This is a genomic window from Streptomyces sp. NPDC005791, assembly GCF_042871485.1.
GTDB lineage: Bacteria > Actinomycetota > Actinomycetes > Streptomycetales > Streptomycetaceae > Streptomyces.
This window is the reverse complement of sequence record NZ_JBIAIP010000003.1, coordinates 133721-178507: the sequence shown is the minus strand read 5'-3', so window position 1 is coordinate 178507 and position 44787 is coordinate 133721. Positions and strand designations below refer to the sequence as shown.

The 44787-nt window shown below is 70.1% G+C and carries 41 protein-coding genes, 1 tRNA gene and 2 pseudogenes; 23 read left to right on the top strand and 21 right to left on the bottom strand.

The annotated features are described in order from the left end of the window. The 4 genes from ACFYSH_RS07990 to ACFYSH_RS07975 form a co-directional block, all read right to left on the bottom strand. Positions 1-1683: type I polyketide synthase (locus tag ACFYSH_RS07990; RefSeq protein ID WP_388751402.1), on the bottom strand; the 1683-nt coding region annotated here is incomplete at its 3' end. A 91-nt stretch (positions 1684-1774) separates the two neighbouring features. Next, positions 1775-3328 (bottom strand): long-chain fatty acid--CoA ligase, encoded by a 1554-nt coding sequence (locus ACFYSH_RS07985; RefSeq protein ID WP_359465093.1) that lies wholly within the window; start codon positions 3326-3328, stop codon positions 1775-1777. Then, positions 3325-4593, bottom strand: coding sequence for a 5-aminolevulinate synthase (gene hemA, locus ACFYSH_RS07980; protein WP_359465091.1), 1269 nt, complete (start codon positions 4591-4593; stop codon positions 3325-3327). The genes ACFYSH_RS07985 and hemA overlap by 4 nt, the downstream gene beginning before the upstream one ends. A 57-nt stretch (positions 4594-4650) precedes the next feature. Beyond that, positions 4651-6234, bottom strand: a complete 1584-nt coding sequence (locus ACFYSH_RS07975; protein ID WP_359465089.1) for a long-chain fatty acid--CoA ligase — start codon at positions 6232-6234, stop codon at positions 4651-4653. A 298-nt stretch (positions 6235-6532) separates the two neighbouring features. Between ACFYSH_RS07975 and ACFYSH_RS07970 the strand changes: the two are divergent. After that, positions 6533-6661 (top strand): annotated as a pseudogene (locus ACFYSH_RS07970) (NAD(P)-dependent oxidoreductase); the annotation flags it as partial. A gap of 188 nt (positions 6662-6849) precedes the next feature. Here the strand turns inward: ACFYSH_RS07970 and ACFYSH_RS07965 are convergent. Then, the gene (locus ACFYSH_RS07965; RefSeq protein ID WP_359465087.1) at positions 6850-6993 is read right to left on the bottom strand and encodes a hypothetical protein; all 144 of its coding nucleotides are present in this window, start codon (positions 6991-6993) and stop codon (positions 6850-6852) included. 892 nt (positions 6994-7885) lie between these two features. Here ACFYSH_RS07965 and ACFYSH_RS07960 point away from each other — a divergent pair. From ACFYSH_RS07960 to ACFYSH_RS07950, 3 genes are all read left to right on the top strand, one after another. Beyond that, entirely contained in the window at positions 7886-8053 is a 168-nt protein-coding gene (locus ACFYSH_RS07960; RefSeq protein ID WP_388751399.1) for a hypothetical protein, read from the top strand. A gap of 86 nt (positions 8054-8139) precedes the next feature. Next, on the top strand, positions 8140-8295 hold the full coding sequence (locus tag ACFYSH_RS07955; RefSeq protein ID WP_388751397.1) for a hypothetical protein: 156 nt from the start codon (positions 8140-8142) through the stop codon (positions 8293-8295). Further along, a complete protein-coding gene (locus tag ACFYSH_RS07950; protein ID WP_388751656.1) occupies positions 8295-9521 on the top strand; it encodes a tyrosine-type recombinase/integrase in 1227 nt (408 codons plus the stop codon). The genes ACFYSH_RS07955 and ACFYSH_RS07950 overlap by 1 nt, the downstream gene beginning before the upstream one ends. Before the next feature lie 111 nt (positions 9522-9632). On the opposite strand, the gene ACFYSH_RS07945 is transcribed toward ACFYSH_RS07950, so the two are convergent. Beyond that, positions 9633-9706: transfer RNA gene (locus ACFYSH_RS07945), tRNA-Pro, on the bottom strand. A gap of 127 nt (positions 9707-9833) precedes the next feature. Between ACFYSH_RS07945 and ACFYSH_RS07940 the strand changes: the two genes are divergently transcribed. Together ACFYSH_RS07940 and ACFYSH_RS07935 are read left to right on the top strand one after the other, a co-directional pair. After that, positions 9834-10547 (top strand): transketolase, encoded by a 714-nt coding sequence (locus ACFYSH_RS07940; RefSeq protein ID WP_359465082.1) that lies wholly within the window; start codon positions 9834-9836, stop codon positions 10545-10547. Positions 10548-10581: 34 nt separating this feature from the next. Next, positions 10582-11481: a transketolase family protein gene (locus ACFYSH_RS07935; protein ID WP_388751395.1), complete on the top strand. Its 900-nt coding sequence runs from the start codon at positions 10582-10584 to the stop codon at positions 11479-11481. Positions 11482-11488: 7 nt separating this feature from the next. Here the strand turns inward: ACFYSH_RS07935 and ACFYSH_RS07930 are convergent, their stop codons facing one another. Beyond that, entirely contained in the window at positions 11489-11857 is a 369-nt protein-coding gene (locus ACFYSH_RS07930; protein ID WP_359465077.1) for an MmcQ/YjbR family DNA-binding protein, read from the bottom strand. A 175-nt stretch (positions 11858-12032) separates the two neighbouring features. Between ACFYSH_RS07930 and ACFYSH_RS07925 the strand changes: the two genes are divergently transcribed. Then, positions 12033-15080, top strand: a complete 3048-nt coding sequence (locus tag ACFYSH_RS07925; protein WP_388751393.1) for a ThuA domain-containing protein — start codon at positions 12033-12035, stop codon at positions 15078-15080. A gap of 270 nt (positions 15081-15350) precedes the next feature. On the opposite strand, the gene ACFYSH_RS07920 is transcribed toward ACFYSH_RS07925, so the two are convergent. From ACFYSH_RS07920 to ACFYSH_RS07900, 5 genes are all read right to left on the bottom strand, one after another. After that, positions 15351-15971, bottom strand: a complete 621-nt coding sequence (locus ACFYSH_RS07920; RefSeq protein WP_388751391.1) for an ATP/GTP-binding protein — start codon at positions 15969-15971, stop codon at positions 15351-15353. After that, positions 15949-16320 carry a DUF742 domain-containing protein gene (locus tag ACFYSH_RS07915; protein ID WP_099175472.1) on the bottom strand — a complete coding sequence of 124 codons (372 nt, stop codon included), beginning with the start codon at positions 16318-16320 and terminating at the stop codon, positions 15949-15951. The genes ACFYSH_RS07920 and ACFYSH_RS07915 overlap by 23 nt, the downstream gene beginning before the upstream one ends. Positions 16321-16322: 2 nt before the next feature. Continuing rightward, positions 16323-16757 (bottom strand): roadblock/LC7 domain-containing protein, encoded by a 435-nt coding sequence (locus ACFYSH_RS07910; protein ID WP_359465069.1) that lies wholly within the window; start codon positions 16755-16757, stop codon positions 16323-16325. Between the two features lie 7 nt (positions 16758-16764). Beyond that, positions 16765-18777, bottom strand: a complete 2013-nt coding sequence (locus tag ACFYSH_RS07905) for a sensor histidine kinase (RefSeq protein WP_388751389.1) — start codon at positions 18775-18777, stop codon at positions 16765-16767. A gap of 620 nt (positions 18778-19397) precedes the next feature. Beyond that, complete coding sequence (locus ACFYSH_RS07900) at positions 19398-21194, bottom strand: ABC transporter ATP-binding protein (protein WP_359465065.1); 1797 nt, start codon at positions 21192-21194, stop codon at positions 19398-19400. 138 nt (positions 21195-21332) lie between these two features. Between ACFYSH_RS07900 and ACFYSH_RS07895 the strand changes: the two genes are divergently transcribed. Continuing rightward, a complete protein-coding gene (locus ACFYSH_RS07895; RefSeq protein WP_359465062.1) occupies positions 21333-21614 on the top strand; it encodes a hypothetical protein in 282 nt (93 codons plus the stop codon). A gap of 88 nt (positions 21615-21702) precedes the next feature. On the opposite strand, the gene ACFYSH_RS07890 is transcribed toward ACFYSH_RS07895, so the two are convergent. Together ACFYSH_RS07890 and ACFYSH_RS07885 are read right to left on the bottom strand one after the other, a co-directional pair. Then, entirely contained in the window at positions 21703-22146 is a 444-nt protein-coding gene (locus ACFYSH_RS07890; protein ID WP_359465060.1) for an SRPBCC family protein, read from the bottom strand. Positions 22147-22285: 139 nt separating this feature from the next. Beyond that, entirely contained in the window at positions 22286-22786 is a 501-nt protein-coding gene (locus tag ACFYSH_RS07885) for a cupin domain-containing protein (protein WP_359465057.1), read from the bottom strand. A gap of 1220 nt (positions 22787-24006) precedes the next feature. Here ACFYSH_RS07885 and ACFYSH_RS07880 point away from each other — a divergent pair. Next, positions 24007-24414: an Imm10 family immunity protein gene (locus ACFYSH_RS07880; protein ID WP_359465054.1), complete on the top strand. Its 408-nt coding sequence runs from the start codon at positions 24007-24009 to the stop codon at positions 24412-24414. Here ACFYSH_RS07880 and ACFYSH_RS07875 read toward each other — a convergent pair. Next, positions 24395-24872, bottom strand: a pseudogene (locus tag ACFYSH_RS07875) (transposase). The gene ACFYSH_RS07880 and the pseudogene ACFYSH_RS07875 sit on opposite strands and share 20 nt — an antisense overlap. A 260-nt stretch (positions 24873-25132) precedes the next feature. Here ACFYSH_RS07875 and ACFYSH_RS07870 point away from each other — a divergent pair. The 7 genes from ACFYSH_RS07870 (at position 25133) to ACFYSH_RS07840 (ending at position 31784) form a co-directional block, all read left to right on the top strand. After that, positions 25133-25867 (top strand): hypothetical protein, encoded by a 735-nt coding sequence (locus ACFYSH_RS07870; RefSeq protein WP_359465052.1) that lies wholly within the window; start codon positions 25133-25135, stop codon positions 25865-25867. A 13-nt stretch (positions 25868-25880) separates the two neighbouring features. Further along, complete coding sequence (locus tag ACFYSH_RS07865) at positions 25881-26333, top strand: phage holin family protein (protein ID WP_359465049.1); 453 nt, start codon at positions 25881-25883, stop codon at positions 26331-26333. Further along, on the top strand, positions 26309-26995 hold the full coding sequence (locus ACFYSH_RS07860) for a DUF3618 domain-containing protein (protein WP_359465047.1): 687 nt from the start codon (positions 26309-26311) through the stop codon (positions 26993-26995). The genes ACFYSH_RS07865 and ACFYSH_RS07860 overlap by 25 nt, the downstream gene beginning before the upstream one ends. Before the next feature lie 149 nt (positions 26996-27144). Beyond that, positions 27145-28170, top strand: coding sequence for a YihY/virulence factor BrkB family protein (locus tag ACFYSH_RS07855; protein WP_359465045.1), 1026 nt, complete (start codon positions 27145-27147; stop codon positions 28168-28170). A 161-nt stretch (positions 28171-28331) separates the two neighbouring features. Further along, positions 28332-28811, top strand: a complete 480-nt coding sequence (locus tag ACFYSH_RS07850) for an SRPBCC family protein (RefSeq protein WP_359465042.1) — start codon at positions 28332-28334, stop codon at positions 28809-28811. Between the two features lie 72 nt (positions 28812-28883). Beyond that, complete coding sequence (locus ACFYSH_RS07845; protein WP_388751384.1) at positions 28884-30500, top strand: phytoene desaturase family protein; 1617 nt, start codon at positions 28884-28886, stop codon at positions 30498-30500. A gap of 324 nt (positions 30501-30824) precedes the next feature. After that, on the top strand, positions 30825-31784 hold the full coding sequence (locus tag ACFYSH_RS07840; RefSeq protein WP_359465037.1) for a DUF1152 domain-containing protein: 960 nt from the start codon (positions 30825-30827) through the stop codon (positions 31782-31784). A gap of 424 nt (positions 31785-32208) precedes the next feature. On the opposite strand, the gene ACFYSH_RS07835 is transcribed toward ACFYSH_RS07840, so the two are convergent. After that, entirely contained in the window at positions 32209-32796 is a 588-nt protein-coding gene (locus ACFYSH_RS07835; RefSeq protein ID WP_388751383.1) for an exonuclease domain-containing protein, read from the bottom strand. A gap of 122 nt (positions 32797-32918) precedes the next feature. Here ACFYSH_RS07835 and ACFYSH_RS07830 point away from each other — a divergent pair, with 122 nt between their 5' ends. After that, on the top strand, positions 32919-33323 hold the full coding sequence (locus ACFYSH_RS07830) for a hypothetical protein (protein WP_388751381.1): 405 nt from the start codon (positions 32919-32921) through the stop codon (positions 33321-33323). A 611-nt stretch (positions 33324-33934) separates the two neighbouring features. Here the strand turns inward: ACFYSH_RS07830 and ACFYSH_RS07825 are convergent. Beyond that, positions 33935-35131, bottom strand: a complete 1197-nt coding sequence (locus ACFYSH_RS07825; protein ID WP_388751379.1) for an MBL fold metallo-hydrolase — start codon at positions 35129-35131, stop codon at positions 33935-33937. A 128-nt stretch (positions 35132-35259) separates the two neighbouring features. After that, positions 35260-35700 (bottom strand): PPOX class F420-dependent oxidoreductase, encoded by a 441-nt coding sequence (locus ACFYSH_RS07820; protein WP_359465032.1) that lies wholly within the window; start codon positions 35698-35700, stop codon positions 35260-35262. Between the two features lie 181 nt (positions 35701-35881). Here ACFYSH_RS07820 and ACFYSH_RS07815 point away from each other — a divergent pair, with 181 nt between their 5' ends. Then, positions 35882-36472 carry a TetR/AcrR family transcriptional regulator gene (locus ACFYSH_RS07815; RefSeq protein WP_388751654.1) on the top strand — a complete coding sequence of 197 codons (591 nt, stop codon included), beginning with the start codon at positions 35882-35884 and terminating at the stop codon, positions 36470-36472. A gap of 56 nt (positions 36473-36528) precedes the next feature. Here the strand turns inward: ACFYSH_RS07815 and ACFYSH_RS07810 are convergent, their stop codons facing one another. Both ACFYSH_RS07810 and ACFYSH_RS07805 read right to left on the bottom strand, forming a co-directional pair. Continuing rightward, the gene (locus tag ACFYSH_RS07810; RefSeq protein WP_359465027.1) at positions 36529-37530 is read right to left on the bottom strand and encodes a DUF6745 domain-containing protein; all 1002 of its coding nucleotides are present in this window, start codon (positions 37528-37530) and stop codon (positions 36529-36531) included. 77 nt (positions 37531-37607) lie between these two features. Continuing rightward, positions 37608-37934, bottom strand: coding sequence for a hypothetical protein (locus ACFYSH_RS07805; protein WP_359465024.1), 327 nt, complete (start codon positions 37932-37934; stop codon positions 37608-37610). 185 nt (positions 37935-38119) lie between these two features. On the opposite strand from ACFYSH_RS07805, the gene ACFYSH_RS07800 reads away from it, so the two are divergent. From ACFYSH_RS07800 to ACFYSH_RS07780, 5 genes are all read left to right on the top strand, one after another. Then, a complete protein-coding gene (locus tag ACFYSH_RS07800; RefSeq protein ID WP_388751377.1) occupies positions 38120-39079 on the top strand; it encodes an STM4015 family protein in 960 nt (319 codons plus the stop codon). A 151-nt stretch (positions 39080-39230) separates the two neighbouring features. Then, positions 39231-40436, top strand: a complete 1206-nt coding sequence (locus tag ACFYSH_RS07795) for an STM4014 family protein (protein ID WP_388751652.1) — start codon at positions 39231-39233, stop codon at positions 40434-40436. A 37-nt stretch (positions 40437-40473) separates the two neighbouring features. Then, a complete protein-coding gene (locus ACFYSH_RS07790; protein ID WP_359465020.1) occupies positions 40474-41286 on the top strand; it encodes an STM4013/SEN3800 family hydrolase in 813 nt (270 codons plus the stop codon). Beyond that, on the top strand, positions 41283-42650 hold the full coding sequence (locus ACFYSH_RS07785) for an STM4012 family radical SAM protein (protein WP_359465018.1): 1368 nt from the start codon (positions 41283-41285) through the stop codon (positions 42648-42650). Before ACFYSH_RS07790 ends, ACFYSH_RS07785 begins: the two co-directional genes overlap by 4 nt. Positions 42651-42723: 73 nt before the next feature. Then, positions 42724-43641, top strand: coding sequence for an STM4011 family radical SAM protein (locus ACFYSH_RS07780; protein ID WP_359465015.1), 918 nt, complete (start codon positions 42724-42726; stop codon positions 43639-43641). A gap of 83 nt (positions 43642-43724) precedes the next feature. Here ACFYSH_RS07780 and ACFYSH_RS07775 read toward each other — a convergent pair whose 3' ends face one another. Next, positions 43725-44552, bottom strand: coding sequence for an SGNH/GDSL hydrolase family protein (locus tag ACFYSH_RS07775; protein ID WP_359465013.1), 828 nt, complete (start codon positions 44550-44552; stop codon positions 43725-43727). Positions 44553-44787 lie beyond the last annotated feature (235 nt).

Here is a 44787-nt window from a genome sequence, read left to right as displayed (position 1 = left end):
CTCCCCCAGACGAGCAGCGAACACCGGCGACACCTCCACCAGCCCCACCGCCATACCCCGCCACTGCGACCCCTGCCCCGGAAACACGAACACCGTCCTACCGGGGCCTCCCGGCACCGCACGGCCCGTCACCACACCGGCCGCAGGCAGGCCCTCGGCCAACGCCCGCACACCCGCCAGCAGTTCGTCGGGGGTCTGCCCCACGACCACCGCTCGGTGATCGAAGCGGGCACGCGACGCCGCGAGCGAGCGGCCCACCGCCGCGGCGTCCAGCTCCGGCCGCTCCTCCAGGTACGACACGAGCCGCCCGGCCTGGCCGGCCACGGCTTCGGCCGACCTGCCCGACAGCACCCACGGCACCGCACCCGTGCCGGACGGGGCGGCAGGCGGACCCTCCGCAGGCCCGGTGCGCCAGTCCGACAGCACGACGTGGCAGTTCGTACCGCCCACGCCGAACGAGCTGACGCCTCCATAGAGCGGTTCGTCCGGCCGCGGCCATGCCTCGACGCCGCGCTGCACGGCCAGCTTCAACGCGTCGAAGGGGATGTCGGGGTTCGGGGTCTCGAAGTTGAGGCTCGGCACGAGCTCGCGGTGACGGATGCAGAGCGCCGCCTTCAGCAGGCCGACGATGCCGGCGGCACCCTCCAGGTGCCCGACGTTCGTCTTCACCGATCCGACCCGCAGTGCGGCTCCGTCCGCGCGGCCGTCACCGAGCACCGCGCCCAGAGCCGACGCCTCGATCGGGTCGCCCACCTTGGTGCCCGTGCCGTGCAGTTCGACGTACTGGACCTGCTCGGCGGCCACGCCGGCACGCCGGTACGCCTGCCGCAGGACCTCCTGCTGGCCGGCCGAACTGGGCACGGTGAGGCCCTCGGTGGTCCCGTCGTTGTTCATCGCGCTGCCGCGCAGCACGCAGTAGACCGGGTCTCCGTCCGCCACGGCTGCGTGCAGTGGCTTGAGCAGGACGAACGCGCCGCCCTCACCGCGTACGTATCCGTTCGCCCTCGCGTCGAACGTGAAGCTGAGGCCGTCCGGTGACAGGGCGCCGAGCCGCTCGGCGCTGGTGGTGCTGTCCGGCACCAGGTTGAGGCTGACCCCGCCGGCCAGGGCCATGGTGGACTCGCCGCGGCGCAGGCTCTCGGCTGCCAGGTGCACGGCGACCAGTGAGGAGGACTGGCCGGTGTCCACGGCCGCGCTCGGTCCGTGCAGACCCAGGGTGTAGGAGATCCGGTTGGCGATGACACCACGGTTGAGACCGGTCAGGGTGTGGCGGGTGACGCCGTCGCCCCCGTGCTGACGCGTGAGCGCGGCGTAGTCGTCGGCGATGACACCGACGAAGACACCGGTCCGGCTGTCGGCGAGAGCGGACGGCAGGATCCTGGCGTCCTCCAGCGCCTCCCAGGCCAGCTCCAGCATCAGCCGCTGCTGTGGGTCCATCGACGCCGCCTCACGCGGGCTGACGCCGAAGAAGCCCGCGTCGAAGCCGCTGACGTCCTCCAGATAGCCCCCCGGCCGGGAGGGCAGTCCGGGGCGCCCCGCCGGGGGCGCGCCGATCGCACTGCGGCCCTCGCGCAGCAGCCGCCACAGTTGCGCGGGGTTCTCCGCGTGTGGCAGTCGGCAGGACATACCGACGACGGCGATCGCCTCGGCCGATATCGACGTGTCAGCTTGGAATTCAACCATGGTCGAGTACGCCCTACCTATTGATCCGTACGATTCCTGAGCGGGGGCACAGCACCCGCAGCCGTGCCGCGGGTGCTGTGCCGATGTGCTTCTATTTCGTCTGCGATGACGAGCCGGCCGGCTCGTAGGCCGCGACCAGCATCCGTTTGAGGACTTTTCCGCTGGATCCCAACGGGAGGGCGTCGGTGAACTCGACGCGCCGTGGGTATTTGTACGCGGAAAGGCGCTGTCTTCCCCATTCGATGATCTCGGCATCCGTTCCGGCGGTGATGTCCTCCGGCCGGGCAGGCACGACAACCGCCCAGACCTCTTCACCGAGTTCCGGGTGCGGGACACCGATGACCGCCACCTGCGCGACGGCCGGATGCCCGGCGAGGATCTCCTCGATCTCACGCGGATAGACGTTGTAGCCACCGCGGAGAATCAGGTCCTTCTTCCGGCCCACGACCGAGAGGTAACCGTCACCGTCCAGCGTCCCGAGATCACCGGTGAGGAACCAGCCGTCGGTCAGGACCCCGGCGGTGATATCCGGGCGACCGAGATATCCGGCCATGACGTTCGGACCGCGCACCACGATCTCGCCCACCTCGCCGGCCGGCAGGAGATCGATCCTGTCGGTGTTCGGCCGGGCTATACCGACCGTGACGCCGGTGATGGGAACACCGACCGTTCCGGGGCGGAACGTCACGCCCGGATAGTGATAGGCCACGCTGCACGAGGTCTCGGTCATCCCGTAGCCCTCGTACACAGGACATCCGAACGTGCTCCGGACGTCTTCGAGGGTCTTCACCGGGAGCGCCGATCCCCCGCTGTACACGCGGTCGAGTCGAGGGGCCTGCTCACCCCGCGCCACCGCGTCGAGCAGCTTGACGTACATGGTCGGTACGCCCATGAACACCGTGCACCGGTATTCCGTCATCAGCGCGAGTGCCTCCCGCCCGGAGAACCTCGGCATCAGGACGATGGAGATACCGGCGCGGAAGCCGGTCAGCATGCCGCAGATCTGACCGAAGCCGTGCGACAGCGGCAGACAGCCGAGCAACACGTCGTCACTCCGGAACATGTACGGAGTGGTGACCATCCTCTCGACGTTGTGCAGGATGTTCCGGTGGGTGAGCATCACCCCTTTCGGCTCACCCGTCGTGCCGGACGTGTAGAACACGACCGCGACGTCGTCGGCTTCCCGCACCGCGGCATCGTCGATCGGCGCCGTGTCCTGTGCCGCGCTCTCCAGGTCGACCGTGTCCTCGGGGCCCGGCCCGACGGTGAGGAGCACCGTGCCGAGCGGCTCCGCCGCCTCTCTCGCCCCGGCGAGCAGGGGGGCGTCGCACACCAGGAAACGGGCGTCGGCATCGGTCAGTACGTGATCGATCTCCGAGGGGGTCGACATGACGTTCAGCGGGACCACGACGGCGCCGGCCGCCAGCACGCCGAAGTACACGACGGGGAACCGCGGGGTGTCGGCCAGGAGCATGGCGACCGCGTCTCCCGGCCGCACCCCGTCGGCCCGCAGTACGGCGGCGTAGCGACGTGCCTGGTCCCACAGCCACCCATAGGTGACACGCTCGGAGCCCTGGATCACGGCCGGGTGGTCGGGTCGCCGCGCCGCCGCGCCGGCGAGTACGCCTGCGACGGACATGGTCATCCGGCGGTGCGGGCGCCGCGACCCCGGAGACCGGACGTGGCCCACTCCCGTGCACTCGCGGTCGGGATGTCCAGTTCCTTCCAGATCCCGTGCAGGGCGTCGGCGAAGGTCTCGACATCCTTCTGCTCGTGCACGGCGGACGGAGCGATCCGCAGGATCTCCTCGCCCGCGGGCACGCTGGGGGCGTTGATGGACTGGACGTAGATCCCGTGCTGCTCGAACAGCAGCCGGGACGCCCGCTTGCACAGTTCGTCGTCACCGACGAAGGCCGCGACGATGTGGGAGTCCGTCGAGATGAACGGGATGTCGGCCGCGATCAGTAGGCTGTGCAGCAGCCGCGCGTTCGCCGCGAGGGCCTTCCGCTCGGCATCGGAGGACCGCAGGTACTGGACCGACGCCAGCGCGGCAGCCGCGACAGCCGGCGGCGGCGAGGTGGTGAAGACGAACGAGCGCGAGTAGGTCCGCACCGCGTCCACGAGGACCGCCGGGCCCGCGATGTAGCCGCCGACCGTCCCGTACCCCTTCGCCAAGGTACCCATCACGACCGTGAACCGGTCGGCGATGCCTTCCCGCGCGGCGATTCCGGCGCCCTGCGGTCCGTACATGCCGACCGCGTGGACCTCGTCGATGAAGGTGGTGGCACCGTACTTGTCCGCGATGTCGGCGATCTCGGCGAGCGCCGCGACGTTGCCCGACATGGAATAGACCGATTCCACGACGATGAGCTTCGGGCAGTCGGCGGGAGCAGCCGCGATCAGTTCTTCCAGGTGGGCGACGTCGTTGTGCCTGAAGATGTGCTTCTTCGCGCCGCTGTGCCGGAGGCCGTCGATGATCGAGGCGTGGTTCTTCGCGTCGGAGAACACGACGGTGTCCTCCGGCAGCCCCGCCAGCACGCTGAGGGAGCCCTCGTTGGCGGTGTATCCCGAAGTGAACAGGAGAGCGGATTCCTTGCCGTGCAGATCCGCCAGCTCATTTTCGAGAAGGACGTGGTAGTGGTTGGTCCCGCCGATGTTCCGGGAACCTCCGGAGCCCACACCATGGGTGTCTATCGCGGCATGCATGGCGGCGATGGCCTGGCTGTTCTGGCCCATTCCCAGGTAGTCGTTGCTGCACCAGACGCTTACTTCCGAATCCACCCCGTCGCGCCGCGCAGTGGCCATGGGGTAATCACCGGAACGCCGGCCGATCTCCAGGAACTCCCGCTTGCTTCCGGCGAGATCGCCGGCGGTGGTCCCACTCAGATATGATGCCAGGTGAACGTTCATTCACTCGCCTTCTCGACGTAGTGGTCGGATTGACCTGCGAACCGAAGGTTTCACGGTCTAGGAATACTGGGACTTCAGGAGCACCTTGTCGGGCTTGCCGTTGCTGTTCATCGGCAGAGCGCTCAGGACGTGTACTTTCTCAGGCACGTGAATCGGAGAAAGCCTCTCAGCGATCCGCGTACGGATGTCTTCCACGTCGACCACCACGGCCGGGTCGCATTCGACAGCGGCGTGGATGTGATCGCTTCCGTCCTCGTCCTGCACGCCGTAGACGGCCGCGTGCAGAACTCCGGGGTGGGAGAGGATTTGCGCCTCGAGAACGATGGGATGCACCTTGACGCCGCCGACCTTGATGACGTGGGCCACCCGCCCCAGGAGAGTCAGATAGCCCCGCTCGTCGAGGCGCCCGATATCACCGGTGAAATACCAGCCGTCCCGAATGACCTGTGCGGTCAATTCCGGGTTGTCGTTGTAGCCGTCCATCATCTGAGGCGAGCGGACACGGACCTCGCCGATCTCCCCCGGCGCCAACTGCGCGCCGGTATTCGAGTTGCAGACGGCGACCTCCACCTCGGGAAAGGGCCGGCCGACCGTGGCCGCGAGTTCCGGGTCGCCGTGCTCCAGAGGAGTCAGGATCGTGATCCGGCCGCTCTCACTCGTGGCGTAACCCTGCGCCATGGCAGGGCCGAACAGCTGAAAAGCCTGTGCGATGCGCGCGGGTGCCGCAGGGCTGCCGCCGTAGACGATCCGCTTCAGCGAGGACAGGCCCGCGGCTTCCAAATCGGCAGTGTCACGAATTCCTCGCCCAGCCAGATGGTCCATGACCTGGAACACGTGGTTCGTCGCCATGAACGTCCACGAGATCTCCTTCTCGGCGGAGACGGTGTCCACGAACTTTTCGGCATCGAAGCTCTCATGGAGATGGAGCGCTCCGTCCAGCGCGAAGACCGCGTCCACCATCGCGGCGACGCCGTGACTCAGTGGGGTCGTCACCAGGATCGACGCACAGTCGTATTCACGACCGACATCCATCCACGCACGTACCGTGGCTTCCCACGCGCGGCCCGACAGCCGGATGCCCTTGGGCCGGCCGGTGCTGCCACTCGTGAAGCCAATGAAGGCCAGCGCCTGCGGATCCCATGACGCGAGCTCCGGGGCACCCATACCCTCGGCCAGGCCGGCCTCCCCGCGTCCCCCCTCCTGAACGCGCGTAAGAAGAAGCCCACCGGCCTCGGCCAGCTCGGTCGCGCGCTCCGAGCACTCCGCGTCGGCATAGAGGGTCACCGCATCGGTTTCGCGCAGGATCTGCATCTGGTGATCCAGCGGAAGTACCGTTGTCCTGGTACCCGGATTGGTGGTTCGCAGATAACACACGGCGCCGCCGAGCAGATGGGTCGCGTACCGCACGGTGAGCATCTCGGGGCTGTTGGGTGCGACGAATATCGCCACCACATCCCCCTTGCCCACTCCACGGTCGCGCAGCGCAAGGAATGCATCCGTGACGGACCGGACCATTTCGCCACCGGAGAACACTTTACCGCGCCAATGAACGACATCACGATCCGGCGTGGCTGCGAACAGCGAGAGGATCTCCGAGACATAACTCCGACTTGCGCTCCACCAATGCTGCGGCAGGCTCATGGGACCTTCCTTTTACCTTGCCAACTGTCACGACGTCGTCCGATCGGGCATTCAATCTTCACCATGCGAGGGAAGGAGGCGGTAGATCGTTCGACTGGCTACAACGGAGAGCCGGAAGGCATCCCGATCGGGGTAGCCGTTCGGGGCACACGCCGGGCGGCCTCTCGGGGCGCCGGCGCACCCGGCGAGGTGACCGCACCTCCGGAGCCGGGGAGGGAGCGGGAGTCCGAGGCCACCGAGCCTCCTCGGCCGACGCGCCCCGGCACCTACGGCCCGCACCCCGCACGTCGAGGCGAGCACCGAGCAGGAAGTGAGCGCCGAGCCGATCGCGATGGTCCAGCAGCTCATCCAGCGCCAGGTGGACGCCGGCCACGGGACGGAGGGATTCGCCCGGATCATCGAGAGCATCAAGCATCCGGCCGCGTGACCGGGTGCCGGCGGCCGTCGCATCCTCCGCCGTGCCCTGCGGCCCGGGGTACGGAGGCCGGTCGGTTCACCGCCCTCCTACCGCTCGCAGCGGTGAGGACGGTGGCCGTCACCGACCTGGTCCTGGCTCCCGCGAGGGACGCGGGGCGTGGGGGGAGCGCGCCGTCACCGACGTCTCGTGCACGCGCGTCATGACGCCTGCCTCCTGTCGGGGCTCTGCGGCGCGGGCACGGGGCCGGTCAGCGCCCGGGTGTGCAGCGGCAGCCGCCAGGTGATGCCGCGTCGCACAGCGGCGAGCTCCTTCTCCAGGGGTGACGGGGGTACAGCCAGCACCGGCACGACGCGTGGACGAGGCAGTAACGGGCCACCGACCGGCACAGGCATTGGTGCGGCCATCGGCGCGATCCTGTGCCGACGATCAAGAGGTCGCGTCCTCCTGCCCCGCGGTCTCCACCAGCGCCCGTCCCGGTGCCCCACGCACGACCAGCGGTCCCTACCGCCACGCCCCTCCCCGGCGCCGAGGGCGGCCGGAAGCTCCGCCCGGTCGGGGGCGTTCCGCGTGGGGGTCTCGCGCCGCGTCCGGGCCGGTCGGTGTGCGTGTCCTTGGAGGCCGGTTTGCGAGGGTGCTCCGGGCTCCGCGCCGGCTGGTCCGCCCCGGCCTTCTTCTGCTGGTCGCCCGCCAAGAGCCGCTCGCAGAAGCCCGGTACGGCCTCCCGGCTGCCCGCCGCTTCCTCCAGCCGGCTGGTCGCCGCCTCCCTGGACTCCTTGCTCCGCCCCTCCAAGGCCGCCAGATGGACGCGGCAGTGCGCCGCAGCATCCCGCGCGGTGACCGGGCGTGGCCGGGGGGACTCGGGTGCGGCCGACGGGGAGGGCCCTGACGACCGTTGCGGTGTCCGCCCCTCACCAGCCGGTTCCTCCCTCCCGCCGGGTACGGCGGGCGCGTTCCGCCCGTGCTCCGGCTCCGCGCCTGTGCCGAACGGCAGCGAGACGGCGCCGCCCCCTGCCGCCACCGCGCCACCGCCGAGCACCGCCGTGGTGAGGACGCCCGCCAGCAGGGCCTTGAGTGCGCGGGTCCGGCGACGCTTCTCGGCGGGCCGCCAGTCGTCCCGTCCGCGCCGCCACCACAGCCGTGCCGAGTGCGCGCCTTCCTCGCGCGCCGCGCGGAAGGCACGGAGCCCCTCGTCCTCGGCGGCCGGGCTGAGGGTGGTGCCCGGCCATCGTCGACATGAACGCCCTGCCCGAGCACGAGAAGTGGCCGCCCACCGCGAAGGCCCTGACGATCTACGCCGGCGCCCGGCACGAGCAGGCAGAGATCGGCCGCAGCCTGCGGTCGGCTCCGCCCATCGACATGAAACGCTTCACTCAGATGATCGCCGGATGCTCGGACACCTAGGGCGGCCTGCGCGACGAAGTCATCTGTTACCGGGGCTACTACTGCCGCGGAGCCGCTCAGAGCTGACGAAGGTTCGCATCGCCAGTGTGGAGTTCGCCAGCGGCGACTTCGCAGTCGTACGGAAGTGGACGTCGAAGAACGACAAGACCGACACCGTTTCGGAACGCGTCATCATGTACAGCGCGGTCGACGTTGAGGAATGGCTGCACCGCCACCGGACCGTCCCGCGCCGAGACGCATGATGGCCGACAAAGCCATTGTGCCGGTCGGTGTCCGACTCACCACCGACATCGAGTACCGGCCTGATCGCCCCAACCCGTACCGTGCGCGAGTCCGCTGGTTCGATCCGGCTACGAAGCGCCGTCTGTCCCTGTCGGAAGGAAAGGCGGACGAGGACGAAGCACAGGAGTGGCTCCAGTCCATTATCGAAGCCGCGGAGGCAGGACTGTCCCCGTCGCTCGCCACCATGAAGCTCGCCGAATACGGTGATGCGAACATGGATCTCGCCCTGCGCGGACTGGAGTTGAAGACACTCGACCCATATCTCGCGGGCTGGCGTACTCGTGTCGTCCCCGCCCTGGGCCATCTCCCGGTCCGAATGATCACTAACGGCGTTGTCGACCGCACCGTGCAGAACTGGATCGCCGACGAGCACAGCCGCTCAACAGTGAAGAACACCATCGCCGTCCTGGTCCGCGTCATGGAGCAGGCTGTCCGTGACGGCATCATCAAGGTAAACCCCGCTCGGGTCACCGGCTGGCAGAAGCTCTACAAGCAGGCCGAGGACGAGCTCCTCGACCCACGCGCGCTGGCCCTCCCCGACTGGGAGACGCTCATCGCACTGGCCCACGCACTCGTCGCCGCATCCCACGACCAGTACCGGGGGTGGGGAGAGGTGGTCACCTTCGCCGCGTGCACCGCCGCACGAATCGGAGAGATCTCAGGCTGTCGCGTCGGGGACATCGACACGACCCAGTGGATCTGGACCGTGCGGCGCCAGACCACACCCGCGCCCGGCGGACTGACCGACAAGGGCACCAAGGGCACCAAGGGCAAGCGGGCCCGCAAGGTTCCCATCGTCGAGGAGATCCGCCCCCTCGTCGCCCAGCGCATCCTGTCGGCCGGCCCCGATCCCGACGCCCGACTGTTCACCGGCCCACGAGGCGGACGCATCTCCACCGCCGTGCTGCGTGACGCCACACACTGGGACGACGTAGTCACCAAGCTCGGCTACGAACATCTGCGCCGCCATGACCTCCGGCACACCGCACTGACCTGGTTCGCCGACGCCGGAGTCCCCGTACACGTCCTACGCAGGATCGCCGGCCACGGTTCCCTGACCACCACCCAGCGCTACCTGCACCCCGACGTACACAAGATCACAGCAGCCGGAGCGGCGCTCTCGGCCCACTTCAACGCGCTGCGCGCACCACGCTCGCTGCCGAGCCCCATCGTCATGACCCGCTGACCCGGTCAAGGACGCCGGACCTCCAGCTGGGTCCCCAGCTGGTCCCCAAAAACGGTCAAGGGCCGGTTTCGGATTGCTCCGAAACCGGCCCTGACCTGCGACTGTCTCCAGTCGGGACGACAGGATTTGAACCTGCGACCCCTTGACCCCCAGTCAAGTGCGCTACCAAGCTGCGCCACGTCCCGCTACCCGCCTGACCTGGGCTTTCCCCTGGCCGAACGCGCAAGAGAACAATACCGCACTTACACGGGTGCTCACGCACCCGTTTCCCCGGCTTGACCTCAACCACGCTTGATGTCGAACGGTGGGCACATGACGAGCCGCCTGACGCACACACCCACCCCTCCGGTCCATGGCTACGACGAGCTGGACCGGCTGATGAGCCTCATGACCGGCGACGAGAAGCACGGCCCAGCCGCGACCTCCACCCTGGATGCCCTCTGGGTGTTGTACGACCGGGTGCTACGGGTCTCGCCCGCCACCGCCGACGCCCCAGGCCGCGACCGGTTTCTGCTCTCGAAGGGGCACGGCCCGATGGCGTACTACGCCGTGCTGGCCGCCCGCGGCTTCTTCGACGAGGAGTTGCTCGCCGGCTTCGGTTCGTACGACTCGCCGCTCGGGCACCATCCCGACCGGCTGCTGGTGCCGGGCGCCGAGATCGGCAGCGGGTCCCTCGGGCACGGGCTGCCGCTCGCCGTGGGCAGCGTGCTGGGGCTCCGGGCTCAGGGGCTGGCCGACCCCCGCGTGTGGGTGCTGGTCGGCGACGCCGAGCTGGACGAGGGCAGCAACCACGAGGCGATCGCCTACGCCGGCCCGGCCGGGCTCGAGCAGCTGCACACCGTGGTGATCGACAACACCTCGGCGACACATGCCCTGCCCGGCGGGATCGCGGCCAGGTTCGGGGCCGCGGGGTGGTCGGTCAGGACCGTGGACGGCCGTGATCACGAGGCGCTGTTCGCCGCCTTCACCGCGCCGCACCCCGGCCGGCCGCACGCCGTGATCGCCCGTGTGGCACCCGGCCGCTGAGCATCCCCACCGGAACAGGACCGAGGACTCCACCATGGACACCATGCGCGACCGCTTCATCTCCACCACCACCCGCTTGCTGGACGAGGACCCCCGCGTCGCCCTGGTGCTCGCGGAGATCAGCCGCGACGGATTCGGCCGGGCCGAGCGGTCCCATCCCGACCGGGTGGTCAATGTCGGGATCAGGGAGCAGCTGCTCATCGGCGCGGGGGCCGGGATGGCCCTGACCGGGTTGCGGCCGGTCATGCACACCTTCGCGAGCTTCCTCGTGGAGCGTCCCTTCGAGCAGGTGAAGCTGGACCTGGGGCATCAGGGGGTGGGCGGCGTGCTCGTCAGCGCCGGAGGCTCGTACGACTGGCCTGCCGGGGGCTTCACCCACATGTCACCGGGCGATGTCGCACTCCTGGACACGCTCGACGGCTGGACCGTGCACGTGCCGGGGCACCCCGAAGAGGCCGAGGCCCTGCTGCGGCGGGCCGTCGCGGGGGACGGCCGTGTCTATGTACGGCTCTCCCTCCAGTCGAACAGCATGGGCCGCGACCTCTCGGGCCCCGGCTTCGGTACCGTGCGCCGGGGGGCCGGCGGTGTGGTGATCGCGGTCGGACCGATGCTCGACAACGTCCTGGCCGCGACCGAGGGCCTGGACATGACCGTGCTGTACGCGACAACCGTGCGCCCCTTCGACGCGGCCGGGCTCCGCAGAACGGTCGATGAGCCCGGCGGCGCGGACGTCGTGATCGTCGAGCCGTATCTCGCCGGGACATCGACCGCGGCGGCCAACGACGCCTTGATCGATCTGCCCCACCGGGTACTGGGGCTGGGGGTGGGCCGGGGCGAACTGCGCAGGTACGGACAGATGGCGGACCATCTCGTGGCGCATGGACTCGACGCACACTCGCTGCGGCACAGGATCACCGCCTTCCTGCCTCTCTGAGGTCCCGTCAGTCGCCCACCGGCGGCGGGCTCAGCTCAGGGTGCGCGGCGAGGAGCCCGCGTGGGGCGGCCTGCCGCCACGCGTCGGTGAGAATCGCGGTCAGCTCGGTCGCGTCGTCGAGTGCGGCGAGCCGCACCCGCAGCCAGGCACTGGTGTCGTCATGTCCCTGGCGTACGAAGAACTTGTCGGGCTCCGCGGCGATCAGCTCGGCACGGTCCTCCACGGGGCACTTGACGCCCATGGTCGCGTCGTCGTCGCCCAGTGCGGCGAAGATCTTTCCGCCGACCCGGAAGGTGGGCTGCCCCCAAGCCGGCTTCTCGGCCGTATCGGGCAGGGACAGCGCGGTCGCGCGGACATCGTCGGCGGTGATGGTCATGCGCGGTCTCCGGCTCCTCGGGCTGCGATGCGTCCGACCGTAGCCTCGGCTCCCGGCCTGAGCGAGGTCTCGGCCCCATTGACCCGGACATGCCGTGTATCTACGCTGAACCGCACGTACCGGAAAGCGCTTTCTGCTCCAGGCCCGGCCCCCACCCCCCACCGGGAGCGCCCTCATGAACAGCCGTCCGTCACGTCCGCCGCGCAGCAGGCCCGCGTCGCATTCCTTCTCGCCGGGGACCATCGCCCTCACGACCCTCTTCGTCCTGCAGGCGCTGATCATCGGTTCGGTGGCGACCGCGGCGTACTCCAGGGCCCCTGCGGCGCCCGCCTTCCGGGTGCTGGTGTACTCGAGCGCGGCGCACGCGTCACAGAAAGCGGTCCGCGCCGGTGTCGACGCGGTGCGGAGACTCGGGGCCCGGAACGGTTTCGGGGTCGAGGCGACGGAGGACCCCGACGTCTTCGACGACGCCCGGTTGGCACGGTTTCACGCGGTCGTCTTCAACACCGCCGCGTCCGCAGGGGAAGACGACGGCAGCGACCTCGACGGGGACGGACGCGCGGCCTTGCAGGACTACATCCGGGCGGGTGGGGGCTGGGTCGGTCTGCACGACGCCTCGGCGGGTGTGGGTGACTGGGAGTGGTACGAGGGGCTGGTCGGCGCCGCTCGCGACCGGGGCACGCCGGTACAGACCGGCCGCGTCAAGGTCCTCGACCACGCGCATCCCTCGACGGTGACGCTGCCCGACCTCTGGGAGCGTACGGACGAGTGGTACAACTGGCGCACCAATCCGACCTCCTCTGTGCACACCCTCGCGCAGATCAGGGTCCGCGACGGCGTCACGGGCCTCGATGAGGGCGCGGATCATCCCTGGTCGTGGTGCCAGAACTACGACGGCGGGCGTTCGTGGTTCACCGCGGGCGGACACGCGCCGTCGGCGTTCCAGGAGGAGGACTTCCTCGCCCATCTGCTGGGTGGCCTCGAGTGGGCCGCGGGCGCGAAGCCGGGTGACTGCACCGCGACCCAGGCCGCCGCCTACCAGCGCACCCCCCTCGCGACCGGTGGTCTCAGCGATCCCGTCGACGTCGCGGTCTCCCCCGACCGCCGGGTGTTCGTGGCCCGGCGCACCGGTGAGCTCGAGGTCGTCGACCAACGGACGATGAAGGTGTCCACGGCCCTCGACCTCGCATACGCCCCGGAGACCGCCACCCGTTCGGACGGGCTGACCGGCCTCGCCCTGGATCCGGGGTTCGCGCGGAACAACTGGCTGTACCTGCTGCGTGCGGACACCACGGGAAAGCGGCTGTTCCTCTCCCGTTTCACAGCCGCCGGAGACACGGTCGATCCCGCTTCGGAGAAACGTCTGCTGACCCTTCCGGGCCGGCGGCTCGCGGGCGCGTCACCCGGCAGCGGAGGTTCCCCGCCGTCCGGGTCGCTCGCATTCGACCGGGACGGCCGCCTGTATGCGGCGACGGGTGACATCACGCTTCCATGGGCCTCGGGAGCTCCGAACGATCTACGAGGCGCGATTCTGCGGATCGTCCCGCGGGACGACGGCACCTACACCGTGCCTGAGGGCAACCTCTTCGAACCTGGCACCGCAGGCACCCGCCCGGAGATCTACGCGATGGGCATGCGCGAGTCCTATCGCGTCACCGTGGACCCGGTGAGCGGCGCACTGCTGGCCGCCGGTACCGACGCCGACGGCACGATGAGCCACTTCCGGATCACCGAGGCGGGCCAGATGGGCCGACCGTACTGCGCCGGCGGCGTCGCCCACGGAGCGGCCGACTGTTCCCCGCAAATCAACGGCGCACTGCCGGGCACCACCGAGCCCGGCAGTGCTGTCGCGATGAAGGGCCCCGTCCACACCTACGCCTCGGAAAGCCTCTACCGCACCAAGTTCCCGGAGTACTTCGCCGGGAAGTGGCTCACGTACGACCCGGCCGGGCGGCGCTTCACCACGCTCTCCTTCCAGCGTGAGGACCAGACGTTCACCGACCCCCGGTTCGGTCCGGTCGAGGCCGGGGAACTCCATTCCGTCAACGGTGTGTTCGGGGACATGGAGTGGAAGCGCCCGACCGCCGCCGCCTTCGGCCCGGACGGCGCCCTGTACGTCATCGACGCGGGACTCGGCAGCGGAACGAGCCGTGACGTCGACGAGGGAGGCGACGACGGCGCCGGTGTCTTCCGGATCGACCACGTCGGCGACAGCCGGCTGCCCGGTGCCGCAATCACCACCGACCGCGACAACGGCTCCGCCCCGCTGACCGTGGCCTTCACCGGTGCGGGCTCGGGGCTTTCCGGAAAGGTCCCGGTCACGTACGCCTGGGACTTCGACGGTGACGGCGGCACCGACTCGACGGAGGCGCACCCGTCGTACACGTACGGCACCGAAGGGCGTTACACCGCCCGACTCACCGTGACGGGCCCCGAAGGTACGACAGCCATGGCCGGCCAGGACATCACCGTGGGCAACACCCGGCCCCGGCTCGCCGTCCGACGGCCGCCGGACGGCGGCTTGTTCCGCGCCGGCGACACCCTCGCGTTCACGGTGGCCGTGACGGACGAAGAGGACGGGGACCACACCGCCGTGGACTGCACGCGGGTCCTCGTGCGCTCACCGATCGGCCACCCCGGCACGCTGCGCCCCCACGCCGGCCGCTCAGCAGGGTGCCAGGGATCGATCGTCACGGAGTCCGGTGCCGCCTCCCCGCCCGGCCCGCACCGGATCACGGTGCAGTACACGGACAGGGGCGCGCCCAACGCCCCGCAGCTCACGGGCTTCACCTCGTTCACCCTGCGCACGGCCTTCCAGGAGGCAGAACGGTTCACCACCACCGGAGGAACTCACGACGGAGCCGTGGTCGGAAGCCGTGCCGACGCGTCGGAAGGCAGGGCGCTGACGGAGATCGAGGACGGGGACTGGATCGCCTTCGCTCCGGTGGACCTCGAGGACATCCGATCGGTGACGGTCGGTGCGACACCGTGCGGAGCCGGCGGGACGGTGGAGTTCCGGGCGGGCTCCCCCGACGGCCCCCTCCTCGGCTCGCTGTCCGTCCCCGGTGCGAGGGCCACCGAGAAGACCATTTCGCCGACCACCACCTTGAGGAACCACAGCGGTTCGCGACTGTACCTGGTGTTCAGCAACTCCGCGTGGAGCAGTGAGAAGCCGGACCTGTTCGCAGTGGACTGGCTCCACTTCCACGCGGCCCCGGAATGAACGCGGTTGCAGACGGTACCGAGCGCGACGCCCCTACGGTCGATGAGCGGAGCGGACGCCTGTGCCGCCGGCCAGCGCCTTGCGCCGTACGACCACGTGTGGGCAGTGACCGTGGGCACCGGGCCGGACAGCGGAGGCCGGCCGTTGCGACAGCGGCCAGTCCGGCTCCGTCCCGGATGCCGGCCGGGGTGTGCATCCGTGTGAGCGCGCCCCGCCGGGATGCCTCCTGGTCGATGGGGGTGGGCAGCAGCCGGCCCGTCCTGTACGGGTTCACGAACGGACCCCGAAGCCCGAAAGTGGTGTCGGCGCAGTGGCGTTGATGAGGTGTTGGACGAGGGTGACCAGCGCCCCGGTGCCGGAGCTGGCGATCCTGGCGTCGCAGAGGACGACCGGTACTTCGGGGCCGAGGTCGAGCGCGCCCCGCACCTCTTCCGGTTCGTAACGGTAGGCACCGTCGAACTCGTTGACCGCGACGACGAATCCGATGCCGCGCCGCTCGAAGAAGTCGACCGCGGGGAAGCACTCGGCCAGCCGACGCGTGTCCGCCAGCACGACCGCTCCGAGCGCGCCTTTCGACAGCTCGTCCCACATGAACCAGAAGCGTTCCTGTCCCGGGGTGCCGAAGAGGTAGAGCACATGCTGTTCGGACAGCGTGATCCGGCCGAAGTCCATGGCCACGGTGGTCGCCGATTTGGATTCGATGCCTTCCAGGCTGTCGGTCGCCGCGCTGACCTGCGTCAGAAGCTCCTCGGTACTCAGCGGCGCGATCTCGCTGACGGCACCCACGAACGTCGTTTTGCCGACGCCGAAGCCGCCCGCCACCAGGACCTTGAGGGCCACGGGGAAGAATTCGGAGTGTCCGGAGCTGTCAGAGCTGTCGTCGTAGACCATCGAGCACTGCCTCCAGCAGGGATCGGTCGGTTGGCATGTCATGGAACGCGGGGGCGTGTGCGGTGACCGCCCCGCAGTCGACCAGGTCGGACAGAAGGACCTTGGTGATGACGGCGGGCAGCCGGAGATGGGCGGCGATCTCCGCCACGGACGTGGGTCCGCCGCAGAGTTCCAGGGCCACGGTGTGTTCGGGGCCGAGGTGGACCTGTGGTTCGCTCCCTGTGGCCATCACCAGGGAGAGCAGGTCGAGTACGGTGGTCGGCCGCGTCCGGCCGTTGCTCACGGTGTACGGGCGGATGAGCCGGCCTGCCGCGTCGTCGAGCAACGGCCCGTCCTGCGGGGCCGGCATCCTCACAGCCCCGGGGTGAACGGCGCTCCGGCCGACTGCCGGAGCGGCGTCATCAGGTAGGGGCGGACGCTCTTGACCAGCATGGCCATCTCGTACCCCAGTACGGCGGCATCCGCCTCGCGGCCCGCGAGGACGGCGAGACAGGTGCCGGAGCCGGCGGTCGAGACGAAGAGGAGCGTCGAGTCGAGCTCGACCACCACCTGCCGCACGTCGCCGTTGTCTCCGAACCGTGCACCGGCGCTCCGGCCGAGTGAGTACAGGCCGGCCGCCAGGGCGGCCATGTGATCGGCGCTGTCGGCATCCATGCCGTGCACGGATTTCACCAGGCCGTCCGCCGAGAGGAGGACCGCGCTGCGCGTGTAGGGCACGCGTTGGACCAGGCCGCTCAGTAGCCAGTCGAGGTCCGAAACGTGGCCGGACGGCATGTCGCTCGTCATGGTGCATCTACTCCTTGGACGTGTTCTCGGGTCGTGGATCCCGTTCGGGCATGCGTGGTACCGGATGCCCCGGGTCGACTCGCTCCGTACCGGCCGTCGCGGTGGTGCCGGAGCCTCGGAAGGGCAGCGGGGCGAGGCCGTGGTGCCGTTGCGCTTTGATGGTCGGCGCGGGGCCTGAGGCGGTAGGCCCGGCAGCCGGTGCACCGTACGCGTCCGTCGTCCCCGGCTCCTCGGCGGTCTGGGCCTCGGCGAGGTCGACACCCCGCCGGAAGGCCGCCATGAGGCCGGGGTCGAGCGTGGCGTTCTCGTCGGCGGCACGGGGGGCCGGGGCCTCCCTGAGCTGCGGAACCAGGTGCTCCTGGTTGCTGCGCCTGGGCAGCTGGGGGCGGGCGGGGTCAGTTGCGGCGGCCGGCGGCGTTGCGGCGGGAGCACCGGGGCTCACGGCCGGCAGGACCGGTTCCACGGGCCCGGGGGGCGGGGCCGGTTCGGCTGACGGCATGGGAACGCCCGACGGTGCGGGCTCGTTCCGCGGGGCGGTCTCGGCAGGTCGGACACCCGGAGGGGAAGCGGCGAGGTTCGGACGGTCGACGACCCGCTCCGCCCGCAACGGCAGCGACGGCCCTCCCCCTTGGCGCCGGTCCTGTCGGGGAGTCCGGTCGAGCCGCAGCGGAGGCTGCGCGGTGGCGTGGGGCGTGGTCACGGACGGTACGTCCTGGGCGGGCGACGGCCGGTGCACGGGTCCGGGCGGCGGGGCCGGCGCGGCGCCGGGGGTCGTCGTCGCGGCATCGATGTCGATGCCCAGGAGGACCTCGGGCAGGACGAGTACCGCCTGCGTGCCCCCGTAGATGTTGCTCTGCAGGCGAACGGCGATGCCGTGTCGGCGGGCCAGGGAGGCGACCACGAACAGCCCGATCCGCCCGTCCTGCAGTAGATGGGCGACATTGACCTGGTCGGGGGCGGCGAGCAGGGTGTTCATACGCTTCTGCTCGGTTTCCGGCATGCCGAGCCCCCGGTCCTCCACCTCCAGCGCTAGCCCGGCGGTGACGCGCTGGGCCCGCAGCAGGACTTGGGTGTGCGGGGCGGAGAACACCGTCGCGTTCTCGACGAGTTCGGCGAGGAGGTGGATCACGTCGGCGACCGCGTGTCCGCGCAGGGTGCCGTCGATCGGTGGTACCAGCTTGACCCGCGGGTACTGCTCGACCTCGGCGATCGCCGAGCGCAGCACTTCGGTCACGGTCACGGGGTTGCTCCACTGCCGCCGTGAGACGGCGCCACCGAGTACGGCGAGGTTCTCGGCGTGCCTGCGGATGCGGGTGGCGAGGTGGTCGACGTGGAAGAGGCCCTTGAGCAGGTCGGGATCCTCGACCTCGTGCTCCAGCTCGTCGAGGATCTGGATCTCACGGTGCACGAGGGACTGCAACCGCCGGGCGAGGTTGACGAAGACCTCGACCTTCTGTTCGTTCCCGTCGCTCCGGTGCAGCTGTGCGGCCTGGACGACTACGGCTACCGCGTCGTCCTGGGAACGGGCCATTTCCTGGGTGAGGAGATCGAAGGCGTCCGCGCCGGGTACGGAGGGCGCGGCACGGCGGGCCGGCAGGGGTTCGCCGTCACGGAGCTGTTCCAGGGCGCGCTGGAGCTCGGCGTGGTGCTGGGCAACGGTGCGCCGGAGCGCCTGAGCGCGCTCGAGTACCCCGGTGGCGAGCCGGCCGGCGCCGAGGAAGGCCGCCGCCACCGCTGCCACGGCGAGTGCTCCGGATCCGCCGAGCGCCGCCAGGAGACTGCCTGACGGACGCACCCCGGAGGCCCGGATGGTGAAGATGACGGCCGCGGCTCCGCTGAGCACCGCGGCCACGGTGGGCAGGACGGTGGTGCGCAGCAGCTGTGGGCGCAGACTCCTGTCGGGAGCGGGCCGGGTGGCACGCGGCCCGCTCGTGGCCGAGTGCGAACGGCCACCCGGACGGCCGTGCCGTCCGCCCTCGCGGCGTTCTGGTCGCGCGGTGGGTGCGCGAAGTTGAGACATCATCGTCCTCGGTACGTGGGGCACCAGGAATCGGCATTCATGTGGTGTCACCTACGGTGGTCGGTCAGGCCCGGGTCAACGGCTGGGGCAGGCCCGACCGATATGAGCCCACCGTTGATCACCGGCAACACACGGTAGTCGCCCCTCACCTGTGCCCGGTGCGCTGTTGTCGAAGTTGCCCGCCAGGCGTCCCGCTCTGGTATGACGTCTCGCACGGGCAACCGATTCCGCACCTCTGTAACTCCGCACGAACGGACGGACATCGATTCCGTGCACGAATTGCGCAGTCGTCTCGGTCGAGGTGCGGAATCGGTGCCTGGGAGAAGTCGGCGTCCGAGGCCGGGCAGAAGCTCGGGTGGGCGGGCTGGTGGTTCAGTCGGCCTGTTGCCGGGCCACCTACGCCCCGTACCGCGGGTCGTGGTTCACGCCGGCCCTCGAAGACGTCGGTCACCAGGGGGGCGGGCCCCTTGGTGCGGTCGTGCACCGGCGTACCCCCCGAGGAGGACCGAGCCCGGTGGCAGCGTCGCGCGCGCCGAGCCACCGGGCGGCCCTCTCCGGCCCGTGGTGGGAACCCGGTCCGTCAGGGCGCTCCCGTCGGCCGGAGACCGACCGCGTTCACGTCACCTCGGGTGGGTGGGCTGCAGCCCCGCGTACACCCCGCCCGCGCTCAACAGCTCTTCGTGGGTGCCGACTTCCGCGATCCTGCCGCCTTCCATGGCCACGATGCGGTCGGCTCCCTGGATCGTGGAGAGCCGGTGGGCGACGACGAAGACGGTCCTGCCGTGCACGAGCCGCGTGAGCGCCTCCTGCACGAGGGCTTCGGAACGGTTGTCGAGGGCGGAGGTGGCCTCGTCGAGCACCAGTATCCTCGGGTCACGTATCAACGCCCGGGCGATGGCCAGGCGTTGCTTCTGACCACCCGACAGCTGCGCGCCACGCTCCCCGATGACCGTGTCCAGGCCACGCGGCAGGCCGTTGACGAATTCCAGCGCGTTGGCGTCCCGAAGGGCGCGCATCAGCGTCTCCTCGTCCGTGTCCCCCATGCCGTACGTGACATTGTCGCGGATGCTTCCCTCGAAGAGGATCGATTCCTGGGGCACCACCGACAGGAAGCGCCGGTAGGTCCGCAGGTCGAGCCCGGCCATGTCGGTTCCGTCGAGGAGGATGCGGCCCGAGGTGGGCCTGATGAAGCCGATGAGCAGGTTGAGCACGGTGGACTTTCCCGCGCCCGAGGCCCCCACGAACGCGATGGTCTCCCCCGGCCGCGCGGACAGGGTGAAGCCGTCGACCGCCGGTTCCCCGTCCTCGTAGGCGAAGCCGACCTCCTGGAAGTCGATGCGGCCGACGACACTCTCGACACGCGCCTTGCCCGCGTTGTTCTCCAGATCGGGGGCCTGCAGCACCTCCCCCGCCGAACGCACGGACTCCAGGCCCTTGGTGAGGATCGGAGCCAGACCCAGCAGCGTCGTCACGGAACCCGTCAGCACGGTGAAGAAGGAGCTGAGCATCACGACATCACCAGGGGTGATGTCCATCCACCCGTGGTACGCCACCAGGGCGGAGCCCGTCAGGCACAGCACGCCGAGCGTGTTGAGAATGACCCAGGCCAGCGAACCGAAGCGGCCGTTGAGCATGTCCAGGCGCATCCCCGCCGCGAACACCTGGCGCAGCGACCCGTCGACCCGGCCGAGCGCGGTCCGCTCGAGCCCGTGGGCGCGGGTGATGGGGATGAGTGTGGTCATCTCGCCGACTCGGGAGGAGAGTTGCTCGACCTCGCGGCGGAAGTGTTCGTTGTGGCTGCGCAACCGTCCACGCAGTTTCATCACGAGGAAGCCGGAGGCGGGCACCACGACGAGGAAGACAGGCAGGAACTCGGGCACGCGTACACCGATGACGACGAGCCCGCCGATCAAGGTGACGACCGCGCCGAGCCCCATGTCGGAACTCTGCTGCACCATCTGCTCCACGGCTTCGACATCGCGGACCACCTTGGCCTGCAGCACGCTCGAACTCACACGTGAGTGATAGCCGATGGACAGTTGCTGCATCCGGCGGCAGAGGGCCGAACGCAGAGTCGTACCCATGCGCCGGATGCTGCCGGCGAGGCATCGAACGTACCACTGGTGAAGCGGGTAGTTGATCACGAGGATGAACAGCAGGACGCCGCTCGCCTTCCAGATGCCCGACTCGGGACCGTGCTGGACGACCACGTCGAGGACGGTGGCGGTGATCAGCGGCAGCAGCCAGATGGGACTGTGCTTCACGACGAAGATGGCGACCGCCAGGGCCAGCCGGCCACGGTCGGGACGGAAGAGATGCCCGAGGGTGCGGACCGGGTTCTCGCCGCGATAGCGGTGATCGAGGTGGTCGAAGGGTGCCAAGGGTTCGACGGAGAGCGGTGAAAGCGCTTTCTTCATAGGGTCATCCCACCTGTTCCCGCCGTCGGCGACAACCCTGTCTCACGCGAGGACCGACCTTTCCTTCGCATCACGCTGCGTAATCCCGCGCCGACCGGGTACGGGGCGTGAATGTTCAGGTATAGGCGTGTACGAGTGATGACGGTGCTGGTCAGCGGCTGGGTGGCGCTGACCGCTGTGGAGCGGTGGGCGGAGCACGCACCATGGCCGCGCGCGATGCTGGGCGGGCTCCTGTGGTCGTGTGTGGTGGCCGGCGTCTGGTGGTTCGCCGAGTGGACCCAGTCACCGCTGCGCACCGCCCGCGAGTCCGCGGCGGCACGCCGGTCGAAGGACGAGGCACCGCACGGGCAGGACACGGACGCCGATGCGGCCACCACCGCCACCCGCCGGCCTGATTCCGCTGCGCCGTCACCCCGCTGAGCCCGGCACGGGCAGCACAGACGGCAAGCGTCCGCGCTCACCTCAGGGGTGCGCGCGGACGCTTGCCGCCGTCTGCCGGGCCTCCTGGTCACAGCCCTCGCGGGCCGTCACCGGCCGCCGTGGACTCGGCCAGCTTCTGGAACTCACCCAGGTCGTAGTTGGCCAGTGCCGAGTCGAGATTGGTCAGGGCGCCCAGGTGCTCCACGAATCCCTTGGGGTCGTACTCGATCTGCAGGGCGACCCGGCTGGAGGTGTCGTCGAGGCGGTGGAAGGTGACCACCCCCGCGTGATGCACACCCTCGATCGTCTTCCAGGCGATCCGGTCCTGCGGAACGACTTCGGTGAGCTCCGCGACGAAGCCCTTGTCGGCGCCCGGCAGGGACAACTGCCAGGAGAACCGGCGCTCATCCATCGGATCGACCCGGCGCACATGACTCAGGAACTTCGGCCACTGCGTCACGTCGCTCCACAGGGCCCAGGTGACACTGACCGGCGCCTTGATGTCGACGGTTTCGACGAGGGAGGAGGACATGAGGAAAACAACCCCTTCTTTCGCTCGGTTACGCCTTGCGCTGCCGACTACCCGGTAGTCGGCGGCGCACGCATACCGCTCCGCCTGCCCTCGCGTCGGTCGGCACCCGGGGTTCACGGCCGCCCGGCACCGTCCGCGCTCATGAGGCGTCCAGTGCGGCGCGCCAGACGGCACTCTCCACGTAATGGTTGTCGAAGCGCTCCGCGGACTCGGCGATCTCCTTGGGGTCCGCCTCCTCCCGCATGACCCTGCCGAGCAGACGGAGGTACGCGAAGCGGTCCATGTGCCGGTCGAACACGAAGAGGACGTCCGCGGTGCAGCCGGGGGCGGCGGCGAAAGCATGCGGGGTGCGGGGCGGCACCGCCAGGAAGTCACCGTCCCTCAGGACGGTCACTTCTTCGCCCACGAGCACCCGCAGGGCTCCTCCGAGTACGAAGAACAGCTCCGTCGCCTCGGCGTGGAAGTGGGCGGGTGCCCCCACCGCCCCCTCGGCGAAGGTGGAGCGGTAGCTGGTGAAGCCCCCGGCCGCACGACGGCCCTCGCCGAGCAGGCGCATCGTGCTGCTCGGGTCGACACAGGTCTCGGCGTCGGCGTGGCGGGTGAGTACCACAGGGAACGAAGTGGCGCTGTTCTCGGTCATGCGTACGACTCTATGACCGCACAGGCCCAGCGCCGAGAGCCAATTGATCGTATGAATCCTGGGCCAATCCCCTGGATCTGCGGAGCGTCGGCCACTTGCCGCCGACGGTCGCTGTCGTTCCCTCGCCTTCGGCCCCGGGCAAGCCGTCCGCCCCGCCGGCGCGCACGGCGATCCAGTTACATCCCCGCGTCGCCTATCCGTCAGCGCACCGCAGTTCGGTCGGCGGGCCGCTGCTGTGGCCCGCCCGTCAGCCGTGGTGGTACCGGGACAAGGGGCAAGGTCCGGTCGCCCCCCCTGCTGCGCGTGGCCCAGCCGTACGTGTGCGAGGTACCCCTGCTGCGACCGCCCGAACAGGCCGATCCGCTGCAGGCGCTGTGGTGTCGTTCAGGGCACCCGCCGGAGTACACGCCTGCGACCACGCTGTTCCGGCGAACCGCCGCCGCCGTCGCGACGTCCTCGCCGCGCTCGACCACGCCGCCGTGCAGCGGCGTGGTGTCTCCGCCGACCCGAGTCGCATACATACTGTATGAGCGTTTCGCCCGTTTCATCTCGGGCACCCTGCTGGTGAGACCGATGCGACCCGAGTGCAGAGCGAGGGAGCGGGCACCATGTCGAATCCGCAGCAGCCCGAGCAGAGGCGCAGCAGTAAGGGCGGAGGGACCCCGCAGGACAGCGGTGAACTCAAGGCGCGCCTGCCAGGGACAACGAAAGGCGGCGGACGCGCTCACGGCACGGACAAGGGTGGACACAAGGGCGGCGGCCACGGGGGCGGCATTCCGCCTGAGCAGCGTCCCGACCATCCGTGATACCCGCCGCAGGGCGCGCCGCCCGTACCACCGCCGTCGCGACGAACACCCGCCGCCCGCCGGTGAACGATGGGAACGAACTGGTCGACATGATCGGCCCAGGCCCGCGTGGGACGAGCGCTGCCCGACTCACGAGTCGCCGAACCTCTCCGAACCCTGTCCACCGACTGACGCCTTGCCGCCTCCCTCCAGCCCCGGACAGGCGCGCGCACATCGGCAACCCAACCGCCCGGCGCCGCGATTGGGCCGGGTCCTGCACACAGCCACTCCGGTCAACGCGCGGCGTCGGGCGCCTCGGCGACCCGGGTGCGGCGGAAGCGGGGCTTCAGACGTCGTCTCTCATAGTGGCGTCTACAGCCCTTGTCGGCGGAGAAGTGGGCGTGAGCTGTGCCGGGCTCCTGGTAGAACCGGCGTATGACATACAGATTCACAGCCCGCGCGGTGGCTGCCGAGGTCGACCTTGACGGCGAGATGCAGGCCGGTGTGGCGGAGGAGGATGACGGCTTCTTCCTGCTGTTCACGAGCGCTGTCGGTGAACCGTCCGCACAGGACGTCTCGCTCGGGCTCGACACGTACTGCGTGATGACCCCGGACCAGTGCACGGCTTATGGCTGTGTCCGCGAGGTGGCCCTGTCAGGCAGCCTGCTCACGGTGTCGCTGGACCCCGGTTGTCTGGATGATCTGGAGTTGGAGGACACGAGGGTCGAGGCGGTGCTCGACGTGTCGGCGGAGAGTATCGACGAGATGCGCGGGGTACTTGCGAAGGTGCTCGCCTTCGGACGCGAGGACGCCCGGCCCCGGCTCACTGGTTTCTCGGGTTGATCCGCCCACCGAGGCGGCGGTATCCGATCAGGAGTGCTGCGATGCCAACGAAAGCGAGGACGTGTTCGGCCCTGCGCTCATAGCGGCGTGCAGGCGTCGGCAACCGGCCAGCCAGGACACGGTTCTCTCGGCCGGGCTTGCCACGGTCGATCGGATTCGGTCCCGTCGAAGGCCCCGTTACCGTCTTCGTGGCCTCGAAATCAGGCTCCTGGCCTTCGATGACGCGGGGCAGCCTCGCCCGGACACGGGCCCGGCTCCACCGGGCGAAGCGTCGGCAGACCGTCTGCCGGCTCGAGCCGAACAGCGGAGGCAGTTGCCGCCAGGTGCGGCCCGAGGTCGCCACTGAGGTGATCGCGGCCAGGGCCTCGCGTCGCCCGCACGCCGCCATCCCTCGGACGTATGGCCTCCGCCGGCGGCACCACCCGCCGGGACAGCACCCACACCTCATCCGGCACCAGCCGCGCATGCGACGAACGATTGCGCCATCAGAAACGACGCCTTGGGGTCATGACCGTTCTCCGCGGCCTGCCTGCCCGGCCCCCACGGCAGACTCGGCCGTTCGATGCCCTCGCGGTGGCTGCACGGCCAGTGCGCTGCCCGGGTGCAACGGCGAGAGAAAGCCATGTGGCGCATTTCGTATGAATTGTCATGATGGAACGTGGTGCGCCCGAAAACGCACGACGCACATCACCACGCACAGGACGACCGAGGAGGAACGTTGAGTGACTTCAACGGTGCGAACCGTCCGGACGGCGGCACAACGGCAGCAGCGAAGCAGACGGCACAGGAAAAGGCCGGCGAGGGTGCCGGACTGGTGAGTGAGAAGGCTGCCGAGGCCGCCGGCACCGCCAGAGCACGTGCCGGCGACGTGGCCGGCGAAGCTTCGTCCCGCGCCCGGGACGTCGCGGGCGAGTTGCGCGACCAACTACAGGGCCAGGCGCAGACGCAGACACAGCGCCTGGCCCAGAACGTCCGCCGGCTGGCGGACGATCTGGGTGACATGGGCCGGAGCGGCAAGGAGGGTTCACCGGCCACCAACGCGGTGAGGCAGATAGCCGATCACGGCCGCGACGTGGCGGCCAGGCTGGAGAACCGCGGTCCTCAAGGACTTGTCAACGACCTCCAGGACTTCGCGCGCCGTCGCCCTGGCGCATTCCTGGCGGGCGCCGCGCTCGCCGGCTTCGTGACGGCTCGTCTCGGCAAGGGCGTCAAGTCAGCTGGCGCCGACCCGACTTCGGGCGCAGCCGGTGACCGTACGGGCCGCTCGGTATCGGGAGCCGACGGTCGTGACCGGCCTGGCGCGGTCACGGAAGAGCAACTCCACGGCGCGACAGGGCCTGCGGACCCCTACGGGCAGCGGCAGCCCACGCCGTCCTACGGCGGGTCGGTCTCGCCGTCCGGACCACTCCCGGTCACGGACCCGTATCCCAACCCCGACCCGCAACAGCCGTAAGGGGGGCTGAGTCGTGGCCATTACCTCTTCGCAGCACACCACCGGTCGGCACGGCACCCTCCCGTCCGGCTCCACCCAGGTCCCGTCTGCGGATCCGTCCGTCGGGGAACTGGTCGGCGACATCAGTGACGACCTCACCCGGCTCGTCCGCAGCGAGATCGCTCTGGCGAAAGCCGAGATCAAGCAAGAGGCGACCCGAGCGGGCAAGGCGGCGGGCATGCTCGCGGGCTCCGGATACGCCGGGCACCTGGTGCTGCTGATGGGCAGCCTGGCCGCGATCTTCGGATTGGCGCACGTGGTCGACCTCGCCTGGGCCGCGCTCATCGTGACCGCGGTCTGGGCGCTGGTGGGAGCTGTCCTCTTCGTGACCGGGCGTAAACGTATGCGCGAGGTGCGGGTCAAGCCCGTACAGACCACGGAAACGCTGAAGGAGGATGCCCGATGGGCACGGAACCGGACGAACTGAGGACCGAGGTGGAGGACACCCGGGCGCGGCTGGCTCATGACGTCGACCGCCTCGCGGACAAGGTGACACCGGGAAAGGTGGCCAGGCGCAAAGCTGATGCCACGCAGCACCGGCTGACCAGCCTGAAGGAGCGTGTGATGGGCGCGACCGACCACACTCCGGGCCCTCGCTCCGGACAGAAGGCCCACGATCTCGCGGAGAGCGCGGGCGATGCCGCCGGACAAGCCAGGGACACCGTTCGGGATACGGCGGATCAGGTCGGCCAGTCCGTGCGGGAGGCGCCGGGCGAGGTCACCAGGCAGACGCAGGGCAGCCCCCTCGCCGCAGGGCTCATCGCGTTCGGCGCCGGAATGCTGGCCGCCGCGCTCCTGCCGGCCTCGGAAGCCGAGGAGCGGGTCGGTGCCCAGCTCCGCGAACACTCCGACGAACTGCTCCAGCCCGCCAGGCAGACGGCACAGGAAGCGGCGGAGGAGCTCAAGGAAGGGATGCGCCAGCCGGCGACGGAAGCCGTGGAGTCGGTGAAGAGCACGGCACAGGACGCCGCTGAGGCCACCAAGCAGCAGGCTCAGGACTCCGGACAGGAGGCTGCCACCGGCCTGCGCGAGGTCGGCCGGGAAGCGGCACGAGAGGCACGCGACCAGACGGGCCGTCGACAGGGCTGAAACGCGCCGCACGTCCGAAGCCGAGGGGGCGCTCGCTCACGGCGCCCCCTCGAACGGCCGCTGGCAGGTCTCCCGAGACACTGCGGTCTCGCCGGCCCGCGTGCCGTGGGGGCGAGCCTTGTCGCAGTACTCCTCAACCTGTGGGGTAGATGTCCATGAAGCAGTCCGGCAATCCTCCTGAATCGCCGACCCAGGTCAGCAAGAGCTCCTGGATGCACGTGCTGAGACGCACGGTCAAGGAATTCAAAAGAGACGAACTCACCGACAGAGCAGCCGGATTGACCTACTACGGCATTCTGGCACTGTTCCCCGCCCTGCTGGTGCTGGTCGCACTGCTCGGCATCGCCGGCGACTCAGCCACCCGAACCGTCCTGGACAACATCCAGAAGCTCGCGCCGGGCTCGGCCCGGGACGTGATCACCAACGCGGTGACTCAGCTGCAGTCCAGCGGTGGGACCAGCTCCGTCGTGGCCGTCGTAGGCCTGTTGGGGGCCCTGTGGTCCGCTTCCGGTTACATTGCCGCCTTCATCCGCGCGTCCAACGTCGTCTACGACGTGCCTGAAGGCCGCCCGGTCTGGAAGGTGCTTCCGGTACGCGTGGGCCTGACCCTCGCGCTCATGATCCTCGCCTGCGTCAGTGCCCTGATCGTCGTGCTCACGGGAGGACTGGCCCGACAGATCGGCACGGCGCTCGGCGTGGGCGACACCGCCATGACCGTCTGGTCCATCGCCAAGTGGCCCGTTCTCGTGGTGCTGGTGGCCATGATGCTGGCGATTCTCTACTGGGCCGCGCCGAACGCCAAGAACCGCGGCTTCAAGTTCGTCTCCCTGGGCAGTCTGCTGGCCCTGCTGATCTGGCTCGCCGCCTCGGCCGCCTTCGCGTTCTACGTGGCGAACTTCGCCTCCTACAACAAGACGTACGGGACACTCGCCGGCGTCATCATCTTCCTGGTCTGGTTGTGGATCACCAATCTCGCGATCCTTCTGGGACTGGAATTCGACGCGGAGATGGCTCGGGAGAGAGCCGTCGTCAGCGGCCGTCCAGCGGACGAGGAACCGTACGTCGAGCCCCGCGACACCCGGAAGTGGACCGACGAGGACCGACGATCCGCGGGATACACCGACCGTCCCACCGAGGAACGCCGAGCGGAGGACGAACAACGGGACGGCGAATGAGACCGGTCGCCCCGTCACGGACCCCGACCCGCGTGGACGCCGAGCAGCACGGCGCCGGGGGGTGGCACCGCCATGGCCGCCCTCCCCGCGCGGAAGTGTGTATCCGGGCCTAGCGTGGGAACGCGCAGCGAGGAACGCCACTGCGAACGGCGGAGGAGCGCATGGCCGTACGACACCGTTTGATCAGGAAGTCTCCTGAGGACGTCTGGAAGGTCCTGTGCGACGTCGAACGGTACGGGGACTGGGTCGTCGGCACGTCACACGCTGAGCTGGACGAGGGGCAGTGGCCCGAGCTGGGGGCGGCCCTCCGCTACGAGATCAGGATCGGGCCGCTCACCCTGCACAACCGAACCGTGGTGCGTCGCAGCGAACCGGGCACCGTTCTGGAACTGGAGGCGGACAGCGGACCGCTGGGGACCGCGAGGATCGCCATGGAACTGCGGCCATGGGGCGAGCACACACTGCTCATTCTCGACGAGCACCCGCTGCGCGGTGCGGGAGGGGCCCTGCACAACGGTCTCCTGGAGGCGGCGCAGCAACTGCGGCACCGCGCGATGCTGGGCCGCCTCGCCCGGCTGTGCGAGGAGCGCGAAGGCCCTGCCCGCACCCTCCCCGGTCGGCCGCGACCGCGCAGGGTCTGAGCCGGCACCGACAGCAGGAGTCAGCCGCACCGCCGGGCGCGGCGCCACCCACCACCGAGCCGGGAGCGAGTCATGCCGGACGCCGTAGTGATCGGGGCGGGTCCCAACGGGCTGGTCGCCGCGAACCTTCTGGTCGACGCGGGCTGGAGCGTGGAGGTCCTGGAGGCCCAGGACGAGCCCGGAGGAGCGGTCCGGCACGACCGCGGGGTCGATCCCGAGTTCGCCCACGACCTCTTCAGCGCCTTCTATCCCCTCGCGGCCGCCTCGCCGGTCCTGGCCGGCCTGCGGCTGGAGCGGGAGGGGCTGGGCTGGAGCCACGCCCCGAGAGTACTCGCCCACCCCCTACGGGACGGCCGCTGCGCGGTGCTCAGCCGTGACCTGGACGAGACAGCCGCGAGTCTGGAGGCGTTCGCCCCCGGGGACGGGGCCGCCTGGAAGGATCTGGGGGAGGTGTGGGACATCCTGCGGCCCGGCATTCTCGACGCCTTGTTCACCCCGTTCCCCCCGGTCCTCGCGGGCGCCCGGCTGGCGCTGCGACTGCGTGCCGCAGGCGGGCTGCGCCTGGCCAGGACCATGGTGCTGCCTGTGCGGCGCCTGGGCGAGGAGGAGTTCCGCGGGGAGGGCGGCAGGCTTCTGCTCGCCGGCAACGCCCTGCACGCGGACCTGGCACCGGAAGCGGCGGGCAGCGGCGGCTTCGGCTGGCTCATGTCCATGCTCGGCCAGACCTACGGCTTTCCCGTTCCCACCGGCGGCGCCGGCGCGCTGACCGCCGCTCTCGTCCGGCGCCTCGCGCGGCGCGGCGGAACCGTCCGTTGCGGGGAGCATGTCACCGATGTCGTGATCCGGGGCGGCCAGGCCGTCGGTGTCCGCACCGCGGGCGGAGAGGCTGTTCCGGCCCGCAAGGCGGTCCTCGCCGATGTCTCCGCGCCCGCCCTGTACGGGTCCCTGGTACCCGCACAGCACCTCCCCGGGCGGCTGCTCGCCGACCTGAAACGCTTTCAGTGGGACTTCGCCACGTTCAAGGTCGACTGGGCGCTGAACGGGTCGGTGCCCTGGACCTGCCCAGAGGCCGCACAGGCGGGAACCGTCCACCTCGCGGAGGGGGTGGACGGCCTCACCCGATTCGCCGCGCAGATCGCCATGGGCCGCGTCCCCGACGAGCCCTTCGCCCTGTTCGGCCAGATGACCACCACAGACCCCTGCCGCTCACCCCAGGGCACCGAGTCCGCATGGGCCTACACGCACGTGCCACACCGAGTGCGGGGCGACGCGGGGGACGACGGGTTGACCGGCGTCTGGGACGCCCGGGAGCAGCAGGCGATGGCGGACCGCGTCGAAGCGCAGGTCGAGCGCTATGCCCCCGGGTTCCGCGGCCTCATCCGGGCTCGGCGCATCCTCGCCCCGCCCACGCTGGAGCGTATGGACGCCAACCTTCACGGCGGCGCCATCAACGGTGGTACCACGGCCATGCACCAGCAACTCGTCTTCCGCCCCACCCCTGGCACCGGCCGCGCGGAGACCCCCGTCCCCAGGCTCTTCCTGGCTTCCGCTTCCGCGCATCCGGGCGGCGGAGTCCACGGCGCCCCCGGAGCCAACGCCGCGCGGGCCGCCCTGCGCCTACGGAGCACCCCCGCCCTGTCCCATCTGCAGAACAGGCTGACCCGACGTGACCGCAAGGGCCGGCGCTGATCGCCCGTCCGGCGCCGCCCGTCCGGGGGCATGTGGGCCCCGGGCACGCCTGGCAGAACCGCGCGTGGGGGGGGCCACGGCGATGCCGTCCCCGTCGTGGGTCGAGGTACCCGTCACTGCAGTACCCCCGTCGACGCCGGGGGCGGAGAGCCCGGCCTCCTCCGCCGGGGGTCGGGGCCGGCCGTGGAGCCGCTCCCCGCCTTTCTGACCAACCTTCCGTACGGGGCTCCGCCGCCTCGCCCGCGGACGACCGCACCACGGCGTCTCCGCAGTCTTGATGAGCACTCAGACCGCTGCGAGTGCCGGTCCCGCACAATGATCGGCATGACCTCCCTCCACTCCAACCCGCTCTTCACCCGGCTCGCTGATGCGGACAGGATCCTGGTAGCGGGTGCCGGCGGCGGTTTCGACATCTACTCCGGCCTGCCGTTGGCTCTCTCCCTCCTGCATCAAGGCAAGCAGGTGTATCTCGCGAACCTCTCGTTCAGCGCGCTCGAGGGTCTCCCGACCGATGACTGGGTCGCTCCCGACCTGGCCGCCGTCACCCCCGACTCCGCCCTGCACCAGAGCTACTTCCCGGAGCGGACCCTTGCCCAGTGGCTGCACCGACACGACTACCCGTTCACCGTGTACGCCTTCCCCCAGACCGGGGTGCGTCCGCTGCGCGCCGCCTACCGAGCACTGATCGAACTGCACCACGTCGACGCCGTGGTGCTGGTCGACGGCGGTACGGACATCCTGTTGCGCGGTGACGAAGCCGGGCTCGGTACTCCGGAGGAGGACCTGGCCAGCGTGGCAGCACTGGCCGCGCTGGATGGTGTACCCACGCGGCTCGTCGTATCCGTCGGCTTCGGTGTGGACGCCTACCACGGCGTCAATCACACGCAGGTACTGGAGAACATCGCCGCGCTGGAACGCGACGGCGCGTACCTCGGCGCGTTCTCGATACCCCGCGCCACCCGCGAGGGTGCGCTCTACCTTGACGCGGTGACGCACGCGCAGCAACACACCCCACAGCACCCCAGCATCGTGAACGGTTCGATCGCGGCAGCCGTGCGCGGCTCGTTCGGGGATGTCCGATTCACTGATCGCACCCGGGGCAGCGAGTTGTTCGTGAACCCGTTGATGTCCCTGTACTTCGCCTTCGACCTACCGGGCCTGGCAGCGCGCTGTCTCTACCTGGATCGGATCGAGGACACCTACCTGATGAGGCAGGTCCATGCACGTATCGCCGAGTTCCGCGACTCCATCGTGACTCGCCCGCCCCGGAGCTTCCCGCACTAAGTGCCGCGTCAGTCAGGGTTTGCCCGTCAAGGAGCGGCGTCAGGTGCGTGCTATCGGTGTGCCGGCCGGAAGCCCTTGTACTGGATGTACTCGGGCTTTCGGCCGGTGCGGCGAGAGTGCGTGCCGGGCGTCGCGACGGGGCGAACCTTGGCTGATGCGGCACTAACGACCAGCCCGACGCGCACTGCCTGGCGGCCGTCGCCACCCTGGGATGCCTGGGCGCGGGAACTGCCTCACAGCGATGCGTGGCTGTCAACGCGCTGCTCCCCACCGTCATGACCGACCGGACCAAGAGCCTGGCCGGCGCGGCGCCCTCCATGCTCGACCTACGCCGCCGCCTGCTCGGCCTGCCGGGATTCTCCATCCCCCGGAGGGCAATCCTCTGGCGAGGGACAGCAGGCGGCGGTGCCGGTCGGCAGCAAGGTCACGGACGAATGGCCGTGACCGGCCATTCCCCCCGGTCCAACAGGTGAAGGACAAGTGCGGCGATGTTCCACGCGTCGTCCTCGCCGCTGTGATGCCGTCCCTCGAGCGGGAGTCCGGCGATCCGCAGGGCGTGGTCCATGCCAGGTTTCCTACGCAGCCCGTAGGCGGCGGCGAACACTGCCTTGGCGTTGGAGTGGGTGCGCTCCGGCGGATGGCCGAAGGGGTAGGCCACCCCGTCGGCCTGACTCTGCCGAGCGAATTGCCGACGGTCGTACTCGCCCCAGCTCGCCCAGGGGCGTTTCCCGGCCTCGTACTCCTCGATGAGGATCCGGCACGCCTCGGCGAAGGTGACGCCCCGTTCCACCTCGGCCTGCGTCAGTCCGGTCAGTTCGGTACAGAAGTCGCTCACCGCCGACCGGGCAGGACGGACCAGGACACGATGCCGGGATACGCGGCACCGCGCCGACACGTCCACCACCGTCAAACCGATCTCGATGATCTCGTGCACGGAGCCGGGCGGCGGCGGTCCATCCCAGCAGGTCGCTTCCACATCGATGACGTTCAGCAGGGCGGATTCGTGTCGCATGGGCCCAGGGTAGAAATGCGCACCCGGTTCCGGCACGCCAATTTCTGCACGTCCACGCTGGTGACAGCCCTCACACCGACCGCGGCCTCCCAGGGTGGGGTGCTGTCAAGCAGCATGGGGCGATGGACTTCGATCAGCCCCTGCCCCGTGAGCTGAAAGTCGTCGATTCGGCGTCGCTGTTCAGGCTGGAGAAACGGGCATGGGACCTCCGTCTGAGCCGGCGGTTGGACCCCGCGTGGGTGCACGTCAATGCGGCGCCCGACGGCACCCACTACCTGTGGCCGGCCTTGTGGCACAGCCTGTCCCACCGCCCGGACGTTCCACGTCAGCTGCGGTGCGAACTGTTGATCACCTTGCGTGCGGGAGACCGCGTGATGAGCCTGCTGGACGTACTTCCCGACGACTTCACCCCGCTGTCGAGGGTGCTCTCACGCGAAGAAGGGATGCGGGTCAGCCAGTTCATCGACCGCGCTCCTTCGGTCAGGGAATGGCTACTGCGGGAGGGCGAGGACCCGGGTCAGCTGTGAGAGGCGTCGCCTGCAGACGAGCGGCATCAGGGCGGAGGAAGGCCTTGGTGAAGGTCGTCGCGGATCTCCCCGCGGGTCCGCAGGCGGCAGAACCGGTGCGGGTGGGCGAAGGCGCGCTCGGCGACCCAGCGTCGGGGGGCGAGTCCGGAGCCGCACCGAGTAAGACGCCGGGGCCGACCGCGCTTGCCTCTGCGTGGAGCAGTGGGACGAGCCGGGTGACGGCCACCAGGGTGCCGCCGTCAGGGTGGGGGACATCGAGCGGGGGGGTCCATCGACTCCGATACCGAGGAAGCTCTCGAACTTCTGCCCGAATCATCGTCCTGCTCAAGCGATCAGCATCCACGCAGTGCGGTGCCGCCCAGATCACCGGCGCGTGACCTCGAGGCCGTCGTTCGCGGCCACACGGCTGGGAACACGACTCGGACGATGCGAGTTTCGACCAGGATGCGCGACGATCTCTGCGCGGAGGGCAACGGTGCGAAGTGTCGCGGCACCACCGACCGACCCCCGCGGCAAGGCCCGTCGACAGCCGCCCAAGGACAGTCCCGCTTCTCGCCCGGCGTGTTACCCAGCGTCCGGGCGAGCCGCTCCCGACCCCTCGTTACCCTCCGTCACTGCTCGCTCGCCAGATCCACTTCCTCGCGGTGCACCGGTGCCGTACCCGCCACCTCCAGGGGACGCCACGGGTGCGCAATCGGCGCCGACACCGCGCGCCACCAAGCGTCCGAGGGAAGCTTGCCTGCCGGTTCGAACGGCTCCCCCGGACAGGGGAACGCCACCGGCTGCCGTACCTGCGCAGCGGCATCCTTCATCCACTCCCCCGGTTCCGCCCATGCGTGCGGTGCGAGGTTGAAGGTGCCCCAGTGGATCGGCAGCAGCACCCCGTGCGGCCGCCCACCCTGCAGGTCGAGGTGCGCCTGGACCCCCTCAGCCGGCGACATGTGGATGTCCGGCCAGTACTCCGAATAGGCGCCGACCTGGATCATCGTCGCGTCGAAGGGGCCGTGCTCGGCCCCGATGTCCTGGAAGCCGGAGAAATAGCCGGTGTCCCCGCTGTGGTAGACCCGGTGCTCCGGGCCGGCGACGACCCATGACGCCCAGAGCGTGTGCTGCTGGTTGCGCAGCCCGCGCCCGCAGAAGTGGCGGGCGGGGGTGGCGGTCAGGCTGATACCCGCGATCTGTACGGTCTCGTTCCAGTCGAGCTCATGGACGCGGTTCGGGGGCACGCCCCAGTGCTCCAGGTGGGCTCCCACCCCGAGCGGCACAGCGAAGACCGTGTCCGTCCCCGCCAGTGCCTTGATCGTGGGCAGGTCGAGGTGGTCGTAGTGGTCATGGGAGATCACGACGGCGTCGACGGGCCCGAGCGAGGCGAGCGGCAGCGGGACCGGGTGCAGCCTCTTGGGCCCGGCGAAGGCGAACGGCGAGCAGCGCTCCCCCCAGACCGGGTCGAACAGCACCCTGCGGCCGTCGATCTCGGTGAGCACGGTCGAGTGGCCCAGCCAGGTCACCCGCAGGCCCGTCGCCGGTGGCGCCGCCAGGTCGGCCAGGGTCGTCGCATGGACGGGCACGGTGCCGAGCGGGGATCTACGGGCCCGTTCTTCCCTACGGAAGTACACCTTGGCGAAGTCGATCATGGAGCCCGACGGCCTGGTCCTGGCGCCTTCCGGATTCTGGAACACTCCGTCGGCGAAATTGGGCGAGCGGCGGATGCGCTCCATCCGCGCCCCGGCCGAGTCCGCCCCGAAGGCGTCGGGGCGCAGTGAGCGGAGTCGGGTACGGAGCGAAGGCTGGTTTTCGGCGCCGGTCACAGAATCTCCAAAGGGAGTCGGTCGTCACATTATGGTCGGCGGTGCGACAGAGCGAGAGTTCGATGGTGCACGGCGCACACACGCGTCCGCCGGAGTCGTACCGCAGTCGTGCCGCAGGGTGGATCGGATCAGGTGCGAGGCTGGCCGTAGACGTGTCCGATGCGCAGGGTCAGGACGACTCTGCGGTCCTGGACCATCACCCGTCGGTAGTCGTCCCAGTCGGGGTGCTCTCCCCGGACGTCCCGGTAGAGGGAGATCAGCTGCTCGACGGTCGAGTCGTGCGGATCGGCTGCGGGCAAGGTCAGCTCGGCGGTGGCGTCGGCGACAGTCCAGGCCCACCGGTCGTCGCTGGTCACGTGGTAGCTCGCCCGCGGGTCCCGGCGGAGGTTTCGAGTCTTCGCCCGGCCCTCCGTGAGGGACACGCGGATCGCCCCCTCCTCGGGGTAATAGGCGTGGTTCACGTTGGACAGCTGGGGCCTGCCGTCACGCTTGAGGGTGACCAGCACTCCGCCGTCGTACTCCCCGAAAATACGGAGCAGCGCCTCGCGCCCACGTTCCAAGTCCGTCATGTCGACTCCAACGTCCGTACCCCCTGCAGGATTCCGCGTTCGGGGCGTGATGTCGCATCCGATGCCCTGCAGGCGCTGACAGCCTTGTACCACGGGTGTCGACCAGGCTGTCAGGCCCGGGGGCCGATCTCCGGATCAGGGCGTTGGTTAAGGTGACCGCGTGGCGAGGGTACGGCTGAGCGTGGCGGAGCGTCGTGAAGAGCTCCTGCGGGCTGCCGTCGAGCAGATCGAGGTCCGGGGCGTGTCCGCGGTCCGGATCGCCGATGTGGCCGCTGTTCTCGGGGTGAGCAACGCCTTGGTGCTCTACCACTTCTCATCCAAGGAAAAATTGGTGGCAGCCGCGTTCGCCTACGCGGCGGAGGCAGATCTCGCCCATCTGCGTAAGTTGCTGACCCGCCGCACCAGCGCGGTCCGGCGGCTCCGGGCCGCTGTTCGCTGGTACGCGCCGACGGGTCAGGCCAAGGGATGGCGGCTGTGGATCGAGGGCTGGGCGGCCGCCCTGCGTGATCCGGTGCTGCGCGACGTGGCCGGTGATCTCGACCAGCAGTGGAAGGCGGAGCTGGCCGAGGTGATCGAGGAGGGCGCGGCGGCGGGTGAGTTCCACTGCGAAGATCCGATGTCCGTGGCCTGGCGGCTGACCGCCCTCCTGGACGGGCTGGCCGTCCAGATGACGTCGTACGCGGGCCCGCTCTCCCGGGCCACCATGCTGCAGTGGACCGAGGAGGCGCTCGCCCGCGAGCTCGGCATCGAGCAAGAGGTTCTGACCGCCTGAGGACGCCCGGACGCACGCGCGCGTCCGGGCCGACAGGGGCGGCCGTACGCGCCGGGTCAGGTCTGGCGCACCGGTGCGTAGGCCTCTCCCTCGAGCCCGAAGGTCCAGGCGACACCCTCCTTCGCGGTCCGGGTCCTTGGCGGTACGCGCAGCCAGTAGGTGCGGTGCGTTCCGTCGGGTTCGGGGGTGGAGTTGACGACTTCGACCATGACGACGTCCTCGTCACCCTCCATCGCGATGCGCCACAGGATCCCCGTCTCGTCCCGGTGCATCGGCTCGGCGCCCGACTCGGAGAGGTATCGGTCGTAGCCGTAGTATTCGAGCATCACACGGCGCAGCTCCGCGTTCTCCTCGGCACGTATGCGGTCCGGAGTCAGGCTCGCCAGGCCGGCCAGGAATTCGGCCGGCACCGGCATGCCGCGCCAGGCATGGAGGGCGAAGCCGTCGGGGTAGGCAAGGGCCGGGCCGTCGCCCCGGTCCAGCCGTCCCGCCTCGTCGCGGTGGAGTACCTCCGGGCGCTCACTGATCACCACGGCGTGTTCGTAGGGCCACCACCAACCGGCGTTTCTGGCGACCTCGGCCAGGCCTGTCAGCCGGTCGCCTCGGCCGTCGAAGGCGGCGAGCCAGGCGGCGTCGTGCTGGCCGAGGACCGCGTCGAGCAGCACGAGACGGACGCCGGACTCGTCGTCGGGCCGTGCGGCCAGCTCGGCGACGACTCCTGCCCGTATCCGCTCGGCCAGTGCGGCGGTGGTCTCCCACAGCTGGGCTCCGGTGGCGGACCACAGCGCGGACCAGCCGGCCGGGCCCAGTTCGTCATACATCCGGCGGCGTTCCTCCGCCCAGGGGCGGGTGCGGACTTCTTCGCGGACCGAGCGGCCCGCGTCGGACAGCTTCTCCACCACCTCGACGGCCGCTCTGGGTGAGTCCGCCCAGATGATGCGCTCCGGCTCCGCGAGCCCCGCGCCGCGGTAGGCGAGCCGCACCCCTTCTTCGGCCGCGCGCCTGTCGGACCTGCCCGTCGCCGCCGCCACGGTGCGCCATGAGTTCACGTACTGCATCGGTATTCCCCGTCCCCTGTTCCTTGTTCCTGACCGCACATCACCGGGCCGCCTCGCAGCCGCACACCGCGGACGTGTCAGTCCGCGACGACGCGGACCGCGCCCGGGGCGTACTCGCGCTGACGCACGACGCGGAACCAGCCCTTGGGCAGCGCTATGGCGGCGTGCTCCTCGTGGACCACACGGCCGCCCTCGGGGAGATGGAGCAGCATCGGACCGAACGGCCCCGCCTCCCGCATCAGCCGGCCCGGTCCCTGCACCGCGTGCGCGTGGCCGGTGACTTCACCCAGTGCCAGGACCAGCCGCCCTCGTCCGTCGCGCAGTTCTCCTTGGGCTTCGAGGAAGTGCGCGGGCACGTCCGACTCCTCCAGCGCCACCATCAGTACATCGCCCTGCCGGTACACAGACGTCTCCCCTCCGCCCCGGCACCCTCTGTGCCGGTCACAGGGAAAACGCTACGAGGGGGGTCTGACATCGGCGGCCCGCCGGTGTCCGCGCCGTAGCCGAACCGTCCCCGCCCATGTCGTTGTCAGTGGCGCTTGATAAACCTTGCGGACATCAGTCGTTCCAGTAGCAGGAGATCGGTGCCATGTCTGACGCAGACCGTCTGCACGAGTTGCTCGGCCTTCCGGCCGTCGATTTCCAGCGCGGGTCCAAGGGTGAAGACCGTCCGTCGGCCGGGGCCGCGGCCTGGCGCATCAGCGTCGATCCGTACGCCTCGGATGACGCGAACGTCACCTGGGAGGACGCGTTCAACGCCTTCCTCGAAGCTGTCGACCCGTCAGGTGTCGAGGCTCTGATCATCGGGCAGTGGGGCGAGACGTACGAGCAGACGTCCGCCTACCCCATCGGGCTCGTCGTCGCCGCGGCCGGCCGGCTGACCTCGCTCAGGGCGGTCTTCGTCGGGGATCTGACTGCGGAGGAGGCCGAGATCTCCTGGATCGAGCAGTCGGACGTCACCACTCTGCTCACCGCGTTCCCGGACCTGACCCACCTCGGTGTACGCGGTGGCACTGATGTGTTGTTCCCGCCCGTCAAGCACGCGTCCCTGCGTGGGCTGACCATGGAGAGCGGCGGGCTGCCGGCGGAGGCGCTGCGCGGAGTACTGGACAGCGAGCTGCCCGCGCTGGAGCGACTGGACCTCTGGCTCGGCGTCTCCGCGTACGGCGGCGATGCGGTCCTCCCGGACCTGGCCCCGCTGCTCGCCGGATCACGCTTTCCCCGACTGCGCCATCTGGGCCTGCGCAACAGCGAGTTGCAGAACGAGATAGCAGCCGCGATCGGTTCGGCACCGGTCGTCGCGCAGCTCCGCTCCCTCGATCTGTCGAACGGCACGCTGGGCGACGAGGGAGCGGCCGCGCTGCTCGATGGCCAGCCACTCACCCATCTCACCTCACTCGACCTGCACCACCACTTCCTGACCGAGGCGATGGAGCGACGCGTTCTGGAGGCCCTGGAGCCGCACGGTGTGTCGGTCGATCTGTCCGGGCGCTGCGAGCCGTGGAACGGCCTCGGCCCCGAAGGCCGATACACCGCGGTCGCGGAGTGAGTGCGCGATGACCGGCACCTGGCGCCCCGACGTCTTTCGCGGCCTCCCGGTCCACGCCCCGTCCCGGTCCGGCCTGACGGAGGCCGAGGCGGCCTCCGGGCCGGGTCCGACGAGACGGTCGACCGGGATCCCGGGGACGACCCGGCACGCTGTGCCGCCGTCAGCGGGGAGTGGGCAGCCGCGCCTCGCGGTCGTCGGCGTTCCCGCCAACCGCAGGGTGGGCCTCTTCCAGGACGCCGTGCGCGCCGCCGGGCTGCCTGCCGCGCGCATCGTGTCCTGGCAGGAGGTACTGCGGGGGGAGGCAGCCTTCTTCCCGGGGGAGACCGTGCGCATCGATTCGCCCGGCGAGGACACCGAAGTGGACCGGCTGCTGCGCGGTGGCGACGATCCGACCAGGGTCGAGGGGTCGGCCCGATGGTACGCGCGCTTCACCGCGGCCGTTCAGGAGGTGGCGCGGGCGGCCACAGCGGCGGATGCGGTGCTGCTGGACGACCCCCGGGACATCGCGGTGCTGTTCGACAAGCGGCTCTGTCATGGCGTGCTGGACGCTGCCGGGGTCCCCGTGCCGGACTCCCCCACCTCGGGACCTGACGCCGAGCGCGTGCGCGGGTGGGCTGACGTACGCCGGTTGATGACGGAACACCGCATGCCGAGGGTGTTCCTGAAGCCCGCTCACGGCTCCTGCGCCTCCGGCGTGATGGCCCTGGAGACGGCCGGCCCGAGGATTCGGGCAGCCACCTCCGTGGAGCGGGACGAGAAGGGCCGGCTGTTCAACTCCCTGCGCGTGCGCCGCTGCACGACGGAGCGCGAGGTGGCGGAGCTCGTCGACGCGCTGGCACCGGACGGACTGCACATCGAGCGCTGGTTGCCCAAGGCGTCCCAGCGAGGACGGGTCGCCGACCTCCGGGTCGTCGTGGTCGCCGGGCGAGCGACCCATGCCGTCGTACGGACCAGCCGGTCCCCCATGACCAATCTGCACCTGGGCGGCGCACGCGGGGACCTGGACGAGGTGCGGGCAGCGATCGAAGCGGCCGGCGGCAGCTGGGGTGCCGCCCTGACCGTGTGCGAGCGGGCCGCGGCCTGCTTCCCGGACACGCTGTGCGTGGGTGTCGATCTGCTGCCCTCGACCGGCTGGCGGCACTTCGCCGTCGGCGAGGTGAATGCCTTCGGGGACCTCCTGCCGCGGTTGACCGGACTGCCGGGCAGCGGCGCGGAGGAGCAGGACAGCTACGGCGCGCAGGTCGCCGCCGTACTGGAGGCGTCCGCGTACGACGGCCGGCGAGACGACCACCGCCTGAGAGCCGGCCGGAAGAACAACGACCATGCGAGGAACGACCGTGTCACCGACGCCCCCTGATCCCGCCCCCCACGACGCGCACGCTCCGAATCCCGACATGAACGCGGTCGTGGGCAGCCACGATCTGCTGCTCGTCACCCTGGACACCCTGCGGTTCGACGTGGCCGAGGAACTGGCAGCGGCCGGGCGCATCCCGAATCTCGTCAGGCATCTGCCCGGCGGCGTCTGGGAGAAGAGGCATGCGCCGGGAAGCTTCACCTACGCCTCCCACCAGGCGATCTTCGCCGGTTTCCTGCCGACGCCCGCCGCACCCGGCCCTCACCCGAGGCTGTTCGCCGCCCGCTTCGCGGGCAGTGAGTCGACTGCGGACGGTACCTTCGTCCATGAGACCCCCGACCTGCTCTCCGGCCTTGCCGCCGTGGGCTATCGCACGGTGTGCGTCGGCGGCGTGGGGTTCTTCAACCGTCGGCCGCCGCTCGGCTCGGTGCTGCCCGGTATGTTCCATGAGAGCCACTGGGAACCGGAGTTCGGCGTCGCGTCACCGTCCTCCTTCGAGGCGCAGGTCTCGCGGGCCGAACAGGTCGTCACGCAACTTCCGCGAGCCCAGCGACTGTTCCTCTTCGTCAATGTGTCGGCGCTGCATCAGCCCAACTGGTTCCATCTGCCCGGCGCAACGGCTGACGCGGGTGACACCCTGGCGACCCACGCCGCGGCCCTGGAGTACGTGGACCGGCACATAGGGCGCCTCTTCGCGGCGGCGAGCAGCCGCCGCAGGTGTTTCGCCATCGTCTGCTCCGATCACGGCACGGCGTACGGCGACGACGGCTACACCGGCCACCGCATCGGTCACGAAGCCGTGTGGACCGTGCCCTATGCCCATTTCTTCCTCGAACCGGGGGCGCACCGATGACCGGCACCACACACAGCACCAGCCCGTACCGCAGCTATGTCTACGCCTACCCGCACAAGACCGCCTACCGCCCGCTCGACGGCAGGCCCGGCGGACGTCCGCCGCTGAGCGAACTCTGGGCGGCGGAGCGCAAGGACGCGCTCTCCCTCTACCTCCACATACCGTTCTGCGAGGTCCGCTGCGGCTTCTGCAATCTGTTCACCCGCATCGGCGCACCCGAGGAGCTGACGACTCGCTACCTCGACGCGCTCGACCGGCAGGCCACCACCGTCCGGGACGCACTGGGCGACGACGGGCCGGTGCGTTTCGCCGCCGCGGCGTTCGGGGGCGGTACCCCCACCTTCCTCACCGCCGGCGAGTTGGAACGTCTCTGCGACATCGCGGAGAAGCGGATGGGGGCCGACCTGGGAGCGGTCCCGCTGTCGGTCGAGACCTCGCCCTCGACGGCGACGGCGGACCGGCTGGGCGTGCTGGCCGAGCGGGGAACCACCCGGATCAGCATCGGTGTGCAGAGCTTCGTCGACGCCGAGGCCCGGGCCGCGGTCCGCCCCCAGCACCGCGGGGAGGTGGAGGCGGCTCTCGGCAGGATCCGCGATGCCCGCATCCCGGTCCTCAACATCGACCTGATCTACGGCATCGACGGTCAGACCGAGGCGAGCTGGCGCACCTCGTTGGACGCCGCCCTGGCCTGGCGTCCGGAGGAGCTGTACCTCTACCCGCTGTACGTACGTCCACTGACCGGTCTCGGGCGGCTGGGCACCGGAGCGGAGACACCGGCCGGTCCCGACCACGCCTGGGACGAACAGCGGCTACGGCTGTACCGCGCGGGCCGTGAGCACCTGCTGGCCCACGGTTACGAGCAGGTGTCGATGCGCATGTTCCGCCGCACGGACACCCCGCATACGGGCCCCGACGACTACGCCTGCCAGACCGACGGCATGATCGGGCTGGGCTGCGGCGCCCGGTCGTACACCTCCTCCCTGCACTACTCCTTCGACTACGCGGTGGAGATGCGGGAGATCCGGGGCATCATCGACGGCTTCACCACCACCACGGACTTCTCCCGGGCGGAGGTCGGCCGGTACGTCGACGACGACGAGGCGCGCCGCCGCCATCTCCTGCAGTCGCTCCTCCAGGCCGAGGGGGCACGGCCCGCCGAGTACCGGGAGCGCTTCGGCACGGATCCGTACGAGGATTTCCCCGCCGAGCTGGAGCTCTTCGCCGCGCGCGGCTGGCTGGACGAGGGGGCGGGCCCCGCGCTGCTGCGCCTGTCCCCCGAGGGTCTGGCCCACTCCGACGCGCTGGGCCCGGAGCTCTTCTCCCCGGCGGTGCGAGCAGCGATGGCCGCGTACGAAGCGAAGTGAGCGGACACGTGACCTGGCCGGAGAACAAGGCCGCGAACGGCCGACGTACAGGCCCACGAGCAAGGCGATGAGCATGGACCTGACGATCCTTTACCGGGGCCCACTGGCCTCGTGCGACTACGACTGCCCCTACTGCCCGTTCGCCAAGCGGCGGGACAGCGGGGAGCAGCTCCGGTCCGACCGCGCGGCCCTGGAGCGGTTCACCGCGTGGGCGGCGGCGCAGACCGGCGACCGGCTGTCCGTGCTGTTCACCCCATGGGGTGAGGGCCTGGTGCGCTCCTGGTACCGGAAGGCACTCGTCGAACTCTCGCGGCTGCCGCACATCAGCCGGGTCGCCGTCCAGACGAACCTCAGCGGCCGTACGGGCTGGCTGGCCGAGGCGGAGCGCGACAAGGTCGCCCTGTGGTGCACCTACCATCCCGGCCAGACACCGTACGAGCGGTTCCTGGGCCGGTGCCGGGAGCTGACGGCCCTCGGAGTCCGTCACAGCGTCGGGATCGTCGGCCTGGACGAGCATCTGGAGGAGGCCGGCCGGCTGCGTTCCGCGCTGCCGCCCGAGGTGTACCTCTGGGTCAACGCCGCCGAGGGGCACACCTATACGGATGAACAGGCGGACCGCTGGACGGCCCTGGACCCGCTGTTCCCCTACAGCAGGCATCCGCACAGCTCACGCGGGCTGCCCTGCCGGACCGGTGAGTCGGTCATCTCGGTGGACGGTGACGGGACGGTGCGCCGCTGCCACTTCGTCCCTGCCGAGCTGGGCAATCTCTACGACGGCAGCTACCGGAGCTCGCTCGGCCCGCGCGGCTGCCCGCTCGATGTGTGCGACTGCCACATCGGATATGTACATCTCGAGACACTGCCGCTGTACGACGTGTTCGCCGGGGGCGTGCTCGAGCGGATACCCGCACGTCCGACGCGGACAGCCACCCCGGACGTGCTGGTGGCGCCGGGCCCGGGCCGGCGCCCGCTCCCCTTCGTCGGCCGCTGACGACGGTCAGCGGCCCAAGGAGATCAGCGGCCCTGGGACCGGCGGCCTGCGAGCCGACAGCCCTGGGGTCGGCGGCCGAACGGTCAGAGCGGAAGCAGGTCGGGGCGCTTGGCCTCCACGTGGTCCCCCGAGGACTCCCCGCGCAGTCGGCGGCCGATCCACGGGACGAGGTACTCACGCGCCCACTGGATGTCGTCGCGCCGGAGATCGAGCGTCCCGCGCTGCGCCTGCGGAGGCCACACCTGGTCGGGGTCGGTCGGCACCTCGAGGCCGAGGACCTGGGCTGCGCGGAGCGCGACCCGGGTGTGCCCCTCCGGCGAGAGGTGCAGCCGGTCGTTGTCCCAGGCCCGCCGGTCCTGCACGGACCGCAGGGACCACAGGTCCAGCACCGGGCAGTCGTAACGGTCGGCGATGGACCGGACATGCGCGGTGTACATCGCGATCTTGCCCCGCAAGTGCTTGAACACGGGGATGCCGCGGGTGTCGAAGCCGGTGGTGACCATGACGGTGCCGACCGCCTGCGTCAGCTCGGAGACCGCACGCTCGAAGCGTTCTGCGACGTCGTCCGGGTCGGAACCAGGACGGAGGATGTCGTTGCCGCCCGCGCAGAAGCTCACCAGGTCCGGTGCCAGCTCCTTGGCGCGGGGAACCTGCTCCTCGACTATCTGGTCGAGGAGGCGTCCGCGTACGGCGAGATTGGCGTACCGGAAATTGCCGTGCGGGTCGTCCGCGGGGCCGACCACAGCACCGGGGACCGGGAGCTGGTCCGCGAGGAGCACCGCGAACCGGTCCGCCCAGCCGACGAGCGTGCCGTCGGGGCCGGGGTCCCCGACGCCCTCGGTGAAGCTGTCGCCAATCGCTGCGTACGACCCGATGATGCCTCGTTGATTGTTTCTCGAATCGTCTGCCACAAGGGCTTATCTTGCACCTTCGAATGTGACCTACGCGACCGTAATAAGGGGTTGACGGTGGGTGAGAAAGACCACCCGGTCAGTTTTTGGTAAAGCCGGAATAAGGAGTGGGGGGGGGGGGCCCCCCGCCCCCCCCCCCCCCCCCCCCCCCCCGGGGGGGGGCGGGGGGGCCCCCGCGCCGGGGGGGGGGGGGGGCCGCGCCCCGCGGGGCGGGCGGGCCGGGCCCGCCCTGGGT

Bases quoted from the DNA above. Each gene is read 5' to 3' on its own strand.
- ACFYSH_RS07985 (WP_359465093.1), bottom strand. From the start codon at position 3,328: ATGACCATGTCCGTCGCAGGCGTACTCGCCGGCGCGGCGGCGCGGCGA.
- hemA (WP_359465091.1), bottom strand. From the start codon at position 4,593: ATGAACGTTCACCTGGCATCATATCTGAGTGGGACCACCGCCGGCGAT.
- ACFYSH_RS07975 (WP_359465089.1), bottom strand. From the start codon at position 6,234: ATGAGCCTGCCGCAGCATTGGTGGAGCGCAAGTCGGAGTTATGTCTCG.
- ACFYSH_RS07960 (WP_388751399.1), top strand. From the start codon at position 7,886: ATGAACGCCCTGCCCGAGCACGAGAAGTGGCCGCCCACCGCGAAGGCC.
- ACFYSH_RS07950 (WP_388751656.1), top strand. From the start codon at position 8,295: ATGGCCGACAAAGCCATTGTGCCGGTCGGTGTCCGACTCACCACCGAC.
- ACFYSH_RS07940 (WP_359465082.1), top strand. From the start codon at position 9,834: ATGACGAGCCGCCTGACGCACACACCCACCCCTCCGGTCCATGGCTAC.
- ACFYSH_RS07935 (WP_388751395.1), top strand. From the start codon at position 10,582: ATGGACACCATGCGCGACCGCTTCATCTCCACCACCACCCGCTTGCTG.
- ACFYSH_RS07930 (WP_359465077.1), bottom strand. From the start codon at position 11,857: ATGACCATCACCGCCGACGATGTCCGCGCGACCGCGCTGTCCCTGCCC.
- ACFYSH_RS07925 (WP_388751393.1), top strand. From the start codon at position 12,033: ATGAACAGCCGTCCGTCACGTCCGCCGCGCAGCAGGCCCGCGTCGCAT.
- ACFYSH_RS07920 (WP_388751391.1), bottom strand. From the start codon at position 15,971: ATGGTCTACGACGACAGCTCTGACAGCTCCGGACACTCCGAATTCTTC.
- ACFYSH_RS07915 (WP_099175472.1), bottom strand. From the start codon at position 16,320: ATGCCGGCCCCGCAGGACGGGCCGTTGCTCGACGACGCGGCAGGCCGG.
- ACFYSH_RS07910 (WP_359465069.1), bottom strand. From the start codon at position 16,757: ATGACGAGCGACATGCCGTCCGGCCACGTTTCGGACCTCGACTGGCTA.
- ACFYSH_RS07905 (WP_388751389.1), bottom strand. From the start codon at position 18,777: ATGTCTCAACTTCGCGCACCCACCGCGCGACCAGAACGCCGCGAGGGC.
- ACFYSH_RS07900 (WP_359465065.1), bottom strand. From the start codon at position 21,194: ATGAAGAAAGCGCTTTCACCGCTCTCCGTCGAACCCTTGGCACCCTTC.
- ACFYSH_RS07895 (WP_359465062.1), top strand. From the start codon at position 21,333: ATGACGGTGCTGGTCAGCGGCTGGGTGGCGCTGACCGCTGTGGAGCGG.
- ACFYSH_RS07890 (WP_359465060.1), bottom strand. From the start codon at position 22,146: ATGTCCTCCTCCCTCGTCGAAACCGTCGACATCAAGGCGCCGGTCAGT.
- ACFYSH_RS07885 (WP_359465057.1), bottom strand. From the start codon at position 22,786: ATGACCGAGAACAGCGCCACTTCGTTCCCTGTGGTACTCACCCGCCAC.
- ACFYSH_RS07880 (WP_359465054.1), top strand. From the start codon at position 24,007: ATGACATACAGATTCACAGCCCGCGCGGTGGCTGCCGAGGTCGACCTT.
- ACFYSH_RS07860 (WP_359465047.1), top strand. From the start codon at position 26,309: ATGGGCACGGAACCGGACGAACTGAGGACCGAGGTGGAGGACACCCGG.
- ACFYSH_RS07855 (WP_359465045.1), top strand. From the start codon at position 27,145: ATGTCCATGAAGCAGTCCGGCAATCCTCCTGAATCGCCGACCCAGGTC.
- ACFYSH_RS07850 (WP_359465042.1), top strand. From the start codon at position 28,332: ATGGCCGTACGACACCGTTTGATCAGGAAGTCTCCTGAGGACGTCTGG.
- ACFYSH_RS07845 (WP_388751384.1), top strand. From the start codon at position 28,884: ATGCCGGACGCCGTAGTGATCGGGGCGGGTCCCAACGGGCTGGTCGCC.
- ACFYSH_RS07840 (WP_359465037.1), top strand. From the start codon at position 30,825: ATGACCTCCCTCCACTCCAACCCGCTCTTCACCCGGCTCGCTGATGCG.
- ACFYSH_RS07835 (WP_388751383.1), bottom strand. From the start codon at position 32,796: ATGCGACACGAATCCGCCCTGCTGAACGTCATCGATGTGGAAGCGACC.
- ACFYSH_RS07830 (WP_388751381.1), top strand. From the start codon at position 32,919: ATGGACTTCGATCAGCCCCTGCCCCGTGAGCTGAAAGTCGTCGATTCG.
- ACFYSH_RS07820 (WP_359465032.1), bottom strand. From the start codon at position 35,700: ATGACGGACTTGGAACGTGGGCGCGAGGCGCTGCTCCGTATTTTCGGG.
- ACFYSH_RS07810 (WP_359465027.1), bottom strand. From the start codon at position 37,530: ATGCAGTACGTGAACTCATGGCGCACCGTGGCGGCGGCGACGGGCAGG.
- ACFYSH_RS07800 (WP_388751377.1), top strand. From the start codon at position 38,120: ATGTCTGACGCAGACCGTCTGCACGAGTTGCTCGGCCTTCCGGCCGTC.
- ACFYSH_RS07790 (WP_359465020.1), top strand. From the start codon at position 40,474: ATGAACGCGGTCGTGGGCAGCCACGATCTGCTGCTCGTCACCCTGGAC.
- ACFYSH_RS07785 (WP_359465018.1), top strand. From the start codon at position 41,283: ATGACCGGCACCACACACAGCACCAGCCCGTACCGCAGCTATGTCTAC.
- ACFYSH_RS07780 (WP_359465015.1), top strand. From the start codon at position 42,724: ATGGACCTGACGATCCTTTACCGGGGCCCACTGGCCTCGTGCGACTAC.